Genomic DNA, 57,671 nt, shown 5'->3' on the forward strand with positions numbered 1-57,671 from the left:
ACTATTAATTTTGGGCAACCATACCTGCGGGAACCGAGGGGATAGCGCGATCCTGCGCGGTTTGCTGGATGCCATTAACGCGTTGCGTCCTGAGACTGAGGTGGATGTTATGAGCCGCTACCCGGTGAGCTCTTCGTGGTTGCTGAACCGCCCGGTTATGGGCGATCCGCTGTATTCGCAGATGAAGCAACACAACAACGCAGCGGGTGTTATGGGGCGCGTGAAGAAGGTGCTGCGTCGTCGCTATCAGCACCAGGTACTGCTCTCGCGTGTTACCGACTCCGGTAATCTGCGCAATATCGCTATCGCCCAGGGCTTTACCGATTTTGTTCGTTTGTTGTCGCGCTATGACGCCATCATCCAGGTCGGCGGATCGTTCTTTGTCGATCTGTATGGTGTGCCGCAGTTTGAGCATGCGTTGTGTTCGTTTATGGCGAAAAAACCGTTGTACATGATTGGTCACAGCGTGGGGCCATTCCAGGATGAGCAGTTTAATCAACTGGCTAACTACGTGTTTGGTCACTGTAATGCGTTGATTTTACGTGAATCCGTCAGTCTTGATCTGATGAAGCGCAGCGCAATTACCACGGATAAAGTTGAAACAGGCGTGGATACGGCCTGGCTGGTCGACAATCATCATGAGGATTTTGAGCCAGGTTATGCGGTACAGCACTGGTTAGACATGGCGGCTAAACAGAAGACCGTTGCCATTACATTGCGCGAGCTGGCTCCTTTTGATAAGCGTCTGGGGACAACGCAGCAGGCCTATGAGCAAGCTTTTGCCGGGGTAGTGAACCGCATACTCGATGTAGGTTACCAGGTGATTGCACTGTCAACATGCACCGGTATTGATAGTTACAACAAAGATGACCGCATGGTGGCGTTAAATCTTCGCCAGTATGTTAACGACCCGGCCCGATATCACGTGGTGATGGATGAACTTAACGATCTGGAGATGGGGAAGATTCTGGGGGCATGCGATCTGACGGTGGGTACTCGCTTGCACTCGGCCATCATCTCGATGAATTTTATGACGCCAGCCATCGCCATTAACTACGAGCATAAATCGGCAGGGATCATGCAACAGTTGGGGTTGCCGGAGATGGCTGTCGATATTCGCCATCTGCTCGATGGCAGCCTGGAAGGAAAGGTCGCCGATACCCTCGGACAGTTACCTGATCTGAACATACGACTTGGGGACGCTGTGACACGCGAACGCGAACGCGGGGTACGCATGGTGCAGTCGGTTTTAACGCGTATTGAGGGGGAAAAATGAAGATTGGTTTTTTCCTGCTTAAATTTCCGCTCTCATCTGAGACCTTTGTACTCAATCAGATAACCGCATTTATCGATATGGGCTACGACGTGGAGATTGTCGCTTTGCAGAAGGGCGATCTTGAAAATACGCATGCCTCATTTAATACCTATCGGCTGGGTGAAAAAACGCGCTGGTTGCTGAATGAACCGGAAAGCAAACTGGCGAAGCTGAAATATAGGGCGGCGGCGGCTCTGCACGGTCTCACCCGCGCAGCGACCTGGAAAGCGCTTAATGTTGCACGCTATGGCGAGGAAGCGCGCAATCTGATTTTGGCGGCCATTTGCGGTGGGAATCCGCGGGCGTTTGAAGCGGATGTCTTTATTGCTCATTTTGGGCCAGCAGGCGTAACGGCCGCTAAGCTGCGTGAGCTTGGGATGATCCGCGGAAAAATCGCTACGGTATTTCACGGCGTCGATGTTTCGCATCGGGATGTGCTTACCCGCTATACCCCTGAGTATCAGCAGCTATTTCAACGTGGAGATTTGATGTTACCCATCAGCAATCTCTGGGCCGGACGTTTAAAAAACATGGGATGCCCGCCGCAAAAAATCGCGGTTTCGCGTATGGGTATCGACATGACGCGTTTTACCCCTCGCCAACTGAAAGCACCAGCTGCACCGCTGGAAATTATCTCTGTCGCCCGGTTAACCGAGAAAAAAGGACTGCACGTCGCCATCGAAGCCTGCCGACAGTTAAAAGAGCAGGGCGTCTCATTTCGTTATCGCATCCTGGGTATCGGTCCTTGGGAGCGTCGTTTACGCACACTGATCGAGCAATATCAACTCGATGATGTGATTGAGATGCCCGGCTTTAAGCCCAGCCATCAGGTAAAGGAGATGCTTGAACAGGCGGATGTATTTTTGCTGCCGTCGATTACCGGAAGAGACGGCGATATGGAGGGGATCCCGGTGGCGCTGATGGAGGCGATGGCAGTGGGGATCCCGGTCATTTCTACCGTCCACAGTGGGATCCCTGAGCTGGTCGAGTCGGGAAAATCTGGCTGGCTGGCACCGGAAAACGATGCGCAGGCACTGGCAGAGCGTTTAGCGGCATTTAGCCTGCTCGACAGTGAGCAGGTTCAGCCGATTGTGCGGTGTGCGCGCGAAAAAATTGAAACTGAATTTAATCAGTTAGCGATCAATAAACAGTTAGCCAGTCTGCTGCAAACGATGTAAATCGAGGCCGTATGTCAGAGAACAAACTCTCACGCCGTACTTTTCTGACGGCAGGCTCTGCGCTTGTCGTACTGCATTCTCCCGTTGTCCGGGCGCTTGAATCATCGGACAGTGTTAACATTCAGGATTACAACCCAAAGGATTGGGTCGCTTCTTTCAGGCAGGCGTTCAAAGAAGGACAAACGGTAGTCGTACCATATGGACTGGAATGTAAGGATCTCAATACCGCTATCGTTATTCCTCCTGGCAAAACGCTACACCTGCAAGGCAGAATCATCGGCAATGGCCGTGGTCGCTTTGTTCTGCAGGATGGATGTAAGGTAGTGGGTGAGCGGGGCGGGAGCCTGAGGAATGTTACCCTCGATGTGCGCGGTTCAGACTGCGTGATAAAAGGGATTTCCATGAGTGGTTTTGGCCCAGTGACACAAGTCTATATCGGCGGCAAAACACCGAGGCTGATGCGCAATCTGATTATCGATGATATTACCGTCACGCGTGCTAACTATGGGATCCTGCGTCAGGGCTTTCATAACCGGATGGATGGCGTAAAGATTACAAACTGCCGTTTTAGCGATCTACAGGGAGATGCCATTGAGTGGAATGTGGCTATTAACGACAGCAACATCCTCATTTCTGACCATGTCATTGAACGTATCAACTGTACCAATGGCAACGTGAACTGGGGCATCGGCATCGGACTGGCGGGCAGTACCTATGACAATACCTATCCCGATGAGCTGGCGGTAAAAAACTTTGTCGTGGCGAATATCACCGGCACCGACTGTCGACAGTTAGTCCATGTAGAGAACGGTAAACATTTTATCATTCGTAATATCACCGCACGAAATATTACCCCAGATTTTAGTAAGAAAGCAGGTATTGATAATGCGACGGTCGCTATTTATGGCTGTGATAATTTCGTGATTGATAATATCAATATGGAAAATAGCGCAGGTATGCTCATTGGCTACGGTGTTATTAAAGGACGATATTTATCCATCCCGCAGAACTTTAAGTTAAATAATATCCATCTGGATAACACGAAACTTGAATATAAATTACGCGGCATTCAGATCTCATCAGGTAATGCAACGTCGTTCGTGGCCATTACCAACGTTGAGATGAAACGAGCCACGCTTGAGTTGCACAACCAACCGCAGCATCTTTTTTTACGTAACATCAGAGTGATGCAGCAATCCGCAACAGGACCCGCGCTCAAGATGCAATTCGATCTACGCCAGGATGTGCGCGGCAAGTTTATGGCTAAGCAGGACACCTTGCTATCACTGGCGAATATCCATGCGGTAAACGAAAGCGGGCAAAGTTCAGTTGACATTGACCGGGTAAGCCATCAGGTGGTGAATGTCGAAGCGGTGAATTTTCGACTGCCGGGGCAGGGGAGGTAACTTTGCGACCATTCCTGGCAAAAGTTGTACCCGCCTGGGATTAAGATTACTGCATTCCGCAGTTAAGCGGCGTAACATACGCGGCATCGGAGTAATGTAATTCATACTGGCTAAAACAAGCTAAAAAGCTATAATTCAGCAACAATTGAATAGGTGAATGACTTAATGATTAATTTGAAAGCAGTTATTCCGGTAGCGGGTCTGGGGATGCACATGTTGCCTGCCACGAAGGCAATCCCTAAAGAGATGCTGCCGATCGTAGACAAGCCGATGATTCAATACATTGTCGACGAAATTGTAGCTGCAGGTATCAAAGAAATTGTTCTGGTGACTCATGCGTCTAAGAACGCCGTTGAGAACCACTTCGACACCTCTTACGAACTCGAATCACTCCTTGAGCAGCGTGTTAAGCGCCAGTTATTAGCCGAGGTGCAGTCTATCTGTCCTCCGGGCGTGACTATCATGAACGTCCGTCAGGCTCAGTTGCTGGGTCTGGGTCATTCCATCCTTTGCGCTCGTCCTATCATTGGTGATAACCCGTTTGTCGTGGTATTACCTGACGTTGTTCTGGATACCGCAAGTGCGGATCCGCTGCGCTACAACCTCGCTGCTATGGTTGCTCGTTTTAATGAAACTGGGCGCAGTCAGGTGCTGGCTAAGCGTATGGAGGGCGATCTGTCTGAATACTCTGTTATTCAAACCAAAGAGGCTTTGGACAACGAAGGTAAATTCAGCCGTATCGTTGAGTTCATCGAAAAACCGGATCAGCCGCAAACGCTGGATTCTGATCTGATGGCTGTAGGGCGCTATGTGCTTTCGGCTGATATCTGGACAGAGCTGGAAAAAACTGCTCCAGGTGCCTGGGGACGTATCCAGTTGACGGATGCCATTGCAGAACTGGCTAAAAAACAGTCTGTTGATGCTATGCTGATGACAGGCGACAGCTACGACTGTGGTAAAAAAATGGGCTACATGCAGGCATTCGTTAAGTATGGGCTGCGTAACCTGAAGGAAGGGGTTAAGTTCAGGAAGGGCATTGAGAAGTTGTTGAGCGAGTAGAAGATGTTCACGTCTTTGTGATGTATGCCAGAAAAAAGAGCGGCAGTTAACATTCCGGTGTCTATGCTTTATGCAGCGGAGTGTTACTGTCGTTTTTTATATGAAAAGCAACTAATTATAATAAGTTAACCTACTAAGTTTAATCTGTTTTTTGTTGGGTTTTTCCTTGTTTCTGTCAGCATTTGGTAAGACAATTAGTGCTTGATTTTGACGTCTTTGCCTGAGTTGGCAGTGACCATCATCTTTGGAATCTAGCTAGTGGTCTGGTAGCTGTAAAGCCAGGGGCGGTAGCGTGTTTGATCGTGAAGGTATATCGATGCCTGATCTTTCTAAACGTAATTCTGAACTTTGTTGATTAATAAACGATCAGAAAAAGCAAAACTGCATACACTTCCAGTAGATTTCATTTTTATAAGATTAATATTTAATTTACTACAGTCAAAGACGTTGTAGGAAAAGACGTTAAGCGTCTAAAAAGCTAATGAGAGAAATTTTATATGTTTAAAAATAAGGTTTTGTTAATTACAGGTGGTACAGGTTCTTTTGGGAATGCGGTTTTAAGAAGATTTTTAGATACGGATATTGCAGAGATTCGTATTTTCAGTCGTGATGAAAAAAAGCAAGACGACATGCGAAAAAAATATAATAACTCAAAATTGAAGTTTTATATTGGCGATGTCCGTGACTATCAATCAATCTTAAATGCAACTCGTGGTGTAGATTTCCTTTACCATGCAGCGGCCTTGAAGCAAGTACCATCTTGTGAATTCCATCCCATGGAAGCAGTAAAAACGAACGTGTTAGGTACTGAAAATGTACTCGAGGCTGCAATTGCAAATGGTGTGAAACGTGTTGTCTGCCTGAGTACAGATAAGGCAGTCTATCCTATCAATGCGATGGGTATTTCCAAGGCTATGATGGAGAAAGTTATTGTAGCTAAATCCCGAAATGTTGATAAGTCTAAAACCGTAATTTGTGGTACTCGATACGGAAACGTTATGGCTTCGCGCGGCTCGGTTATTCCATTATTTGTGGACTTGATTAGAGAGGGTAAACCTCTGACGATTACTGACCCAAATATGACACGTTTCATGATGACTTTAGATGATGCGGTTGATCTCGTGTTATACGCCTTTGAACATGGCAATAATGGTGATATTTTTGTTCAAAAAGCACCAGCTGCAACAATTGAAACATTGGCTATTGCCCTCAAAGAACTGATGGAGATTCCAGAACACCCTGTACATATTATTGGTACCCGCCACGGTGAAAAATTGTATGAAGCATTACTGAGCCGTGAAGAAATGGTCGCTGCTGAAGATATGGGTGAATATTACCGTGTTCCACCTGATCTTCGAGACCTCAATTATGGGAAATACGTAGAACAGGGCGATCAGCGAATTTCGCAAATTGAAGATTATAATTCACACAATACAGATCGTCTTGATGTAGAAGGTATGAAAAAATTATTGCTAAAACTGGCTTTTATTAGAGCTATTTGCGATAAAAAAGAATATCAACTGGATGAATAATATGAAGATTGTCATTACTGGTTCTAATGGGTTCATCGGAAAAAATCTGCGTGTCCATTTACGTGAAAACGGGTATGACGATGTAATTTGTATCGATCGAGACAACTCACTTGAGCAGCTTGATGAAGCATTGCAATCTGCGGAATTTGTTTTCCATCTTGCTGGGATTAACCGCCCAACAAGTGATTCAGAGTTTTATGAGGGCAATGCTAACTTAACTGATTACATTGTAAATAAATTAGTTGATTTTGGTAATAAAACTCCTTTACTCATAACTTCATCAATTCAAGCTGAACTCGACAATCATTACGGAAAAAGTAAGGCGGCAGCAGAATATTCAGTAAGCAAATATGCGAAAGAGACTGGCGCAAAAACGTATATTTATCGCTTACCTAATGTGTTTGGCAAATGGTGTAGACCTAACTATAATTCAGCAGTTGCAACTTTTTGCTATAATATTCTTAACGGGTTAGACGTGACTATAAATAATCCGGATGCCCCGCTAAAACTGGTTTATATTGATGATGTCTGCAAATCATTCGTTGATTGCTTAAAAGGCAAAGTTGATGAGAAAAGCGCAGAAGTCACACCTGTTTATAGTACGAGTGTCGGTAACGTTGTTGACACCATCAGGTCATTTAAGAATAAGCAGCATGGCCTGCTAATCGACCACGTTGGTACCGGTTTAACCAGAGCGCTATATGCAACTTATCTGAGTTATTATTCTCCCTCAGAATTTGCTTATTCAGTCAAACGTCATAGCGATCCTCGCGGGACGTTTGTTGAAATGCTAAAAACCAAAGAGTCTGGTCAGTTTTCATTTTTTACTGCACATCCTGGCATTACAAGAGGTGGGCATTATCATCATACTAAAAATGAGAAATTCTTGGTTATTAAGGGCAAAGCAAAATTTGCATTCAGACATATTGATTCGAATGACTATTACGAAATATTTATTGATGGAGATGAATCGAAAATAGTCGAGACTGTTCCTGGTTGGTCGCATGACATCACGAATATTGGTGATGATGAAATGATAGTCATGCTCTGGGCAAATGAAATTTTTGATCCTGAGAATCCTGATACAGTTAACTACAAAATCTCTGATGAGTAAAAGATGAAAAAAATGCATGTTATGACTGTCGTTGGTACACGACCTGAAATTATCAGATTGTCGCGTGTTATGGCTAAACTAGATGATTATTTTGAACATACGATTGTTCATACTGGTCAAAACTACGATTACGAGCTTAATCAAATTTTTTTCGACGATCTTGGTGTTCGTAAACCTGATCATTTCTTGAATGCAGCTGGTAAAAATGCAGCTGAAACTATTGGTCAGATTATCATCAAAGTTGACGAGGTTCTCGAATCAACTCAACCTGATGCATTGCTGGTTCTTGGTGATACTAATAGCTGTCTTGCGGCCATTCCAGCAAAACGACGTAAGATTCCTATTTTCCATATGGAAGCCGGGAACCGCTGCTTCGACATGCGAGTTCCAGAAGAAATAAATCGTCGTATAGTTGATCATACGGCTGATATTAATCTTACCTATAGTGATATAGCACGAGAATATCTTCTTGCGGAGGGATTACCAGCTGATCGTATCATTAAGACTGGCAGCCCAATGTTTGAAGTTCTTACTCATTATTCCGATGGTATTGAAGCATCAAATATTCTTGAACGTCTTAATGTCAAATCCGGCGAATATTTTGTAGTAAGTGCTCACCGCGAAGAAAACATTGATTCAGATAAGAATTTAATGAATCTTGTCGAGTCGTTAAACAAAGTAGCAGAAACTTATCAGTTACCCGTAATTATTTCTACACACCCGAGAACTCAGAAAAGAATTGATGCAAAAGGAATTGTATTTAACTCGCACATACAATTGTTAAAGCCGCTTGGCTTTAAAGATTATGTAAAATTACAGAAGGAAGCACGAGCGGTCCTTTCTGATAGCGGTACAATTACTGAAGAATCATCGATTCTCAATTTTCCTGCTATCAATATCCGTGAGGCGCACGAGCGTCCAGAAGGAATGGAAGAAGGTACGGTAATAATGACCGGTGTTGATCCTGAGCGTATTCTTCAGGCTCTTGATATGATAAAAAATCAGCCACGTGATAATGAACGATTCCTACGCCAAGTGAGTGACTATTCAATGCCAAATGTCTCTGATAAAGTGGCAAGAATTATCCTCTCCTATACTGATTATGTTAAACGTGTTGTTTGGCGTAAATACTAATAAGGCCATCACTCTGGCGAGTCCAGAGTGACTTTTTGATGGTGTATAGATTAAAGTGAAAGTCTTATTGTTGACACAATGGTTTGATCCTGAACCTACTTTCAAAGGTCTTGCTTTTGCTAAAGAATTAAGAAAGCAAAATGTTGAAGTCGAAGTGATTACTGGTTTCCCTAATTACCCGGGAGGAAAAGTATATGATGGCTACAAAATAAAGTTTTTCCAACGGGAGAAATGCGAGGATATAATAATCAACCGTGTTCCACTTTATCCACACCATGGGCGTTCTGCTTTAAAAAGGGTTTTTAACTATATATCATTCTTTTTATCTAGCATGATTTATGGAGTATTCCGTAAGCAAAAGGCTGATGTTATTTATGCGTACCATCCTCCATTAACAACAGCTCTTTCGGCCTCAATTATTTCATTGTTTCGCAGGACGCCATTTGTTGTTGACATACAAGACCTATGGCCTGACACATTGGCATCGACAGGGATGCTTACAAATAAAAAAATTCTTAATATTGTTAACGGCGTTTGCAATTTTGTTTATCGTCGGGCAACAAAAATAGTTGTACTCTCGCCGGGATTTAAGCAAAGGCTAATCTCGCGAGGGGTTCCTCCTGAGAAAATTGAAGTTATATATAATTGGAGTGATGAAGAAAATCTAAGAAATCACCACAAAAGCAGTGTTGTTTTACCGGATGGTAAGTTTAATGTTGTATTCGCTGGAAATCTTGGACTTGCTCAAGGATTACCATCTATTATTTCTGCTGCAAAGCTATTACAGGAAGATGGGGTAAATGCTAACATCGTTTTAGTAGGATCTGGTTTAGCTAAGTCAGATGCTGAGAAAATAGTTATCGAGCAAAAAATAGGCAATGTAATTTTCATCCCGCGCGTCCCACCTTCTGAAATTGGTGACATTTTTCAACAGTCTGATGCCCTGCTTGTTCATTTAATTAATGATGAGTTATTCTCAATTACGATACCTTCGCGGACACAAGCATACCTTGCATGTGGAAAACCTATTGTCATGGCTGTTGATGGGGATGCTGCCGCGTTAGTTAGTAGGGCTAATGCAGGAGTAATATGTGAACCGGGTAACCCTGCATCGATTGCTTTAGGTATTAAACACCTTACCTCACTATCAGGTGATGAGCTTGCTGTTTTAGGTCGCAATGGGTCTGCTTATTATACTGAAAACTTATGCCTCAGTGAGGGTGTGAAAAAATTCATTGATATATTTAATCAGGTCGCAAAGTAATATGTTAAAACGATTATTTGATATCATTGCATCAGTAATACTTTTGATATGCCTATCTCCTGTTATTGCTGTTACTTTTATTCTTGTAAGGCAAAAGTTAGGAAAACCTGCTTTTTTCAGGCAACTTCGTCCGGGGAAAAATGGCGTTCCCTTCGAAATGATTAAATTCCGTAGCATGAAGGATGCTGTCGATGTACAAGGTAATCAATTATCTGATGAAGAGCGTTTGACCGCTTTTGGTAGGAAAATTAGAGCATTAAGCTTGGATGAAATTCCGGAGTTATGGAATGTACTCAAAGGGGATATGAGTCTGGTCGGACCCAGACCTTTATTGATGAGTTACCTCGAACTATATGATGAAGAACAAAAACGCCGACATGATGTTCGACCTGGTGTCACGGGTTGGGCACAAGTGAATGGGCGTAATGCATTGAGTTGGGAGGAAAAGTTCAAACTGGATGTCTGGTATGTTGATAACCATTCATTGTGGCTTGATATTAAAATATTATTTCTAACCATAAAAAAAGTATTTATAAAGGAAGGGATATCTTCTGAAGGACATGCAACGATGCCAGTTTTTAAAGGAAAGAAATGATGAATAACGTTCTTATATTATCGGCTGGAAGACGTGTTGAATTGGTAATAGCATTCCGTGAAGCGATGGCTAGTCTCAACATTCGTGGCAAGGTCATGTGTACCGATATGGTTCCGGAATTGTCTTCTGCATGTCTGGTCGCTGATGGTTTTTTTAAAGTTCCTCGAGCTACAGATAAAGCATATATTGATAATCTGATGGCTATTTGTCAGAGTAACTCTATCAAATTGGTTATTCCTACTATTGATACAGATTTAGAAAAATTAAGTAGAGCTAAAGATAGTTTCAGTAAATTTGGTTGTCATATTTCAGTACCGGAACCAACATTTGTTACTGCATGCCGCGATAAGAGAAAGACCGCGGATTTGTTTCAAAGGTTAGATATAACATCACCTGAAATTTATGATAGTGATTCCATGATGTTTCCATGTTTCTGTAAACCTTATAATGGAAGTAGCAGTATTGGTGCTTTTGTACTAAATAATGAAAATGATCTTACTGATGATATCCTAAATAATAAGAATAATATGTACATGGAACTCATCGGGAAGGAGTACGTGGAAGTTACAGTTGATTGTTATTATTCTAAGCTGGGTGAACTTAAATGTCTTGTTCCTCGAGAAAGAATAGAAACGCGAAGTGGTGAGGTGAGTAAAGGGGTAACAAGGAAAGGAGTGGTTTATAAATATCTTCTTGAACGCTTGATAAAAATACCAGGTGTTGTCGGTTGTGTTACTGTACAGGTGTTCTATAATAAAACAACAGGTGATGTTAAAGGGTTGGAGATTAACCCTCGTTTTGGTGGTGGATATCCTTTATCTTATGCAGCTGGAGCAAATTACCCGTTGTATTTATTAAAAGAATACATAAGTGATCAAGTTATCCATTTTATTGATGACTGGGAAGCTGATCTTTTAATGTTACGTTATGATGCCAAGGTATTATCTCATGAATATCCAGATATCTGATAATAGTTATTGGGTATTTGACCTTGATGATACCTTATATAAAGAAGTTGATTTCAGAAATTCTGGGTTTGAATATATTCGACAAGAGGTCATAAGGTTATATGACCGAGATATTATTGATTTATTGAGTAATTATTATGACGGCCATTCAAAAGATCTTTTTACAGATATAATAAATTGGCTCGGTCTTCCTCAAACATCGAAAGAACAATTTATTTGGATGTATCGAAATCATCAACCCATCATTGCTATTGATGATGAAGTCCTGACTATGCTTCGATACCTAAAGGATAGCACTAGTGGTGTTTCCATTCTCACTGATGGACGCACCATAACACAAAGAAATAAAATAAAGGCTCTTTGCCTACAAGAGTTCACCGCTTATATATCGGAAGAATTTGATAACTCTGAAAAACCAGATCCACTCAGATTTGAATATATCCAGAATCTTCACGGGAACTGTGAATATATTTATGTAGGGGATAATATAAATAAAGATTTTATTACCCCTAATAATCTAGGGTGGAAAACAATTGGGATTATGAATGATGGACGTAACATTCACTCTCAAAATAAAATTACCTCAGAGCAGTCTCGCCCACATATTTGGCTGCGATCGATTTTAGAGCTTAAAGGAATTATATTATGCTAAATACAAAATTTTCTCCATGGCCTTCGTTTACGCAAGAGGAAGCAGATGCAGTTTCCTCTACATTATTGTCAAATAAGGTCAATTATTGGACAGGTAATGAGTGTCGTCTATTTGAAGAGGAATTTGCTCAATGGGTTGGCACTAAATATGCGGTTGCATTGAGCAATGGTACATTGGCGCTGGATGTTGCTCTCAAGGCATTAAATATTGGATGTGGTGATGATGTTATCGTAACATCTCGCACTTTTTTAGCATCAGCATCATGCATTGTAACTGCCGGGGCTAATCCTGTTTTCGCTGATGTCGATCTCAATAGTCAATGCATCACAGCTGAAACAATTTCGGCTGTTTTAACATCGAAAACGAAAGCAATAATTGTTGTACATCTGGCTGGGATGCCAGCTGAAATGGATCCTATTATGGAACTAGCTGAAAAGCATGGTCTTTATGTTATAGAAGATTGTGCGCAGGCACATGGTGCGCGATACAAAGGCAAGCGAGTTGGTAGTATTGGTCATATTGCTGCCTGGTCATTTTGTCAGGATAAGATCATGACGACGGGAGGCGAAGGTGGAATGGTGACCACTAATGATAAGTCCCTCTGGTCTTCAATGTGGAGTTACAAGGATCACGGCAAAAGTTATGATGCTGTCTATAACCGTGAACACAAACCAGGTTTTAGATGGTTGCATGAGTCATTTGGTACCAACTGGCGCATGTTGGAAATGCAGGCTGTGATCGGACGCATTCAATTAAGAAAAATGAATGAATGGACTCAGCGTCGCCAGGAAAATGGTAAAGCAATTGATGCAGCATTAGTTGACCTTAGTGGTGTGAGGTTAGTAAATATCCCAGATTATATTGAACATGCTGAATACAAGCATTATATATTTATTAAGCCATCAGCTTTAAAAGAAGGATGGACCAGAGATCGTATAATTAATGAAATTAATAATGCCGGAGTACCTTGCTATCAGGGGAGTTGCTCTGAAATTTATCTTGAAAAAGCCTTCGATAATACACCATGGCGACCTGCAAACCCTCTACCTCATGCTGTGGAGTTGGGGAATACTAGTCTGATGTTCTTGGTTCATCCAACGTTAACGTCCTCAGAAATTGAGTTAACATGTGAAGTTGCACGTAAGGTCCTGATTAATGCCTTTATTTGACAAAATTTGTCAGTTATAAGTATCGACTAACCTTACTTGAGATAGCAGATCGTGCTATCTCCTCCTTATTTAAATGTGGTATAGAATGTTAACGCAACTACTCAGCTTGCCTCGTCATATAAAACGCATAATAATGGTAGCAATAGATTTTGTTTTATTGCTTATCGCTTTCTGGGGTGCTTTTTGGATCCGGATGGATGTTTCTGCACCTTATACTAGCTACGAGCACTGGAAGTTATTGGCTTGTCTTATTGTTGCTACTGTATGTATCTTTGCAAGGACGGGTTTATACCGTACAGTTTTAAGATATGTGACAGCTAAGATATTTATTACTGTCCTGTTAGGTCTTTGCGTATCAACCGTACTGCTTATAACATTATCTTATTTCTTTGGTATATTTCTTCCCAGGGCAATACCAATAATTTACTTTTCTTTTTCTTTATTATTCATTTGCGGATCAAGACTGTTATTTAGAATGTTGCTTACCTATGCGGTACGTGGACGTACACCAGTCATTATTTATGGCGCAGGTGCTTCAGGAAGACAACTATTAACAGCCCTAAGACAGGTAGATGAGTATTTTCCTGTTGCATTTATTGATGATAATCCTTTATTGAATAAAGTTGTTATTCATGGGGTGACCGTTTACTCTCGTAATAATATTGGTAAGTTAGTTCATCGTTATGGCATAAAAAAGATATTGTTAGCGATGCCTTCTATTTCAATTGAAAAGCGAAAGGAAGTTATTACATATTTAGAGGATTTCCCATGTGAGGTTTTATCTATACCCGGCATGGTAGATCTTGTTGAAGGAAAGGCTCAAATTATGGCACTTAAAAAGGTGTCTATTGATGATCTCCTCGGAAGGGAACCTGTTTCTCCTGACGCAGAATTATTAGCGAAAAATATTTGTAATAAAGTTGTCATGGTTACTGGGGCTGGTGGTTCAATTGGTTCTGAGATATGTCGGCAAATTATTTTACAACACCCCAAGATTCTGATTTTGTTTGAAGTATCTGAGTTCGCACTTTATTCTATCGAAAAAGAACTAACTATGCTCGCGCATAATGATAATAATGATGTTGTAATAATTCCGCTAATGGGATCAGTTCAAAAACTGCATCGTTTAGAAACTATTATGCGTGTTTTTAATGTTAATACTGTTTATCACGCCGCAGCTTATAAACATGTCCCGCTGGTTGAATATAATGTAGTAGAAGGTGTTAGGAATAATATTTTTGGGACGCTGTATTGTGCTCAAGCAGCGATATCATCTAATGTTGAGACTTTTATCTTGGTTTCAACTGATAAAGCTGTGAGACCGACTAATACGATGGGGGCGACGAAACGTGTTGCGGAGTTGGTTTTACAGGCTTTAGCGCAAGAGCAGTCAACAACCTGTTTCAGTATGGTCAGATTTGGTAACGTTTTAGGCTCATCAGGGTCGGTTGCCCCATTGTTTGAAAAGCAAATCGAGCAAGGTGGGCCTGTTACTCTGACGCATAAAGATATCATCCGCTATTTCATGACAATACCAGAGGCCTCTCAGTTAGTTATTCAGGCTGGCGCCATGGCCAAAGGTGGAGATGTTTTTGTGCTTGATATGGGCGATCCTGTGCGAATATATGACCTTGCTACTCGTATGATCAAACTTTGCGGCCTAAAGATTAAAGATGAATCAAATCCAGATGGCGATATAGAAATTAGAGTCACTGGGTTGCGCCCAGGAGAAAAGCTCTACGAAGAATTGCTGATTGGCGAGCAAGTTCTTGGCACATCTCATCCGAGAATTATGACTGCACATGAAGATATGCTCAGTTGGACAGAACTTGAAAGTTACCTTAAGCAAATGGATGAGGCATGTACTAAATTTGAGCATGATATCATTCGTACTCTTTTACTGAAAATTCCAACAGGTTTTCAGCCTACTGATGGCATTTGTGATCTGGTATGGCATGCAAAGCATAATGTCTCTGGATGCGCTTTGAATGTGACATGTTGAGTTAGCGCATCAACTGCTATCTACTTTCAAGTATCCTGAGTTAACATCTAGAATACATTCAAGCCGCGCATAAGTAGCGTGGCGATCACACCAGACAGGAGTATGTAATGTCCAAGCAACAGATCGGCGTCGTCGGTATGGCAGTGATGGGGCGCAACCTGGCGCTCAACATCGAAAGCCGTGGTTATACCGTCTCTATCTTCAACCGTTCCCGCGAAAAAACTGAAGAAGTTGTTGCCGAGAACCCGGGGAAGAAACTGGTTCCTTACTACACGGTGAAAGAGTTCGTCGAGTCTCTTGAAACCCCTCGTCGTATCCTGTTAATGGTGAAAGCGGGTGCTGGCACCGATGCTGCCATTGATTCTCTGAAGCCGTATCTGGACAAAGGCGACATCATTATTGATGGTGGTAACACCTTCTTCCAGGATACTATCCGTCGTAACCGTGAACTGTCCGGGGAAGGATTTAACTTCATTGGTACCGGTGTTTCCGGCGGTGAAGAGGGCGCACTTAAAGGCCCGTCTATCATGCCTGGCGGTCAGAAAGAAGCGTATGAGCTGGTTGCTCCTATCCTGACCAAGATTGCTGCGGTAGCTGAAGATGGCGAACCGTGCGTAACGTATATTGGTGCGGATGGTGCAGGTCATTACGTAAAAATGGTGCACAATGGTATCGAATATGGCGATATGCAGCTGATTGCTGAAGCCTATTCCTTGCTGAAAGGCGGCCTGAACCTGTCTAACGAAGAGCTGGCTACTACCTTCACCGAGTGGAATGAAGGCGAGCTGAGCAGCTACCTGATCGACATCACTAAAGACATCTTCACCAAAAAAGATGAAGAAGGTAAATACCTTGTTGATGTGATCCTGGACGAAGCGGCGAACAAAGGCACCGGTAAATGGACCAGCCAGAGTTCTCTGGATCTGGGCGAACCGCTGTCGCTGATCACTGAATCCGTATTCGCTCGCTACATCTCTTCTCTGAAAGACCAGCGCGTTGCGGCATCTAAAGTGCTGTCTGGCCCGCAGGCTAAACTGGCTGGTGATAAAGCAGAGTTTGTTGAGAAAGTGCGTCGCGCGCTGTACCTGGGTAAAATTGTCTCCTACGCGCAGGGTTTCTCTCAACTGCGCGCTGCGTCTGACGAATACAACTGGGATCTGAACTACGGCGAAATCGCGAAGATCTTCCGCGCGGGCTGCATCATTCGCGCGCAGTTCCTGCAGAAAATCACTGACGCTTATGCTGAAAACAAAGGTATCGCGAACCTGCTGCTGGCTCCGTACTTCAAAAATATCGCTGACGAATATCAGCAAGCGCTGCGTGATGTAGTGGCTTATGCTGTGCAGAACGGTATTCCGGTACCGACCTTCTCTGCAGCGGTAGCCTACTACGACAGCTACCGCTCTGCGGTACTGCCGGCTAACCTGATCCAGGCGCAGCGTGACTACTTTGGCGCGCACACGTATAAACGCACCGATAAAGAAGGTGTGTTCCACACTGAGTGGTTCCAAGAGTAACCGTTTTTATTAATAGCCAATAAGTAGAGTTGAATTCACTTATTGGCTTAATTAAGTGATGCTGTATTTCTCTTTTTATATATCTGAGTTAATTCTTGCAGTTACTCACTATAAGATCTTTCTAAGATTAATAGTTTATTTGCTATGCGACAAATACAAAAATGATTGGAATAAGACTAAGTTACACGTAATATGGTATTTCAATGCTTATATTCAATTCTGCTAGTAAAGTGATTTTATTGATATATAATCTTTATAGATGTATGTTTTTTTCGGGGCATAGCTAATAGTTGGAATATCATGTAAGTTTTCGTTGAGTTTACTATAGAAATATTAAGTCTCAGTGGGTGATGGTGTTTTCTGGTGTAAACTTCGTTAACTTCGTAGATATAGTAAATCTCTCTTCAGTTTTATATGCTGTAGGTGGAGGTAATTCCTATCATAAGCTAAACTCTCAAACCAAAAAATATTGAGGTTTCAATTGCTCTCACTAATTTATTTGTTACCGCTATATGTGTTATTTACTTTTTTGCTATTCCTGTCAGATATTATTCTATGGCCAATAGATACAAATGGGGTGTGGATACTAAGTTTATTTGTAGCTTGTATTATATGTGCATCATACCTAGGTATTTATTTAGGCCTAAATGCGAAAGCATTTATATCATCAAAAAATTATGTTTCTGGGCTAAAAATAGTAAGACATTTTTCGACAATATCAGCGATTCTTTTCACCATTACACTAATGGCGATCTTTATCTATACAGGAAACTCGCTTGGTAATATTTTTGAATTAGCGATTGATCCTCGATTAGCCTATCAGACAATGTTGACACATGAGGCAGAAAAAGGAAGCGGATTTTATCTTTATAAAATACTCTCCATAATAATGGCTCCTTTGTATTATGCGGTCATTCCCTTAATGGTTATGCGCTGGAAATACTTAACAAGAAAGCAAGTATTCTTTGGGTTTATATTTGTACTTGGAATGATCTTATTTTCAATCTTCCGAGGTACTGATAGAGAAATTGGTGAGTTAGTCATTCTTCTTGTTAGCGTAACTCTTGTACTAATCGCTCAAAAAATTAGAAGTGGTGAGTTTTCGACTTATCAAGTTTTAAGAGTATTCTTTATTCTCATAATTTTATTTTTGTTGTTCTTCATTATTTTTTCCTTTAGGAAATATGAGCGACTGAGTGGAGACCTTGATTTTTGTGTTTATAATATTGCTTGCGCCAATCAAAACTCCATATTTCATTCGTTTATGTCGGACGAAATATTTTTCTCGGTTAGCATGTTAACGTCTTATCTATCCCAAGGATATTATGGACTCTACTTGACATTGGGAATGGATCAGTGTTTCACCTTCTTTGTTGGTCATTCTCCATTCCTTGTTTCAGCCATTGATAACCTATTGAATATTGATTTATATAGTTGCTCGCTTATGGGACAACTAAATGGAGTCGGTTGGAGTGATGGTTATACATGGAGTACCATCTATCCATGGTTGGCTAATGATATTTCCTATTATCTTGTTGTTCCTTTTATATTATTAATGTCTCTATTTTTAGCAACTACATGGAAAATAGCTGTATTAGAGAATCTTTTTTCTGCTGTGATGGTCTTTATATTCCTTTTTTACGGCGTCATTTTTTCCACTGCGAACAACCAACTCGCTATTGCACCCGAAATCTATACTGCATTCATAGTTTGGGTTGTTATTTTTATTAAGGATGTTCAGTGGAAAAAAACAGTATGACTCTACATTTTATTAAGTTAGGTAGCAGTAACTTAATAAAAATGTTGGTGGGTTTTATATACCTTAAGATTATATCTAGCTATATTACTCCGGAAGAGTTTGGTAGTTTAGGTCAGTTTTTAACCTTTGTCGCGATTGTTTCCATGTTATCTCTTGGAGGAGGAAATAATGGAATGGTTAAATATTTGTCGGAAAATAAAGGAGATTATAAGAGTTGGCTTAAGGTTTTTAATCAGAATTTTACAATAGTAGCCATTATAAATATTATACTTTTTTTTATTTTGTTTTTTTTTGCAAATGAATTTTCATTCTTAATTTTTACAAGTGTTTTGCACGCAGACATAATACGATATTATGCGATAGTGCAACTTTTTGTTGCTTTTGGTTTATATTCGAATGTGTTTTTTATTAGTGGTGTTGATACGTGGAATAGCAGTCTGCAGACAGTTTTTAACTCAGCTTTATTTTTGATTACTGTATTGATTGGGGTTTTATTCTTTACTGAAAAAAGTTTGATCTATACAGCTATGTTTGTTAATTTATTTATGGGGATATATGGAGTAATATATTTCTTTAAAAAAAGAAAACAATATTGTGGGATTTTTTCATTAACAAGAATAGAGTCTGGGTATGTAAAAAAACTATCCGGTTACGCAATGGTTACTATTTCAGGTGCGGTGCTGTGGCCTGTTTCACAATTTATTCTGCGAAAGGAAATTGGCACTGAATTAGGGTGGGGGGTTGTAGGTTACTGGTTCGCAAGCATAAAAATTTCAGATGCTTATATTCAATTTTTTTCTATATTTTTATTAAGTTATCTATATCCTAAGCTTTCATCTGTAAATAAAAAAGACATTAAGGTCAAAAACTTCAAAGGATTCATGGTGTTCTATATACCAATGTTAATTGGTAGCCTTATTGTCGTTTATTTTGGTAGGGACATTATTGTCTGGTTGCTGTTAGGTAAGGAATTTAAGTTAGTAGCAAGCTATGTACAATTACAAATCATTGGTGATGTCATTAAGCTTCTGTATAGTTCTCTTCTGATGTACATACTGTCTTGTGGAAAGGTTAAATATTCTATTGCTGTAGAGTTTTTGAATTCTATAGTTTTTATAAGTGCTACTTTGTTTTTAATTTCATATGTTGGGTGGCGAGCTCCATTGATAGGATATGTAATAACTCAAAGTATTACTTTGTTGTATGTATATTTTTATTATGAAAAGGTTCGAAAAATTGAATATACTGATATTGTGCAGTAAAATGGATATTTCTGGGAAATCACCATGGTTAACTAATGAGTTAATAGAACAATTCAAAACCGAAGGTGATGTAGTGGATGTTATATTTAATGACTGGAGTTCTGTTAATGTAGAACAGTCTATAGAATTGCCTGATGGGAGTGTTTTTCTTATTCGTCCAAGAAGTAATAAATATGGTAAATTACATAAGTGGTTTACTTCTGGTATTGGGGTGTGGCGTGATGTGTCACAAAAAATAAATAGGGATAGATATGATTTAATTATTCATTTTTCACCTGCGATGACTTGTGGTTTTCTTAACTGGTTTTTTAAAAGAAAATATAAATGCACATCTGCTTTTATACTATGGGATTTTTTCCCTTATCATCACTATCAGATAGGTTTGCTGCCCAAACTGTTACTTAAGCCTTTCTCATTGATTGAAAAATTTTATATCTATAAAAGTGATTTTGTTGGGTTGATGAGTCAGCGTAATATGGAGTATTTCAATAATAAATACCCTGACTATTGCGGTAGAAAGAAAATAATTCCCATATGGGGACCGAATGAAATATTTCAGGAAAACACATGCCTAAGTTTGATTAAAGAAAAATATCATATTGCTGGTGATGATTTTGTCTGTGTGTTTGGTGGACAATTAGAAGCTGGACGTGGTATTGATAGTATATTAGATATTAAAAAGAATATAAAGTCTGATAGAGTTAAGTTTATTATATTGGGAAGTGGTTCATTAAAGTCTGACGTTGAGAAAAGAATCTTTGATGAAAATATTAAAAATGTTCTGTTATATGACTATGTTCCACGTGATGAATATTTGGCGTTGGTGTCAGCATGTCAATTAGGAATAGTTGCTACAGTCGATAATGTTGATGTCCCTACATTCCCATCAAAAACTATTGATTATTTTAGGTGTTCCATTCCCGTTATTTCTTTAGTTGAGGAATCTACTGACTATGGAACGTTTGTTGAGAAAGTAGCTTGTGCTGGATATAGTTTTACCCATAAACAAATTGATGAGGTCGTTAACTGTATACAAACAATGATGAATGATCCCTCCCATTGTAAAGAATTAGGTAAAAATGGTGCTGAATACTATCAGGCGAATTTGGCAGTTAAGTTTATTACCAAGAGATTAAAATCAGCGTTAAATCCCTAAATCATCAAACAATGCCGGAGGAGTCTATAGACTCCCCCTGGATTTATGGGAAATGTTGTCCGAGATGGATTTTATATCTGGTTCCATGTAGCTGTATCCGCCGGAGAAAAGGATAACCAGTGACTGCTCGACCTCATCCGTGGCACTTATACGCTGAGAAGTGGAGTTCACGGTTACCGCTGGATCTACGGTGTTTTTTCTGAAATCTGTGAGGTGTGCTGCAGCAACCGTGTTGCTTGAGTTACGAGGAAAATAGGATACAGGCATACATGGTTATAAAGTGCCTAGCGGACTCCGGCTCGACCATCACTTATAGTGTCTAATTGCTTACAGCATGAATTTACTGCTCTGAAGCTCCATCAAGTGAGGACAACCGATATTACTTATATCAACAGGACTGATTGAATCTGGCCATAGTCATAAATGGTGGGCTGAACGATGAAATCCAAACTGTTACGAGTGCTGTCGTTGGATGCACTTGTATTGCGGTCTGGTGGCAAAAACATCATGGTGTGCAGAGATCAGGGGAATGAGCATGGGCCGCTGCAGGGAAAATCCTGTACCTGAGTCGTTCTCTGAAAAGAACACATCAGGAAGAAGTTATATAAAATTTGTAGTATGGCCGATGGATATCTTCGATTACATTGAAGTGTTCTAGAACTGTAACCGACGCCATAGTCATTTTGGTGGTGTCAGTATGAAAGCCTTCGGATAGGTATCATCGTGAGTATAGAACTGTATACCAGAGCGACTGCATTCCACCATTTTCATGGTGATTAATGCTACTTTTTAACTTGATTATGGGGGGGAATGGGTGTTCTAACGTTCAAAACCACAGCGCCTAGTTATACAATCACTACCTGCAGATTAATCTGATTTAATCATCCATAATTTCCAGCCCCGAAGTTTATTATCGGCCTTCTTTGTGCCCAAAATGCCGAGGTTCTGTGGTATCGCTGAAATTGCAAACCGTTAATTGGGCCTTAACCTCCTCCCGGTAACAGGACTCAACCTTGACATTAACTAGTTGTCAGAGTTAAAAAACTAATTCTTGTGATGGTCGATGGACTTTCACCGTGGTTTAACTCACAAAAGTTACTATCGAATGAAAATAACAATTTCCGGTACCGGTTATGTCGGCTTATCCAATGGCATTCTGATTGCCCAGCACCATGAAGTGGTCGCTCTGGATATCGTTCCGACGAAGGTCGAGATGCTGAATCAGAAAAAATCGCCGATCGTTGATAGAGAGATCGAAGAGTATCTGGCGACAAAACAGCTGAATTTCCGTGCAACGACCGATAAGTATGATGCTTACCGCGACGCGGACTACGTTATCATCGCGACACCGACTGATTACGATCCAAAAACTAACTACTTTAACACCTCGAGCGTCGAGTCAGTGATCCGCGATGTAGTCGAAATTAACCCAAATGCGGTGATGGTAATTAAATCAACGATTCCGGTTGGCTTTACGAACTCCATTAAAGAACAGTTGGGTATCGACAATATTTTCTTTTCGCCAGAATTCCTGCGTGAAGGTCGTGCACTGTACGACAACCTGCATCCGTCCCGTATCGTTATTGGTGAACGTTCCGAACGTGCCGAGCGTTTTGCCGCGCTGCTGCAGGAAGGAGCGGTTAAAAAGGACATTCCGACGCTGTTTACCGACTCGACTGAAGCCGAAGCCATCAAGTTGTTCGCTAACACCTATCTGGCGTTACGTGTGGCTTACTTTAACGAGCTGGATAGCTATGCAGAAAGTCTTGGCTTGAATTCACGGCAGATTATTGAAGGTGTGTGCCTGGATCCGCGTATCGGTAATCACTACAACAACCCGTCATTCGGCTATGGTGGCTATTGTCTGCCGAAAGATACTAAGCAGTTGCTGGCGAACTACGCGTCTGTACCGAATAACATTATTGGCGCGATCGTTGATGCGAACCGTACGCGTAAGGACTTCATCGCAGATTCTATTCTTGCGCGTAAGCCTAAGGTAGTTGGCGTGTACCGTTTGATCATGAAAAGTGGCTCTGATAACTTCCGCGCGTCTTCTATTCAGGGGATTATGAAGCGCATTAAAGCCAAGGGCGTGCCTGTTATTATCTATGAACCGGTCATGGAAGAGGATGAATTTTTCCATTCCCGAGTTGTGCGTGATCTTAATGCGTTCAAAAATGAAGCGGATATTATTATTTCCAACCGTATGACGTCAGAATTAGCTGATGTTGCCGATAAAGTTTATACCCGCGATTTGTTTGGTAGTGATTAATCTCGTCTCCATAAAAAAGGCCTTATATAAGGCCTTTTTTATTTTAATCAGGCCAGTAATCAAACTTTGTAGAAATCACGGTACCAGTCAACGAAGTTCTTCACCCCATCATTTACCGTGGTTTCAGGTTTAAAACCAATTACCTCATACAGCGCTTGAGTGTCTGCGCTGGTTTCCAGCACATCACCTGGCTGTAGTGGTAGCATGTTTTTCTTCGCTTCAATACCCAGAGCATCTTCCAGAGCCTGGATATAGTCCATTAGCTCAACCGGTGAACTATTGCCGATATTGTAGACGTGATAGGGCGCAATGCTGGCTGCTGGCGTGCCTGTTTCAACGGTCCATTGGCTGTCTGCGTGTGGAATGACATCCTGCAGGCGAATGATTGCTTCTGCGATATCATCAATATAGGTAAAGTCACGCTTCATTTTGCCATAGTTATAGACGTCAATACTCTTTCCTTCTAGCATCGCTTTGGTGAACTTGAACAGCGCCATATCAGGACGACCCCAAGGACCGTACACGGTAAAGAAACGCAACCCGGTTGTGGGCAATCCGTACAAATGGGAATAAGTATGGGCCATCAGTTCGTTGGCTTTTTTGGTTGCTGCATACAGCGACACGGGATGATCTACGGAATCATCCGTAGAGAAAGGCATTTTGCGATTCAGGCCGTAAACTGAACTGGAGGATGCGTAGAGTAAATGCTGAATTTTATTATGGCGACACCCTTCCAGTATGTTCAGAAAGCCTGTGATATTTGAGTCTGCATAGGCATGCGGGTTTTCGAGTGAATAACGTACACCAGCTTGTGCGGCGAGATGAATCACACGTTCAAAATGCCCGGATGCGAAGAGATCGGTCATGCCTTCGCGGTCGGCTAAATCAATTTTATGAAACAGGAAACCAGGCTGTGCTAGTAATTCCAGACGAGCTTGTTTAAGGCTGACGTCGTAGTAATCGTTCAGGTTATCAATACCGACTACTTGATGGCCAGCCTCAAGGAGGCGTTTGCTAACGTGGAAGCCGATGAAACCAGCGGCACCCGTAACCAGGTATTTCATGTTTATTCCTCTTTTTGGCTAAATAATAGCCAGGCACCAACAGGTGCTACTAAAAAGTGGAATGATACCTTTAGATGGTAAAAAAGCTAATTGTTATATTATTTACGCCTACCATTTTTACTGGTCAGACGGTAAGTATTCACGATATGAATTCAATAAAATGAATTGTAAAGTATAACGATTAGCGGGCATGAAACCTGTGTGTTGATGGTTTTTTGCGCATGAAGATGTTCTTTGAGTATTGACACTTTTGTTTAATCGTATCGATTTTCAGTAGTGATTGAAATACCAATCAAAATCCCTGAAACAATTTGATTTTTTTATCATTAATCCTATGGCATTACCTCAATTTATAGCTAAACTGATTCCAGTTTAAGTCTTTCCTTATCTAGGGTTTCTATGTCTGTAAGTGATAACAACATGTCCGGGCGCAGTCACGATCCGGAACAGATTGATCTGATTGATTTACTGGTACAGTTGTGGCGTGGGAAAGTAACAATCGTTATCGCGATTGTTATTGCCATAGTGCTTGCTGTGGGCTATCTGGCAGTTGCTAAGGAGAAATGGACCTCAACAGCCATTATTACTCAACCGGATGTTGGTCAGATCGCCACATATAACAACGCCCTCAATGTGTTGTATGGTGCCAGTGCGCCTAAGACCACTGAACTTCAGGCAAATGTGATCGGGCGATTCAGCACCTCTTTATCTGCATTGGCTGAAATGCTTGATAATCAGGAAAAACCAGAAAAACTGACGATTGATCAGTCTGTTAAAGGTCAACCACTGCCGTTGGCGATTTCTTATGTGAGTGGCTCACCAGAAGACGCTCAGCGTCAACTGGCTGAATACATTCAACAAACAGATGAAAAGGTTGCTAAAGAGCTGGAGCTTGACCTGGTTGATAATATCAAGTTGCAAACAACCACGATTCAGGACTCTTTGAAAACTCAGGAAGTGGTCGCGCAGGAGCAAAAAGATCTGCGAATTAAGCAAATTCAGGAAGCGCTGCGTTATGCAGAGCAGGCCGGGGTGACTAAGCCGCAAATTCAGCAGACGCAGGATGTGACACAGGACAGTATGTTCCTGTTGGGTAGTGATGCCCTGAAGTCCATGATTGAGCACGAATCTACACGTCCTTTGATATTGTCTGATAACTACTTCCAGACCAAGCAAAAGCTTTTGGATATTGAAAATCTTAAGTTTGAAGGGGCTGAGTTACACGCCTACCGCTATGTGATGAAACCAACGTTACCAATTCGTCGTGACAGCCCGAAAAAAGCGATTACCCTCGTACTGGCAGTTCTGCTCGGTGGGATGATTGGTGCCGGTGTGGTGCTGGGGCGAAATGCTCTGCGTGGTTACAAAGCCAAAGCTGAGTAAGTCTAAAGCTGACAACAAAAAACCGGGCTCTGCCCGGTTTTTTTACGTCTGCAGATTACTGATGACGCTTACGTAAATTCTCAATCACCGTCGTCAGGTCGAGGTCCTGGTCTTGCAGCAGCACCAGCAGGTGATACATCAGATCAGAGGCTTCATTTGTCAGCTCAAAACGGTCGTTCACCGTCGCGGCCAGCGCGGTTTCTACGCCTTCTTCACCCACTTTCTGTGCGATGCGTTTGGTGCCGCTGGCATACAGTTTCGCGGTGTAGGAGCTGGCTGGGTCAGCGGTTTTACGTTCGGCCAGCAGTTGTTCAAGCTGATACAAAAACAGCCACTGGTGGCTGGCGTCGCCAAAGCAGCTTGAGGTGCCTTTATGGCAGGTTGGGCCAATCGGGTTAACCAGCACCAGCAGGGTGTCGTTGTCGCAGTCAGGCGCAATGCTCACCACATTCAGGAAGTGACCGGAGGTTTCTCCTTTGGTCCACAGGCGCTGCTTGGTCCGCGAGAAAAAGGTCACTTTGCCGCTTTCGAGCGTTTTATCCAGCGCCTCCGGGTTCATATACCCCAGCATCAATACTTCACCGGAAACCGCATGCTGCACGATGACTGGCATCAGTCCGTCGGTTTTTTCCCAGTCCAGCTCGCGGCATTGTTGCTTCGTTAACATATCCTGATCTCCACGCCCTGTGTTGCCAGGTACGCTTTTAATTCGCCAATATTGATAATTTGTTTGTGGAAGACGGAGGCGGCAAGCGCGCCGTCAACGTCGGCATCCCGGATGGCTTCGAGGAAGTGTTCCATGGTGCCCGCACCGCCGGAGGCAATCAGCGGGACGTGGCAGACGTCGCGCACTTTTTTCAACTGCTCCAGGTCATAACCGTTACGAACGCCGTCCTGGTTCATCATGTTCAGGACGATTTCGCCCGCGCCGCGTTTTTGGACCTCCTGCACCCAGTCCAGTGTTTCCCACTGCGTGACGCGGGTACGACTTTCATCTCCGGTATACTGATTTACATGATATTTGCCGGTTTCGGCGTCATACCAGGTATCAATGCCCACCACGATGCACTGCACGCCGAAGCGGTCCGCCAGACGGGTGATAAGTTCCGGTTCGGCCAGCGCCGGGGAGTTGATGGAGATTTTGTCCGCCCCGAAGGAGAGAATGCGCGCCGCATCGTCGATGGATTTAATGCCACCGGCAACACAGAACGGAATATCGATCACTTCCGCCACGCGTGATACCCAGCTTTTATCCACTACGCGTCCATCGCTGGAAGCGGTGATATCGTAGAACACCAGTTCATCTGCGCCTTCATCGGCATAGCGTTTTGCCAGCGGGACAATGTCGCCAATAATCTCGTGATTACGGAACTGGACGCCTTTTACCACCTGCCCATCACGGACGTCCAGACAAGGAATTATGCGTTTTGCCAGCATTGAATGGCCTCCTCAACGGTGAACTTTCCTTCCAGCAGGGCTCGTCCGACGATCACGCCGCGAACTCCGGTCCCGCGCAGGGCCGCTACGTCCTCGATTCCGCCAATGCCGCCAGATGACTGAAACGCCACCTGCGGGTATTTGGCGCATACTTCTTCATACAGCGCGACGTTTGAGCCTGCCAGCGTACCGTCGCGGGAGATATCGGTGCACAGCACGTGCTTCAGGCCGACGGGTAAATAGGTCTCAACCAGTTCTTCCAGTGAAACCCCTGAATCTTCCTGCCAGCCACTGACCGCAACCTGTTTATTCCCGTGCTCGTCAATACGAACGTCCAGCGCCAGCACCAGTGCGTCGGCACCAAAACGGGCAAACCAGCTTTTGACTATCTCGGGGGATTTTACCGCCGTCGAACCCACCACCACGCGCGCCACACCTGCGTCAAGAAGCGCCGCCACGTCTGCTTCCGTACGCACGCCGCCGCCAACCTGTACCGGAACATTGACGCCAGCGACCAGCGTTTTGATCAGCGGGATCTGGCGCTGTGCCGGGTCTTTCGCGCCGGTTAAATCTACCAGGTGCAGCACTTCAGCCCCCTGGGCTGCATAATCCTGCAAACGGGGGAGAGGATCGTTACCGTAATCACGTTGCTTAGCGTAATCGCCCTGATGAAGACGCACCACCGTGCCGTCGATTAAATCTAATGCCGGAATAATCATTACATCTCCAGAAAGTTTTTCAGCAACTGTGCCCCAGCCGCGCCCGAACGTTCCGGGTGAAACTGTACGCCAAAGAAATTGTCCTTTTGTACTGCCGCGGTAAACGGTTCGCCGTAATTGCACTGGGCGATGGTCCACGGGTTTACCGGCATAGCGTAGCTGTGTACAAAGTAGAAATACGCACCATCTTCAATGCCCTGGAACAGTCGATTTCCCGCCTGCGGATAGACGCGATTCCAGCCCATATGCGGCAGCGGCAGACCGAAATCGGTCATCTTCGGGACGTCCTGCTCAATAATGCCCAGTAGGGAGACACCGTTACTCTCTTCGCTGCGGCGGCCCAGCAGTTGCATACCTAAACAGATCCCCAGTACCGGTTGCGTACAGGCTTTAATCAGTTCAATCAGTTCGCGCTCGTGCAACTGGTCCATAGCCGCCTGCGCGGTGCCTACGCCCGGCAGAAATAGTTTATCGGCGCGCAGCACCACGTCCGGGTCACGACTGACAACAGGATCGTATCCGTGGCGTGCGACGGCGGATTTTACCGAATGCAGGTTGGCGCAACCGGTGTCCAGAATCACCACGTTCATTACAGCACTCCTTTTGAGGAGGGCAGCGTGTCGCCTTCTACACGAATCGCCTGACGCAGCGTACGGCCAAAGGCTTTAAACAGGCTCTCCACACGGTGGTGGTCATTTTTGCCTTTGGTTTTCAGGTGCAGGGTGACGCCCATAGTGTAAGAAAGTGAACGGAAGAAGTGTTCGATCATCTCCGTGCTCAGATCGCCAACGCGCTGGTAGGTAAACTCCGCGCGGTACTCCAGGTGTGGACGGCCGGAGATATCCAGCGCGCAACGTGCCAGACACTCATCCATCGGCAGCACAAAACCAAAACGGTTGATGCCGCGTTTATCGCCTAACGCCAGCTTTAAGGCTTCGCCCAGCGCCAGACCGGTATCTTCAACGGTGTGGTGATCGTCTATATACAGATCGCCCTTGACGGCAATCTCCATGCGAAAACCGCCGTGGGTGGCGATTTGATCCAGCATGTGGTCAAAGAAGCCAACGCCGGTATTGATTTTGCTGCGGCCTTCGCGGTCCAGCCAGACTTTGACGTCAATCTGCGTTTCTTTAGTATTACGCTCAACGTGTGCGTAGCGGTCACGTTTGGTCAACTGCTCGCCGATCATCGCCCAGTTCAGGGTATCGCGATGGTAACGCAATCCGCTAATGCCCATGTTTTCAGCGAGCTGAATATCGGTTACCCGATCGCCAATGACGTAGCTGTTCGCCATATCCATGGCCTGTTCAACCAGATACTGTTCAACCAGCTTCACTTTTGGCTTACGGCAATCACACTCGTCCGCTGGCAGGTGCGGGCAGATCAATACCTCATCAAACGTCACGCCCTGAGAAGTGAAAATTTGCATCATCAGGTTATGCGGACCGTCAAAATCAGCCTGCGGGAAACTCTGGGTTCCGAGTCCATCCTGGTTAGTGATCATAACCAGCTTAAAACCTGCTTTTTGCAGTTTCAGCAAAACGGGAACAACTTCCGGCTCGAAGGCGAGTTTGTCAAAGCGATCGACCTGAAAGTCACTTGGCGGTTCGGAAATCAGGGTTCCATCACGGTCAATAAAAAGATACTTCTGGCTCATACTTGCTCCGCACGTAAGGCGTCAATGACGCGCTGGCTCTCTTCACGGGTTCCGACAGTAATTCGCAGGCAGCCGCTTAACGAAGGTTGTTTATTCTGATCTCGTAAGATAATGCCCTGATCCCACAAAGATTTAAATACGCTACTTGAAGCGGTGAAGCTCGCCAGAACATAGTTAGTTTCAGAATCGAATACCTGCTCTACACAGCGAATTGTTTTCAGGTTATCTACCAGATACTGACGCTCTTCCAGGATCTGCTCTACGCGTTTACGCATGGCGGAAATCCCTTGCGGCGTCAGCGCCTGGGCGGCGATATCTGCCACTGGTGTAGAGAGCGGGTAAGGGGCTATCACCTTCAACAGCAGATTGATAACCTCTTCATTCGCCAGCGTAAACCCGCAGCGTAAACCGGCGAGCGCAAACGCTTTGGACAACGTGCGTAATATCACCAGATGCGGATACTCAGACAGCCAGCCTGCCAGCGTGGCCTGCGGGCAAAACTCGATATAGGCCTCATCAGCGACCACAATAGCTTTACCCTGCGTCATGTCGAGCAGTGAACGCAGATCCTGCGGGTTTATCAGTTGACCGGTTGGGTTATTAGGGCTGCATACGTAGACTACCTTCACGCCATCAAGCTTGTCCGCGATGCCTTGCAAATCCAGTTGCCAGCTATCAAGGGTTGGAACGGTGCGGAACTCGACGCCAATCGTTTCGGCGCTGACGCTGTACATGCCGTAAGTCGGCGGGCAGTACAGAATCGCATCTTTACCGGGTTCGCAAAAAGCGCGCACCAGCAGTTCGATCCCTTCATCTGCGCCGCGGCTGACCAGCACCTGCTCCGGTTTGACGCCAGCATACTGCGCGTAATTCTCAATCACCGCTTTCGGCTGGCATTCCGGGTAGCGGTTCAGCGTTTGCTGACTGAGCTGGAACTCAACGGCGGTGGGGTATTCATTCGCGTTGAGCCAGACATCGCCGTTACCGCCGAGACGACGGGCAGACTGATAGGGCGTTAATTCGCGAACATTCTTACGGGCTAAATCAGTGACGCTGAGGAAGTTGTCAGTGCTCATGCTTGCTCCTTCAGGGCGTTAACGCGCAGGGTGACGGCATTTTTGTGGGCAGTCAGTCGTTCAGCAGCGGCCAGTGTTTCAATGGTTGAGGCCAGGGCAGAGAAACCTTGTGGGGTTAATTCCTGTACGGTCATCCGTTTCTGGAAATCAGCCAGCCCAAGGCTTGAGCAGGTCGCGGTATAGCCGTAGGTCGGAAGAACGTGGTTGGTGCCAGAAGCATAGTCGCCTGCGGATTCTGGCGACCAGTCGCCGAGGAACACCGAACCGGCGCTGGTGATCTCATCAACCAGTTCACGCGCGTTGCGGGTCTGAATAATCAGGTGTTCCGGACCGTAGGCGTTAGATATTTCAACGCACTGCGCCAGATCTTTCGCCACGATTAAGCGGCTGGCGGAGAGTGCCTGACGTGCGGTCTCAGCGCGGGAAAGCTCAGCGAGCTGGCGTTCAACGGCTTTGGCAACGCCTTCGGCAAGCGTAGCGTCTGGTGTCAGGAGAATAACCTGCGAGTCGGGGCCGTGTTCTGCCTGAGAAAGCAGGTCAGAGGCAACAAAGTCCGGCGTCGCGCCGCTGTCGGCGATAACCAGCACTTCGGACGGGCCTGCAGGCATGTCGATGGCCGCGCCGTCAAGACGCTGGCTGACCTGGCGTTTGGCTTCGGTCACATATGCATTTCCCGGCCCGAAAATTTTATCGACTTTAGGAATAGATTCGGTGCCCAGCGCCAGCGCGGCAATAGCCTGCGCACCGCCCACATTAAACACCTCTTTTACGCCACACAGCTGTGCGGCGTAGAGGATTTCATCGGCAATCGGTGGCGGTGAGCACAGTACCACTTTTTTGCAACCGGCGATGCGCGCCGGGGTCGCCAGCATTAATACGGTGGAAAACAGCGGCGCCGAACCTCCAGGAATATACAGGCCCACGGAAGCGATAGGGCGGGTAACCTGCTGGCAACGCACACCCGGCTGGGTTTCGATATCCACCGGCGGCAGGATCTGCGCGGTGTGGAAAGTATCGATATTACGCACCGCCGCCTGCATGGCTTGTTTCAGTTCGTCGCTCAGGCGACTGCTGGCTTGCTGGATTTCTTCCTCGGTCACGCGCAGCGCGCCAACCTCGGTTTTATCGAACTTTGCGCTGTATTCACGCAGCGCCCGGTCGCCGTTATTTTTGACGTTCTCAAGGATCTCAGCCACCGTACGGCTGATGCTTTCAGAGGCGGAAATTGCCGGGCGCATCAACAGTTCGCGCTGCTGCTCAGGGCTACAGCTATTCCAGTCAATCAGGGTATTGAAGCTCATGGTCGTTACTCCATCATCGGGTGTTGCCGGATGGCGGCGCTGCCTTATCCGGCCTACAAGACCCGTAATATCAATGATTGTGACAATTCTTGTAGGCCTGATAAGCGAAGCGCCATCAGGCATCAGATCACTCCATCATCTTCTCAATCGGCAACACCAGAATTGAGCTGGCACCGAGCGCTTTCAGTTTTTCCATTGTTTCCCAGAACAGGGTTTCGCTGCTGACCATGTGCATGGCAACACGCTGCTGGTCGCCCGCCAGAGGCAGAATGGTAGGGCGCTCAGCGCCGGGCAGCAGGGCGATGACCTCGTCCAGACGCTCGCTCGGCGCGTGCATCATGATGTATTTGGATTCACGGGCCTGAATAACCCCCTGGATACGGGTTAGCAGTTTGTCGATCAGTTGTTGCTTGGCTTCGGCCATTTCGCCGTCGCGCTGAATCAGACAGGCTTTAGAGCGGTAGATCACTTCTACTTCGCGCAGACCGTTGGCTTCAAGCGTTGCGCCGGTGGACACCAGATCGCAAATCGCATCAGCCAGACCCGCACGGGGAGCGACTTCTACTGAGCCGTTTAACAGACAAGATTTAAACGACACCCCTTTCTGATCGAGATAGCGTTTGAGCAGGTGTGGGTAAGAGGTCGCGATACGTTTACCGTTCAGCGCTGCCGGGCCATCCCAGGCTTCATCAACCGGGGTAGCCAGCGAGAGACGGCAGCCGCCGAAGTCCAGACGGCGCAGAGTAAAATAGCGAGGATCTTCACCCTGTGCCCGGCGGTTGAGCAGTTCCTCTTCCAGAACGTTTTCCCCGATGATGCCGAGGTCAACGACACCGTCCATCACCAGACCCGGGATATCGTCATCACGCACACGCAGAATATCGATCGGCATGTTCTCCGCCATCGCAATCAGGCGCTGGGTGTGAAGATTAATTTTAATGCCACAACGGGCCAGTAATTCGCGTGAATCATCGCTTAAGCGGCCTGATTTCTGCATAGCTATGCGTAAACGGGTGTTGTCTAACATTCTTTATTCCTCGTTATCCTGTCTGAATCAGTTTGGGTCACGCACAAAAAAAAGCCCCCGGAAGAAATCTTCCGGGGGCTTTCTCATACGCTCATGCACCGCTGGAAGATTTAAACGTCTCCCAGCACACATCGCCTGAAAGACTAGTCAGGATGATGGTGATGATGGTGTTTGAATTGAGCGCGTGTCATAAATTTTCTCGATGAATGTTTATTCATTTGATGTCTTTTAACCTAAACCACTTTAGCTACGGAAAGCAAGGGCTTTTTTTGATCATTAATTCATTTCATATTGATACTATGAATTGTCAGCCACCGTGGGCTGGCGTAGCCTTGCGTTATAGGCCAAAAGTCAGGAGAGAAGGCATGAAAAAGGTCGCAATTGTCGGGTTAGGTTGGTTAGGCATGCCGTTAGCCATGTCGCTGGCGGCGAGAGGCTGGCAGGTTACCGGCAGCAAAACCACATTGGATGGGGTGGAAGCGGCCCGCATGAGCGGTATCGAGAGTTATTCGCTGCGCCTGGAACCTGAACTGGTCTGTGAGGCTGACGATCTCGATGCACTGATGGACGCCGATGCGCTGGTTATTACGCTGCCTGCGCGTCGTAGCGGTCCTGGGGAAGCATTTTACTTGCAGGCAATGCAGGAGCTGGTCGACAGCGCGCTGGCGTATCGGATCCCACGAATTATTTTTACCAGTTCGACGTCAGTCTATGGTGACGTTCAAGGCACAGTGAAAGAGGGGACGCCGCGTAATCCGGTCACGGCGAGCGGTCGTGTCCTGAAAGAACTTGAAGACTGGTTGCACAATTTGCCAGGCACGTCGGTGGATATTTTGCGTCTGGCCGGGTTGGTCGGTCCGGGAAGACATCCTGGTCGCTTCTTTGCCGGCAAGACGGCACCAGACGGACATCATGGCGTCAATCTGGTGCATCTGGACGATGTGGTTTCTGCCATCACGTTACTGCTGCAAGCGCCTAAAGGGGGACACATCTATAATATATGTGCGCCTATGCATCCAGCGCGTAACGTGTTCTATCCGCAGATGGCCCGCCAGTTGGGGATGGAGCCGCCGGAATTTCGCGGCGGTACGGATAACGGTAAAGGTAAAGTCATTGATGGCAACCGTATTTGTAATGAGCTTGGGTTTGAGTACCAGTATCCTGACCCGCTGGTGATGCCGATGGAGTGACAATCCAGCAGAGTGCCGCTGTATACCGCCAGGGGGCGAGTATGAAACCACTGCTGGACGTTCTTATCATCCTCGATGCATTAGAAAAAGAGGGCAGTTTCGCGGCGGCGTCGGCAAAATTGTTTAAGACGCCGTCTGCGCTTAGCTACACCGTCCATAAGCTGGAAAGCGATCTTAATATTCAGCTACTCGATCGCAGCGGACACCGGGCTAAGTTCACCCGCACCGGGCAGATGCTGCTGGAAAAGGGGCGGGAGGTGCTGCACACCGTCCGCGAACTTGAAAAGCAGGCGATTAAACTTCACGAAGGCTGGGAGAATGAACTGGTTATTGGCGTAGATGATACGTTTCCCTTTTCACTGCTGGCCCCACTCATCGAGTCTTTCTATCAACACCATAGCGTGACGCGCCTGAAATTTATCAATGGCGTGCTGGGCGGCTCCTGGGATGCCCTAACTCAGGGCCGGGCGGATATTATCGTTGGCGCCATGCATGAACCCCCTGCAGCGAGTGAATTTGGCTTTGCACGGCTCGGGGTTTTGGAACAGGTGTTTGTGGTTGCGCCGCATCACCCGCTGGCGCAGGAACAGGAACCGTTAAATCGTCGTACCATTCGCCGTTTTCGCGCCATTGTGGTGGGGGACAATGCGCAGCATGCCAACGTCTCAGGTTCCCAGGTGCTTGACGATCAGGAAGCCATTACCGTTTTTGACTTCAAAACCAAGCTGGAACTGCAAATCAGCGGTCTGGGATGTGGCTATATTCCGCGCTACCTGGCGCAGCGATTTCTGGAGAGCGGCGCACTGATTGAGAAAAAAGTGGTCGCGCAAATTGTCTTTGAACCCGTGTGGATAGGCTGGAATGAACAGACCGCCGGGTTGGCCAGTGCCTGGTGGCGGGATGAAATTTTAGCAAATAGTGCTATTGCCGGGGTGTATGTTAAAACGGCTGCTGACAAATCAATCAGTTAAGAAAAAATATTCTTTTGTGGCCGCTTCAATCTCTTGTTATTTCTCCCCAATTTAGGGCAAAATACGCCGCTTGCAAAAAATGACATTAACCGACGTTTTAATACGCGTCGGTTATTTTTTTGCATCAAACCAATCATTCATAAAAGAGGCCGGGCTTCGTACCGGATAGATACTTACTTAAAAATCGACAGTTGTTGTCGCTGAGGATTAACAAAAAATGGGGCAATTTTTTGCTTACGCGACGGTTTTCGCCGTAATGGGGGATAACCATGTCGCATAACGCTACTCCAAACACCTCTCGCGTGGAATTACGTAAAACGCTTACGCTGGTTCCGGTTGTCATGATGGGCCTTGCCTATATGCAGCCGATGACGCTGTTCGATACATTCGGTATCGTATCAGGAATGACCGATGGTCACGTCCCGACAGCTTACGCCTTTGCACTGATCGCCATCCTTTTTACCGCACTGAGCTACGGTAAACTGGTGCGTCGCTATCCGTCTGCAGGCTCTGCCTACACTTATGCCCAGAAATCCATTAGCCCGACCGTTGGCTTTATGGTGGGTTGGTCATCACTGCTGGACTACCTGTTCGCTCCGATGATCAACATTCTGTTGGCAAAAATTTATTTTGAAGCCCTGGTGCCGTCGATACCGTCATGGATATTCGTGGTGGCGCTGGTGGCCTTTATGACTGCCTTTAACCTGCGCAGCCTTAAATCCGTTGCGAATTTCAACACCGTAATCGTGTTGTTGCAGGTGGTGCTGATTGCAGTGATCCTCGGCATGGTCGTTTATGGCGTGTTCGAAGGGGAAGGTGCCGGTACGCTGGCGAGCAGCCGTCCGTTCTGGTCAGGTGATGCACACGTGATCCCGATGATCACGGGCGCGACCATCCTGTGCTTCTCGTTCACCGGTTTTGACGGTATCAGCAACCTGTCAGAAGAAACCAAAGACGCTGAGCGTGTGATCCCGCGTGCGATTTTCCTGACCGCGCTGATTGGTGGCCTGATCTTTATCGTCTCCACCTATCTGTTGCAGCTGTACTTCCCGGATATCTCGCGCTTCAAGGATCCAGACGCTTCGCAGCCGGAAATCATGCTGTACGTCGCCGGTAAGTTCTTCCAGGTTGGCGCGCTGATTTTCTCTACCATTACCGTACTGGCGTCCGGTATGGCGGCGCATGCTGGCGTAGCGCGTCTGATGTACGTGATGGGGCGTGACGGCGTGTTCCCGAAAAGTTTCTTCGGTTATGTACACCCGAAATGGCGTACTCCGTCTATGAACATCATTCTGGTTGGTGCGATTGCTCTGCTGGCAATCAACTTCGACCTGGTGATGGCGACGGCGCTGATTAACTTTGGTGCGCTGGTGGCGTTTACCTTCGTTAACCTGTCGGTGATCTCCCAGTTCTGGATCCGTGAGAAGCGTAACAAGACGCTGAAAGACCACTTCCAGTATCTGTTCCTGCCGATGTGCGGTGCGCTGACCGTTGGTGCGCTGTGGGTGAATCTGGAAGAGAGCTCAATGGTTCTGGGTCTGATCTGGGCCGGTATCGGTCTGATTTACCTGGCTTGTGTGACCAAAAGCTTCCGCAACCCGGTACCGCAGTACGACGAAGATGTCGCGTAATAACAGCATTTAACTAAAAAAAACGGAGACATGTTCTCCGTTTTTTTATACGTGGGATTTATACAATCTCTTCGGCATACTGCCAGAGTGATTTCAGCAGCATCAACTTTTCTTTGTTATCCGCATATTGCTGGCTCAATAACTGCAGTTCATTGGCGTAATTTTGCAAAAACTCCGGTGTGAATACCTGGCGGCGATGGTCCAGCCAGCGTTGCTGTTCTGCTTCGTCCAGCGTTCCCGGGAAGTTACGTGCACGGTAATTAAACAACAGTTTTTCAATGCGCTTATCGACAAAGGAGATATCCAGCGCCGGTAAATTGCGTGGTTCGGTTTCCAGAACGATTTTCATCGCCGCACGGTCAGCATCGCTGAAAAAGCCGTTATAAAGTTGGGCATCTACGTTATCTGATGGTGTAAAGGGTTCCGCATCTGCAAAGATCGCGACCACTTTGTCGCGTATCTGCGGATTTTCGCGCAGAACTTTGAGATTATCCAGACAGTGCTGGCGGTTAATGCCAAGACGGTCGGCATCTTCCGGACGCAGAGTATTCGCCTGTGCCAGTACCGGGCATTTGTTGATGTGCACCAGTTTAACCGGTACGGCCGGGTTATCACCCAGATCCACTTTAGACGTGTAGAGCCGCTCGCGCAGGGCATCACTGTCGAGTTCGAGCAGCGGCGAAATATCACCGGCTAAGTCGACCATAATAACAGCGTTACGATTCTCCGGATGCCACGCCAACGGCGCTACCCAACTGGTGTTTCCGCGCCATGCGCCGAACATACCAGAGACATGGACCAGCGGCTTCATTTGCGGGACATCAATCAGCGCGGCCAGCTTGTGCTTATTACGATGGCTGTAGAGATAATCAAACAGACGCGGCTGGCGCGACTTCACTAATTGCGCCATTGCGATTGTGGCGTATACGTCCGCCATAGCATCGTGAGCATTGGTATGCTCAATACCGTTGGCTTTGGTCAAATGCTCCAGGCGGAAGCTGGGTAAGCCGTCGTCGTTTTCCGGCCAGTTAATGCCTTCAGGGCGCAGGGCATAGCAGGCGCGCATCACATCCAGCAGATCCCAGCGCGAATTATCGTTCTGCCAGCTCCAGGCATAGGGATCGTAGAAATTGCGATACAGGATGTTGCGCGTCACCTCATCATCGAAGCGCACGTTGTTATAGCCCAGGATACAGGTTTTCGGCACGGTGAACAGGGCGTGGATGCGTGCAGCAAAAGCGGCTTCATTTTCTCCCTTTTCACGTGCTTCCTGCGGTGTGATACCTGTAATCAACACCGCCTCAGGCTGCGGCAGATAATCGTCCGCGGGTTTGCAATAAAAGACTTCTGGTTCACCGATGATGTTGAAATCATTATCTGTGCGTATAGCCGCAAATTGCGCGGGTCTGTCCAGCGCCGGATGGGTACCAAAGGTCTCGTAATCGTGGAAGAGAAAACCAGGTTGCTGCTTGCCGTCATTCATTGTTCAGTTATGTCCGGGATCAATTTAGCGCTGGTTCAAGAATACCAAAAAATAGCGAGATAATCAGCTATGGCATTATCGAAGCTGGATTGTGTACGCAATAAAATTGAGATAAACAGGACGTTAATGGAATTAATTAATAAATTCCGCACTGTTAAAATAAATTACGGAAATAAAATATCTTGAGGTTGCGGGTTTGTAAATAATCTAACTGATAACCATTATTGTTATTTCCCTTTTATTTGCTGTGTTCTGGAAACTTTAAAAATCTTTTATAAACAATGGTTTTTATTTATGTCAATTCGCTGTCATGCATTGTAATGAAATGTGATTGATGTAAAAAATAAATAATCTAAACGCCATATAATTATTGGATATATCTAATAACAGGAGGTTATATGAGCATTAGTCGGCGTAATTTTTTGCGAGGAGTGGGTATAGGCTGTTCAGCCTGTGCGATAGGCAGTTTCCCGCCTGGGGCACTGGCGCGAAATTCTCCAGAGAGTATCAAAGGGAAAACAACCCTGACGCCAAGTTTGTGCGAGATGTGTTCTTTTCGCTGCCCAATTCAGGCTCAGGTGATTAATAATAAAACGGTTTTTATTCAGGGAAACCCTAATGCGCCACAACAGGGGACACGTGTCTGCGCTCGCGGCGGCAGCGGCGTTAGCCTGGTCAACGACCCTCATCGCATTGTTAAACCCATGAAACGCACAGGACCTCGCGGGAGCGGTGACTGGCAGGTGATTAGCTGGGAACAGGCATATAAAGAAATTGCTGAAAAAATGACGGCAATAAAAACGCAATATGGTCCCCAGGGAGTCGTCTTCTCGTCTAAATCTGGCTCGCTGTCTGGCCATTTATTTCACCTCGCGACAGCTTTCGGATCACCAAATACCTTTACTCACGCATCAACGTGTCCTGCCGGTAAAGCCATTGCAGCTAAAGTGATGATGGGTGGCGATTTAGCCATGGATATCGCCAATACCCGTTATATGGTCTCTTTTGGCCATAACCTCTATGAAGGGATCGAGGTTGCTGATACGCATGAGCTGATGACCGCGCAGGAGAAGGGGGCGAAGATGGTCAGCTTCGATCCCCGTCTGTCCGTATTCTCCAGCAAGGCGGATGAATGGCATGCGCTCAAGCCGGGCGGCGATTTACCGGTGCTGATGGCCATGTGTCACGTCATGATCAATGAAAATCTGTATGACGCGGACTTTGTTGCGCGCTACACCACGGGGTTTGAGCAACTGGCAGAAGCGGTACAAGAGACCACGCCGGAATGGGCGCAGCAGCTCGCGGATGTGCCTGCTGATGTCATTGTTCGGGTCACCCGCGAAATGGCCGCCTGCGCGCCTCATGCTATCGTCAGTCCGGGCCATCGCGCGACGTTTTCGCAAGAAGAAATTGATATGCGGCGCATGATTTTTACCCTCAATGTGCTGCTTGGCAATATTGAGCGTGAAGGCGGTTTGTATCAGAAAAAAGCGGCGGCAACTTACAATAAGCTGGCTGGAGAGAAGGTCGCTCCGGTGCTGGCAAAACCCGATGTCAAATTACCCAAGCCAACGGCGCAGCGTATCGATCTGGTAGCCCCGCAGTTTAAGTACATCGCGGCGGGCGGTGGTGTGGTGCAAAGCATCATTGATGCTGTGTTAAACCAGACGCCTTATCCGGTGAAGGGATGGATTATGTCCCGACACAACCCTTTCCAAACCGTAACCTGTCGACCAGATCTGGTCAAAACCGTTGAACAGCTCGACCTTGTGGTCAGTTGTGATGTCTATTTAAGCGAAAGCGCGGCGTATGCCGACTACCTTTTGCCTGAATGTACTTACCTTGAGCGCGATGAAGAAGTTTCAGACATGTCGGGTCTGAATCCAGCCTATGCCCTGCGTCAGCAGGTAGTAGAACCTATTGGTGATGCGCGTCCGAGCTGGCAAATCTGGAAAGAGCTGGCCGTGCAGTTAGGCCTTGGCCAATTTTACCCATGGCAGGATATGCAAACGCGTCAGTTATACCAGCTTAATGGCGATCATGCGCTATCTGCTGAAATGCGTCAGAAAGGGTATCGGGAGTGGGGTGTTCCGTTGCTGCTGCGTGAACCTGAAGCGGTGCGTCAGTTTGTGGAACGCTATCCGGGCGCGGTGGCGGTTGACAGCGACGGTACCTATGGCGAGCAACTGCGCTTTAAATCTCCGTCAGGAAAAATCGAACTCTATTCCGAAGAGCTGGAAACGCTCCTGCCTGGATACGGTATTCCGCGCGCGCGCAATTTTGCGCTTAAAGGCGACAGTGAACTCTATTTTATCCAGGGAAAAGTGGCGGTTCATACCAACGGTGCGACGCAATACGTGCCACTGCTTAGCGAGTTGATGTGGGATAACGCGGTGTGGATCCACCCGCAAACGGCCCGTGAAAAAGGCATCAAAAGCGGTGATGACATCTGGCTGGAAAATGCGACCGGCAAGGAAAAAGGCAAAGCGCTGGTCACCGCCGGAATTCGGCCCGATACGCTGTTTGTTTATATGGGATTTGGCGCCAAGGCGGGAGCCAAAACCGCAGCGACAACGCACGGTATCCATTGCGGTAATTTGCTTCCGCATGTTACCAGTCCGGTTTCCGGTACGGTGGTCCACACCGCTGGCGTTACGCTTCGTCGGGCATGAGAAAGGAGAACATCATGAATCAATCTACGAACCCTTATGTCATGCTGCATGACGAGAAACGCTGTATCGGCTGTCAGGCATGTACGGTTGCCTGCAAAGTTCTGAATGATGTGCCAGAGGGATTTAGCCGTCTACAGGTGCAGATCCGTTCACCCGAACATGAACCCGAGGTGCTGTCCCACTTCCAGTTTGTTCGCGTCTCCTGTCAGCATTGTGAAGATGCGCCGTGTGTCAGCGTTTGTCCGACCGGTGCATCATTTCGCGACGAAAATGGCATTGTGCAAGTGGATAAGTCTCGCTGTATTGGCTGTGACTACTGCGTTGCCGCTTGTCCGTTCCATGTCCGTTATCTCAATCCGCAAACGGGAATTGCCGACAAATGTAACTTCTGCGCAGATACCCGACTCGAGAGCGGTCAATCGCCCGCCTGCGTTTCCGTTTGTCCGACGGATGCGCTGAAATTTGGTCGTCGTGACGATCCGGAAATTCAGCACTGGATAAATCAAAAAGAGGTTTATCGCCAGCAGGATACGCGTAGCGGTCCGGTGAGTGTTTATCGGCGTAAAGAGATCCATCAGGAGGGTAAAGCATGAATTCTATCTGGGGAGCAGAGCTTAACTATGCGCCGGACTACTGGCCGCTGTGGCTCATTTATGCAGGCGTTGTTGTTGTGCTGATGATTGCGGGCCTGGTTATGCACGCGCTGTTACGTCGGATGCTGGCACCCAAGACGGCAACCGGAGAAGAGCACCGGGATTACCTTTATTCTCTGGCAGTCCGCCGCTGGCACTGGGGTAATGCGCTGCTTTTTATCCTGCTTTTGCTGAGTGGCCTGTTTGGTCACTTCTCTGTCGGACCGGTGGCATTGATGGTGCAGGTACATACCTGGTGCGGTTTCGCCTTGTTGGCCTTCTGGGTTGGTTTTGTGCTAATCAACGCAACCAGCGGCAACGGTTGTCATTACCGGGTGAAGTTTAACGGGTTGATATCACGCTGCTTGTTGCAAACGCGCTTTTATCTGTATGGCATCATGAAGGGTGAACCACACCCGTTTGCCGCAACGGCAGAGAGTAAATTTAACCCGCTACAACAGCTGGCTTATCTGGCCATCATGTATGCGCTGATTCCGCTGCTAATCATCACCGGGTTGTTATGCCTCTACCCGCAGGTGGTAGGGGCTGGGCCTTTGATGCTGGTGCTGCATATGGTGTTGGCGATTGTCGGCTTACTGTTCATCTGTGCGCATATTTACCTGTGCACGCTGGGTGACACGCCGGGGCAAATTTTCCGCAGTATGATAGATGGCTATCATCGTCATCGTAGCCATCACGCAGAAACGGCACCGCGCAAAGGGTAACGCCAGACGCGGTCGATATCTGAAATCCTTTCCTTACAGCAAGAAAATGTGCCTTATGTCACATTTTCTTGCAATTTATCCATGTTTGTTCGCCAGAACTTCCGTAAAAAGAACGGCTATTTCTCCATTTCCTGAGGACATGCTGTTGAAACGCCGTTTGTTTATTGCCGCTTCACTATTTGCGATGAGTTTTTCGCCCGCGTACGCGACCGACGTCGCCAGTTTCGCTCCACAGCCTCCGGCAATTAATGCCGGTGCGTGGGTATTAATGGATTACACCACGGGCCAAATCCTGACAGCCGGAAATGAACACCAGCAGCGCAACCCTGCCAGCCTGACCAAGCTGATGACCGGCTATGTTGTCGATCGCGCAATCGACAGCAAGCGTATTAGTCCGACAGATATTGTCACCGTAGGACGAGATGCCTGGGCGAAAGATAATCCGGTATTCGTCGGTTCATCCTTAATGTTCCTGAAAGAAGGGGATCGCGTTTCTGTGCGCGATCTGAGTCGCGGGTTAATTGTTGATTCCGGTAATGATGCCTGTGTGGCGCTGGCGGATTACATCGCCGGAGGGCAGCCGCAGTTTGTCGCGATGATGAACAACTATGTGCAAAAGCTGAACCTGCGGGACACGCATTTTGAAACGGTACATGGTCTGGATGCGCCAGGTCAGCACAGCTCAGCATACGATCTGGCCGTGCTGTCGAGAGCTATCATCCATGGAGAGCCGGATTTCTACCATATGTACAGTGAAAAAAGCCTTACCTGGAACGGAATTACGCAGCAAAACCGTAACGGTTTGTTGTGGGATAAAACCATGAACGTCGACGGTCTGAAGACTGGGCATACCTCCGGCGCTGGATTCAATCTGATTGCTTCAGCTGTTGATGGTCAGCGCCGCCTGATTGCGGTTGTGATGGGGGCGGAGAGTGCGAAAGGGCGTGAAGACCAGGCGCGAAAACTGCTGCAATGGGGACAACAGAACTTCGATACCGTGCAGGTATTACGTAGCGGTAAGCAGGTTGGTATTGAACGGATCTGGTACGGCGATAAAGAAAAAATTAGCCTTGGCACAGAGCAGGATTTCTGGATGGCCCTGCCTAAAGCCGAAGTCGCTAATATCAAGGCAAAATATGTTCTTGATAAGAAAGAACTGGTTGCCCCCATTGCTGCCCATCAACGTGTGGGGGAAATTGAACTCTACGATCGGGATAAACTGGTGGCGCACTGGCCTCTGGTTACGCTGGAGTCTGTCAACGAAGGCGATGTCTTCTCGCGTTTGAGCGATTACTTCCACCACAAGGCGTAGTTTTTCCTGATGTGCCTGACTGGCAAGAGTGCGAATCTGCTCACATAATAATCACTGATTCCTTGTGGCCGTCATACCTAAAAATTACACTGTATATAAATACAGTGTAATAACGGAGGTTATATGGAGTACGAGATAAAGCAGGTTGAGAAACGCATAATTGCCGGTTTCCATATGGTTGGACCGTGGGAACAAACGGTAAAGCAGGGTTTCGAGCAGTTAATGATGTGGGTCGACGGTAAGCAGATCGTACCGCTGGAATGGATAGCCGTTTATTACGACAATCCTGACGTTGTTCCGGCGGAAAAACTGCGTTGTGATACCGTGGTGTCTGTGCCTGAAGGTTTTGAGATCCCAGAAAACAGCGAAGGGGTGATCCAGACCGAACTGGCGGGGGGCGACTATGCTATCGCCGTTGCGCGCGTTGAAAATCATGACTTCGCGACGCCGTGGTATCAGTTCTTTGAGCGCCTGCTGCAGGATTCGACGTATGCGATAGCCGCTAAACCTTGCTTTGAAGTTTATATGAACAATGGCATGGAGGACGGCTACTGGGACATTGAAATGTACGTGCCGGTACAGTCGAAGTAACTGTTTTTGGTGTAAATCAGGATGAATGTCCTGGTCATCAGGGTGATGTTTTCACTCAAAAAACAGGTACAATTCTGTTCTTTGCAATTCCCTGACGGAGTGCATGAGTGCGTGCAGATAAGTCACTGAGTCCTTTTGAAATTCGTTTGTATCGTCATTATCGTGTGGTGCATGGTGTTCGCATTGCGCTGGCGTTTCTTTTTACTTTTCTGTTGGTTCGCCTGTTGAACATTCCTGAAGGTACATGGCCTCTGATTACGTTGGTGGTAATTATGGGGCCTATTTCCTTTTGGGGGAACGTTGTCCCCAGAGCGTTTGAGCGTATTGGCGGGACAATTCTGGGTTCGGTACTTGGGCTGGTGGCTCTTCGTCTGGAGCTCTTTTCACTTCCGCTAATGCTGATATGGTGCGCGGTAGCGATGTTTCTCTGCGGCTGGCTGGCACTGGGTAAAAAGCCGTATCAGGCGTTGCTGATTGGTATAACGCTTGCGGTCGTTGTGGGCGCCCCCGCTGGTGATATGAACACAGCGTTATGGCGCGGCGGCGATGTTATTCTGGGTTCATTACTGGCAATGCTGTTTACCGGTATCTGGCCGCAGCGGGCATTTATACACTGGCGAATTCAGTTGGCGCATTGCGTAACGGGGTACAATCGGGTGTATCAGGCTGCGCTATCTCCCAACCTGCTGGAGCAACCGCGACTGGAAAAGCATTTACAACAGCTTTTAAGCGATGTTGTCAAAATGCGTGGGCTCATCGTTCCTGCCAGCAAAGAAACCCGCATTCAAAAATCAATCTTTGAAGCTATTCAGACGGTTAATCGCAACCTGGTCTGCATGCTTGAGCTGCAAATCAATGCGCTCTGGGCCAGCCGTACCAGCCACTTTGTTATGTTGAATGCGCATACTTTGCGTGAAACACAGCTCAGGACACAACAGGCGCTACTGACGATAACCCACGCATTGTATGAAGGTAATCCACAACCGGTGCTTGCCAATACGGAAAAACTCAATGACACCGTGGTGGAGTTACGTCAGCTTATTGCTGAGCATAAGGGCGATAATGTCGCTGAAACGCCCATTCACGGCTACGTTTGGCTAAATATGGAAATGGCGCGACAGCTGGAGTTGCTCTCTCATTTGATCTGTCGCGCGCTGCGCAAATAAAGAGCAGATGAGGGGATTGGTTCTACTGCTGCTTCGATTCAGCAACGATTAGAGGTATGATACTGAAAAAGGCTAAAACCATTGGTAACTGCAATGGCTTTACCCTCGATAATTCAGGTTTCAACCATGCATGGTCGATGCAGATGCAACTTGAAGTATGGCGGGCATGAAAGTAATGTTGACCCACTTTAGCCGTTGTTTTAACGAATCCGAATCTCACATTATCAGGGGTGTAAAAATGGAAACTACCAAGCCTTCTTTCCAGGACGTGCTGGAATTTGTTCGTCTGTTCCGTCGTAAAAACAAACTGCAACGTGAAATCCAGGACGTTGAGAAAAAGATCCGTGACAACCAGAAACGTGTTCTGCTGCTGGACAACCTGAGCGACTACATCAAGCCTGGAATGAGCGTGGAAGCGATTCAGGGCATTATCGCCAGCATGAAAAGCGATTATGAAGATCGTGTTGATGATTACATCATCAAAAACGCTGAGATCTCTAAAGAGCGCCGCGACATCTCTAAAAAGCTGAAAGCGATGGGCGAAGTGAAAAACGGCGAAGCGAAAGCCGAGTAACGATTTTATGCTTGTCCGGGTCGCTGCATAGCGGCGGCCCTTATTGCAGTTCGACCCCGCCAGTTACCATCCGCAACAAATGCTGTTCCGGCCAGTGTTCCGTTAATTTTTTCTGCGTCAGCATCCATTTAATGTAGTCCACATCATGACGCTTTCTGTCGAGCATCAGACCGACTACGCTGCCACTGTGCGCAACGTTGACACCGTATAAATCACATTCTTCTACCAGCGCTAAAAGTGAATCAAAATTTGGTTTAGGTAACAGCAACTGGCTGGCGATCGCGCTCAGCGTGGCGGCTTCACCCATCCGATAAGGATTTTGACTGATACATGCTTCCTGTACCTTTTCCCATGCGCGTTTCAGCGCTGGAGCGCCTGCAAGTAACCCTGACTGGCGTGGAGTACGGTGATAATCAGCGGTAAGCAAGGTTTCCGGGCTTTCGAGAACCAGCAGATCGAGTTGAGGCTGGGCTTCACAGGCAATTTGCGTGGAGGCGTCGTTGTGATCGAACAGCGTAAGCTGGCGGAAAACGGTGCTGTCGGTAGGTTCCAGCGAAACGCAAAGCTGCGCCAGAGTGGATTCGTCTAGCTGATGACCCAGATACTGCGCCGTGGCGATTGCCGTGGCGGCGATATCCGCTGTGCTGCTGGCCATCCCTTTAGCGACAGGAATGGTTGACTGGACATCAATTCGAATATCCTGACTCATTTGTGCCGGGTATTGCCAGTGCAGCAATAACCTCTCAACCATCGCCCGCGAAAGTGGACGTTCATCTGTCAGCGGTGAACCTGAAGTGACCTCAACGGTGCTATACCATTCAACCGGGCAGGAGACCAATTTCTCACTGCCCAGAATCCAGCCCTGGATAAGTTCTCCGCACGATGCGGGACATTGCGCAACAGCCACGTCTTCACCTATGTGATCAGCAATCCTCGGCGCATAGTGTCATGGCGATCGCGCTATTACCATGATTTGCCGCAATTTGCGGTGCGGCAGTATTATGCAGGAATGCCCAATGTCACAGTTTCAGATATCGCTAAACGCATAACGTCTTGCGCAATCATCAGCTCTTCATTGGTATTAATCACCGCTACTTTGACCATCGCATTTTCCGTCTGAATGAAGGTGGCATTACGCTGATTTTTTTCCTCATCAACGGCCAGCCCCAGGAAATTCAGGTTACGACAAATCGCAGTGCGCGCCCGTGCGGAGTTTTCGCCAATACCACCGGTAAACACCAGGGCATCCAGACCGCCCATCTGCATAATATAGCTACCAATGGTGGCACGAATGCGCTCAGCAAAAAGCGTCAACGCCAGCGCAGCCTGATGATTGCCCGTATCTGCGGCATGTTCAACGTCGCGGTAGTCAGGTGAGATGCCAGAAACACCGAGCAATCCAGACTCATTGTTGAGCAATTGGTTGAGCTGCTGCGGTGTTTTGCCTTCTCGCAGGGCAATCCACGGTAAAATGGACGGATCGATATCGCCACTTCGCGTGCCCATCATCACGCCAGACTGCGGCGTAAAGCCCATTGACGTATTCACCGATTGTCCGCCTTTGATGGCGCAGATGCTGCTGCCGTTGCCCAGATGACAACAAACAACGCGCAGGGCGCTGAGTGGTACACCCAGTTTTTCAGCAAGCTGTGAGCTAACGTATTTGTGGCTGGTACCATGAAAACCATAGCGACGAATACCCAACTCTGAATAGTAACGCCAGGGCAGGGGATAGATGAAAGAAGGCTCATCAAGCGTTTGATGAAAGGCGGTGTCGAACACCGCAACGGCTGGTGTTTTGGGTAATAGCTGGCGGAATACCGCGATCCCCAACGCATTTACCGGGTTATGCAGAGGGGCCAGTTCCGCGAGTCGCTCGATTTCTGCCAGCGTTTCATCAGTTACCAGCGCGGAGTCTTTAAAAGATTCTCCGCCGTGCGCGACGCGATGACCCACGCCGTCGATCTCTTCCAGACTGTTGATAATGTGGTGGTTGAGCAGTTTTTCCAGGAGCAACGTTACGGCTTCACGGTGATCGGCTACGGGCAAAGTCTCCTGCCATTTCTGCGCTGGCGTTTTTAGGGTGACCTGCGCATCAGACAAACCGATACGTTCAATCAACCCCTGACAGATCATTTCACCCTGCGGCATCGCCAGTAGTTGAAATTTAAGCGAGGAACTACCTGCATTAATGGCCATTATTTTGTGAGACATGAAGGTTCCTTTGCATTCAGAAAAATGAACATCTCATCGACCCCAGTATTCTCCAGCGCGCTGGTGACAAATACTTTTTGCGCACCAGCCTGAACTAACCAACTCTCCACAAGAGAAATACGCTGCGGATTGGCTAAATCGGCTTTGGTAACGAGGCCAATAACGGGTCGGTTCATTGGTCCGGTAAAACCGGGAGAAAATGGTGACCACGGCGCGTCAGCATTGAGTACCAGCGCAATAATGTCTGCTTCACAGGCGCTGGCCAGCAGCGCGCTGTACAGGCAGCGGTTCTCAAGATATTCACCCGGTGTGTCTATTGTCGTAGGAGACCAGACTATGGCCTGGGTCTTCTGATAGTGAAGCGCCTCTCCCCGCATGCACTGCGTGAGCGACGTTTTACCGCACTGGCTGGGGCCAATTAGCATGATACGTTTCATGAGATTACGTCCGGGTGATGGGACACGCGGTAAAACGCATCATTTCGCCGAGCGTTCGGGTTACCTGTTTCAGCGCGTACTCAACGGCGGAAACATCACCCGTCAGTACCACCGCGCCGGTAAACCGGTCGAGAAAACCAATCTCTACCGCCCCGGATTTCGTGGCGATATCACAGGCGATGATTGAGGCTTCGCTGGGGGTAATGGTCAGAATACCGATTGCGGAAACCGCATCTGGTAATCCCAGCTTCTTGAACAAATCTTTACCTGGATTAGCAATAAGATGCGCCAGCGTGACCTGTTTGCCTGGTACATATTCCTGAATCATTCGATCCGTGGTGGGTTGTCTTTCCATTATCCCTCCACCATATGTCGCCACATGCTTTCATGCGGGCGGGGTATGACCGAGCGGTAAACCAGCAGGCCTTTTTCACCCGCGCTTTCACTGGCAACCGTCACTGCGTTATTCACATCGGATACATCGCCAGCAACGACCATGTAGCACTTGCCGCCAATACCAAATGCCATATGGACGCGTACCAGCGTGACGTTGGAGGCTTTAACCGCCCGGTCGGCGGCGCAGATGCAGGCAGCAACGCTCCATGTTTCGACAATACCAACTGCCTGACGCTTATCCACGCTGTTTAGCCCGCTGATTGCGGGGAGTACGCTGGCATGAATGTTGGGGAGTACCAGACTGTCAACGAGCATATCGCCGGCAAGAGATGTTCCAGTGGCAATCGCCTGCTGTACGGCACCTACGTCACCACCGAGCATGAGTAGAAATTTTCCCGGGCAGATGGTCTTGCTGACCAGTAAATTCACATTCGCGCTTTTTAACATGGCATCACCCGCTTCCATTCCTTTGGCAATGCTGGTGAGTTCTAAAATCCCTATAGCCTGAGACATGATTAACCTCTAATTACCGTGATAGATTGCTCAGTGATTTCGCTGACAATACCGTCAATGCTGGCGTGAACAGGCGCGCCTAATGCACCGGACGGCACATCGGCAACGCATTGACCGCGAACAACGTGTTCGCCTTGTTCTACACATGGGATGGCGCTGGCACCAATATGCTGGCGTAACAACAGCGTCGTTTTATCTGTGGAATAATCAGTCTCAGCCAGTGGCGCATCGTGATACCAGTCGCTAAGACCCAGTTTGGTAATAAGGCGCTTAACCGGGATCAGCCGGTACTTCGCCATTTCATCCTCAGGATTTAGCGGCCCTTCATAACGATGGTTGAGCGCCCGCAGTTCGCGTTTCAGCATGCGGTTGATGCGCATCGGTGAAATCCCAACCGGGCAGGCTACGCTTTCACACACGTTGCATTCTGAACAGGTCAGGGCCGTGAGCAGCAGCTGCGGTGTGGCCGCCTGCTGATAATTAACCGCACGAACCAGCAGGTGCGGGGATAATTCATGGCCGATCAAATGCCTTGGGCACAAATCCGTACACAAACGGCACTGCTCGCAAACGGTTTTTGCTACAGAAAGCACGGTGCGTTCATCCTGCATACGCCGCTGAATCAACGCATGAGACTTAGGCAAAACCAGCAGGCCCCCGGTGGTCTTGCTTACGGGGGTATCCAGTGAAGTAATCAGGCCGCCCATCATCGGACCACCGTTAATAAAGCCGGGATCGTCAACGGTTGCGCCACCGGCCAGCGCCAGAACGTCACGTAAAGACATTCCGATAGGGACAGTGAGTGTGATGGGACTGGCGACTGCGCCGTTAACGGTCAGGGTGCGACGCGTAACGGGGTACTGCTGCTCAACTGCTCTGGCGATGTTGAGCACGGTCTGAACGTTATTGACCACCACACCGACGCTGACCGGCAGCGCGGCAGGCGGAACTCTCCGACCGGTTGCCATCCAGATGGTCAAAACCTCGTCACCAGCCGGGTAGACATCAGGCAAAATATGTAAGCGGATCCCGGCAGGTAGAAGGGGCGTTAATGCATTGATAGCCTTTTGGTATTTCTCTTTGAGCGCAATAATCCCGGCACTGGCTCCGGTCGCCGTCATGGCATATTGAACGCCGCGGATAAGTCGCTCAGCCTGGACGGCCATCAACTGCTGGTCAACTTTCAGCATTGGCTCACATTCAGCCGCATTGACCAGAAATGTATCGACCTGCGCCTGTAATTTTACGTGAGCAGGAAAGCCTGCGCCTCCGGCTCCGACAACACCTGCTGCGCGAACGCGTTCGCGAATGGTCTGCGCATCATAAAGCGTGGACTCTGCCGTCATGGCTGTCTTCATAATAATTCCTCAAGCAGTTCCTGCATGGCACTGGCATCGGCAACACGAGGATTGGTTTGCAGCGTGACGTCAGCCAGCGCGGCCTGAACCATCGACGGGATACGTTGTGACCAGGCTTGCTTTCCGTCTTTAAGCGCGTCAACAAAAGAAGGCAACGCACACTGTTTTTTCAGTAGCTCGATATGATGAATGAGCGCATTCAATGCCGCTGTATCGTTCGCGTTATCCGGGCATAAATGGCAGGCTTTAGCAAAACGGGCATAGCGCTTCGCAGCTCGCGGATCTCGGGCATTAAAATGAATGACATGGGTCAGCAGCAGCGCATTGGCAAGTCCATGCGGCAGATGAAACTGACCACCCAACTGATGGGCAATCGCATGATTTATCCCCAGTCCAGCCTGACTAAATGCCATTCCCGCGAGCGTTGATGCATTGTGCATTTTCCCCCTGGTTGCCAGACAGTCGCCTTTGCTGACGGCGACAGGCAGGTACTGGAAGACGATTTGAGCCGCTTTTTCAGCCAGTGCGTCTGTGAAGTCGCTGGCCTTCGTGGACACGTAAGCCTCCAGTGCATGCGTTAACACGTCCATGCCGGTATTCGCGGTGATGGCAGGTGGTACGCTGACGACCAACGTTGGATCAAGGATGGCCATGTCCGGGTAAAGCGCATTATTGAATAATGGATATTTAATGCCTTTATCCGGATCGCTAATCACGCAGGCACTGGTTACCTCGGAGCCTGTGCCGCTGGTGGTGGGAATTGCGACACAGGTTTCAATTTCAATACCGAACTGTCGGCTGAACCAGACGATGGCTTTTGCAGCGTCCAGTGCTGAGCCGCCACCAAAACCCATCACGACGTCTGGTTGCAGGGACTGCATTTGTGCAATCCCTTGAACTACCGTGCCGATGGTGGGATCGGGGGTGATATCGCTGAAAATGCTGATGCGGTTATCCGCTGGCAGAGCGTTGCGCAGCTTTTCAATCAGGGGAGAACGCGCGAGAAAACCATCGCAGATAATCCAGATATGCTTATTCGTGAAGCGCTTGAGCACATCCAGACTTCCCTGGCCGCTGTACAATCGAGTTTGCAGTGAAAAGCTATTCATAACGGCCCCATTAGCGAATAGAAAAACCGTTTGTCAGCACGCAACGACGAGAGCGTGCGAAAGTGCGCGCAGATGTTGTTCCTTCACCGGTTGGCGTCGCAATAGTGAAGGTTGTAAAACCTTCGCCACCAACGCCGATCCCGGCGTAAGAGGGGCCATTTTTCACAAAGATGGAGGTCTGAAGCGTGCGCGCGGCAAGGTTCAAACGTGACACATTTTGCGAATGCATAATGGCGGTGTGATGCAATCCCTCTTCAACTTTCAGGGCCAACGTTAATGCACTGTCAAAATCGCTCACCGTTACGACGGGGAGCATTGGCATCAATTGCTCGCTGGTAACCCACGGGTCGTCAGCCTTGACGATGCCTGTCAGTAATCGAGGTACTTTTGCCGGAACAGGTATTCCTGCTGCTTCCAGTAAGGTTGCCGGGCTTTTACCCACCAGTTTTTTATTGGCTATGCCTTCTGGTAGACAGACAGCGCGCAGTTTGTCTACCTCTTCGCTATTGAGAAGCATCGCACCAAAAGACTGCATCTGTTGAACCAGTCGTTCGGCAACGGCATCAACAACAATCAGGCTCTTCTCAGCGATGCAGGGGAGGTTGTAATCAAAGGATGCGCCATTGATGATATCCTCTGCCGCCTTAACCAGGTCGGCCGTTTCATCAACAATGCAGGGTGGATTTCCTGCGCCTGCGCCGATGACTTTTTTCCCGCTTTTCATGCCCATAGCAACAATGCCTGGGCCACCGGTAATCGCCAGAACTGCGATTTTAGGGTGCGCCATCATCTGCTGGGTAGCCTCAAAGGTGGGTTCTGTGACCGTGACGACAAGATTACGAATTCCGCAGCAACGGAAAGCAATATCTTCAATCATGGCAATCAGCTTGAGTGAAACCTTTTTGGCACCCGGATGCGGACTGAAGTAAACGCTATTCCCTGCCGCCAGCATGCTGATGCTGTTGTTAATAATGGTCTCTGTCGGGTTAGTACTGGGGGCGACAGAACCAATCACGCCAAATGGGGAATACTCGAATAACACCATGCCGCCGTCACCGGTTAACGCCGTGGTAGTGAGATCTTCGATTCCTGGAGTGTTGTCCAGCGCGGCTTTATTTTTAAGGAACTTATCCTCTTTGTTGCCCATTCCTGTTTCAGCTGCGCTCTCAGCGGCCAGTGAAGCAAGATGAGGCGTCAGTTCTTCGCGTAGGGCGTTTATGATGGCGCTGCGGGTTTTCAATGGACATTGCTGGTAACGCAGAAAAGCCTGATGCGCTGCATCGATAGCTTCGCCAACGGACGGAAAAATACCGTTACCCTGAACTTCTGCTTTTGCCGGGGCGAGTTGCTCACTCAAAATGTTACGAATAAGGGTTTCAAGTTCTGAAGTATTCATTGATGTGTTCTCACGTTAATCGCCGCAATGGCCGTTTCTGCAATGTCCATATCCTGTTCAACGCTTCCTCCGCTGATGCCAAGACCCCCGAGGAGTAAACCCTCACGCCATAATGCGTATCCGCCACCGAAGGTGACGACTTTTCCCTGCATATGGCTTTCCAGACCGTAAAGCGCAGCGCCGGGTTGCACTGCCGATGTCAGCTCATGTGTGGCGGTTTTCATCGCCACGGCAGTCCAGGCTTTTTTGGGTGCCAGTTCGCTACTCACGAGTAAAGCGTCAGGCATGCGCCAGGCCACCATTTGGGTCCCGTTCGCATCAACAATGCTAATGACGACCGGAACCTGAAGTTCTTCTGCTCTCGTCACCGCAGCGCGAGTGAGTTGGTGGAGCTCCTGAAAAGACAGAGACATAGTCGGCTCCTTTATGGCAGGTGCTTGAACGGCAGCGAGATAGCGCTCAGCCACTTTCTGAATGATGTCGTTTTGATGGGCGTCATGATCTTCTGCTCGTGCAAGCGCATATAAGCAGTCGGACAGGCGATTGATATAACGCATCAGCACGTGTCTGACGGAGATCTCGGTGGAGAGCTCGACCAGTCGTCTCTCTGCGCGGCGTGCCAGCGTACGGGCAAAGTGCAGTCGGCTGGCGGCTTCGCTGCGGCCAGGTAGAATAAAGCTGCGCAGGGGCGGTACTCTTCCCATTGCGGTATCGATGGCCGCTTCCAGTGCTGCAATTTCTTCTGAGCTGATGTAGCGCTGCTCTGGCGTTGGTTCTTCGCTTTCGCTTGCCAGTTCGGCGCTGAACCAAAAAAGCTGCAGCTGGATATTCTCAAGTAACTGCCGGTGCTGCGGGTTTTTCGCTGCACAAATGCACAGACTTAGCGCCGCATTCAGTTCGTCCAGCGTACCGTAGGCTTCCACGCGTGGATGCATTTTGCTCACGCGCTGTCCGGTAAAGAGGGCTGTTGTTCCTGCATCACCAGTGCGGGTATAAATCGCCATAGTTCCTCCTAACGAGAAAGCGTGTCGACAATGCCGACGATAGCCAGATCGATGGCCTCGTTAGGGCCAGAAAAAACGTGTCTGGCGCTGGATCCGCTGCTGAGTAATACCAGTTCGCCGGTCCCTGCGCCGACAGAATCAACAGCGACTTCATCTCCACTCACAGGGGATGCAGGAAGCTCTCCGTCAGCACTTACCCGACGTACCAGCAACAGTTTTTTTCCCACCAGTGATGGGGATTTTTGCGTGGAAACCACAACGCCTGTAACCCGGGCCAGATGCATAGCTCACTCCTGCTTAATTAGTTGGACATTTCGCAGACTGACTGCTTCCTGAGCCAGAGCCGTCACGACACACCGACGGCGCAACACCAGTACGCCATCCCTTAATTGGGCGACGTCGGCATAGCTGAGAAGCTTCTCAGGATGCAAAAAGATGGTTCGTCCCCGTTCGTCATTGAACTCCAGCGGCAGACGTGCGAGTTTTTTCACGGGGATTGCGGGTAACAATCGGTGTTGTAGTGAAATTTTCACGCGGACTCCGCATGCCAGCGCGTCGTGAATCTTTCCCACCGACATGTTGGCTGGGCAGCCTTCGGCAATTTGCTCCAGTAATGGCAGATCCACTTGCTGGAGATGGAGCGACGAGTACTGGCAGCATACTGTCCGTGAATCGATTTCCCGTAACTGCGCGACGCTAAGAGTGAGCGTGCTTTCCGCGCGTTTTTTTAATCGGGAAACAACCTCCTCGATAATGCGTTGCAGCAGTTCGTTGTTCATCGTGAGGTCACCAGTGTGGCGAATGCCTGGGGATTATCAGCGCCTGCAGCATTGGCTTCGTCTGTATCGATATGCATTTCGAGGCGCATATCCGGCGAAACGCGTACGGCGACGTTATCGAAAATCAGTCGACGTTCATCGCCATTAATGGCGACCGAGACTTTATCACCATGGGAAACCCGCAGAATCAGAGCATCGAGCGGAGACATATGGATATGCCGTTGGGCGACGATCACCCCGGATGCTAAGTCCAGTTCAGCAAATGGGCTGACGAGACGAACACCGGGTGTGCCCTGAATATTGCCCGACATCCGTAGCGGAGCAGCAATTCCCAACGTGCGGGCGTCGGTACGAGAAATTTCGACCTGGCTGGTACTGCGCAGCGGGCCGAGTAAACGCACATTTTTTAACTGACCTTTTGGCCCCACCAGCGTGACAGTCTGCTCTGCTGCATATTGTCCTGGCTGCAGCAGCCCTTTTTTCTCACTAATGGGGTGATTGGGAAACAAGCGACCGTAATCTTCAGCGCACAGATGAATATGACGATTAGAGATCCCCAGCGGAATCGGGCGCTCGCGCATTTCATCCAGAACCTTAGCGACAGTGGTCTCCAGTTGCTGTTTATCCATTACGCTTCACCTCGTTTGCCAGAGTGAAGACAAAGCGTGCGCGGCTCGCCTTTTTGGCGAGGGCAGGCAGGATCAAGACACAAATTGCAGCTAATCAACTCTGCATCTTGCGGTGCTTCGGGTACATCATGGTCCACAAATATCTCTTCATGCGGTACGGCTGGTATGGGTTCGGGCGTTGGCTCAGGCTCCAGGACAACGCTATGCGACAGGATCCCGTCCCCGGGTCTGGAAATGACTTTGTGAGCCACCAGTCCATCTCGCTGGTCAGCGAAACTGACACCGGTGGAAATGGCCGCCTGGACGGAGGCCACATCCCCGATTATCTTGATCACCGTCCAGCCTGAGCCGTTGGTTTTTTCGAGGCCCACCAGCGTGATGGAGGCGGCTTTCGCCATGACGTCCGCGCAACTGATGGCTAATGCCAGACCACTAACTTCAAGTAATCCCAGTGATTGCTTCACGCTGTGCTCCTTGGTTGCAACGACTTATGCGGATTTAGGTAAAATGGCTTCAACGTCGCTGTGCGGACGCGGGATAACGTGGCAGGATTTCACCTCACCAACGGCGCTTGCGGCTGCGCTTCCAGCATCTACGGCTGCTTTCACCGCGCCGACATCACCGCGAACCATAACGGTGATAAGGCCAGAGCCGATTTTTTCGTAACCAACCAACTGCACGTTTGCGGATTTCACCATGGCATCAGCGGCTTCAATAGCGCCGACAAGCCCTTTTGTTTCAACCAGTCCCAGTGCGTTATTCATACTGCTTTTCTCCTGTGGGTTATGAGTGGCATTCCCGGAACGGAATGCCTTTAACCAGCCGCGCAGCGTTGTTACCAATGCTGCGGCGATCGTGGCTATTTTGTTGATACGTCAGCGTAAAAAGTGGTGCTGATGTGGGTAAGTTTTTGTAGTGCACGACCAGTTTTTCGCGGCTACAGCCAATACCGACCAGCAATGGAGACTGGCAGGCGGCCAACCATGCGTTGTGGATAACGTCAGTTGAGCTACTCTCCTGAATCACAAAGGGGATCCCTTCTTCTTCAATACCCAGCAGTACGTCATTCCAGACGTCAGCACAGTCAGCACTGGTGAAGATAACGATGGCTGGGGTGGTGAGATTACTTTCCATGAGCGAATGCCTTATGCCAGGAGAGAATCAGTCCTGTCGCAACCGCATTGCGCGGACCTTCGGTACCACGAATGTTGCCGCGCCCGGCAACCAGTCGATAATGCGCCAGAGCATCGGTGACCAGCTGTGGAACTTCAAAATCCAGAGATGAGCCGCCAACCAGCACCACAAAGGGAATATCCCGAATGTTCCCGGTCGGACTGACCTGACGTAGCGCTCTGAGTGCGTTAGTAACGAAAACGCGCTCCTTGGCGCTTCGACGAATGGCCCGTACTTTCTCCAGCGCCAGTTCACCAGGCAGTGGCACCAGTTCATCGGGTTTCACTACGCACACGCGCGCAAAAACCGTTGGTGGGAGAGGCGTAGGGAAGAACTGAACGCTGCCGTCTTCGTGGCGAAGGTGGAACAAGCTCTCAACTTTCGCCAACGGATACTTTTTAATCTCTTCAGCGAGATAACGGTCATCCAGGCCCAGTTCACGGGCAATGATCATCGTGACCATATCGCCTGCGCCTGCCAGGTGCGTGGCAATAATTTCGCCCTTAGGATTGATGATAGAAGCGTCGGTTGAACCCGCGCCGAGATCCAGAATAGCCAGTGGTCGTGTTGTGCCCGGAGTTGTTAAGGCTCCCAGAATGGCAGCTTCGGCTTCGGCCCCGCCAACCTGGACATCAATGTTGAGTTTTTGCGTGATTTCCTGGGCAATCATCGCCATTTGCAGGCGGTCTGATTTCACC

General features: G+C 47.7%; 56 protein-coding genes, 1 pseudogene and 1 other annotated feature (2 of these 58 running past the window's edge). Of the genes and pseudogenes, 30 read left to right on the top strand and 27 right to left on the bottom strand.

Annotated features, from left to right (window positions below; translation table 11 throughout):
* The 18 genes from wcaK to ugd all read left to right on the top strand — a co-directional run.
* On the top strand, positions 1-1,276 hold the 3' portion of the coding sequence (wcaK, locus tag OGX90_RS09485; RefSeq protein ID WP_286623618.1) for a colanic acid biosynthesis pyruvyl transferase WcaK. It extends 5 nt beyond the left edge of the window; 1,276 of the gene's 1,281 nt are visible here — the last part of the coding sequence; the start codon falls outside the window, past its left edge; its stop codon occupies positions 1,274-1,276.
* Positions 1,273-2,493: a colanic acid biosynthesis glycosyltransferase WcaL gene (gene wcaL, locus OGX90_RS09490; protein WP_286623620.1), complete on the top strand. Its 1,221-nt coding sequence runs from the start codon at positions 1,273-1,275 to the stop codon at positions 2,491-2,493. The genes wcaK and wcaL overlap by 4 nt, the downstream gene beginning before the upstream one ends.
* A gap of 11 nt (positions 2,494-2,504) precedes the next feature.
* A complete protein-coding gene (gene wcaM, locus OGX90_RS09495; RefSeq protein ID WP_174771365.1) occupies positions 2,505-3,899 on the top strand; it encodes a colanic acid biosynthesis protein WcaM in 1,395 nt (464 codons plus the stop codon).
* Positions 3,900-4,064: 165 nt separating this feature from the next.
* Positions 4,065-4,958 (top strand): GalU regulator GalF, encoded by an 894-nt coding sequence (gene galF, locus OGX90_RS09500; RefSeq protein WP_234692114.1) that lies wholly within the window; start codon positions 4,065-4,067, stop codon positions 4,956-4,958.
* A 497-nt stretch (positions 4,959-5,455) separates the two neighbouring features.
* Positions 5,456-6,490, top strand: a complete 1,035-nt coding sequence (gene fnlA / locus OGX90_RS09505; RefSeq protein WP_234692113.1) for a UDP-N-acetylglucosamine 4,6-dehydratase/5-epimerase — start codon at positions 5,456-5,458, stop codon at positions 6,488-6,490.
* 1 nt (position 6,491) lies between these two features.
* Positions 6,492-7,604 (top strand): UDP-2-acetamido-2,6-beta-L-arabino-hexul-4-ose reductase, encoded by a 1,113-nt coding sequence (gene wbjC / locus OGX90_RS09510; RefSeq protein WP_234692112.1) that lies wholly within the window; start codon positions 6,492-6,494, stop codon positions 7,602-7,604.
* Between the two features lie 3 nt (positions 7,605-7,607).
* Positions 7,608-8,738: a non-hydrolyzing UDP-N-acetylglucosamine 2-epimerase gene (gene wecB, locus OGX90_RS09515; RefSeq protein WP_234692111.1), complete on the top strand. Its 1,131-nt coding sequence runs from the start codon at positions 7,608-7,610 to the stop codon at positions 8,736-8,738.
* 55 nt (positions 8,739-8,793) lie between these two features.
* The gene (locus tag OGX90_RS09520; RefSeq protein ID WP_234692110.1) at positions 8,794-10,002 is read left to right on the top strand and encodes a glycosyltransferase family 4 protein; all 1,209 of its coding nucleotides are present in this window, start codon (positions 8,794-8,796) and stop codon (positions 10,000-10,002) included.
* Between the two features lies 1 nt (position 10,003).
* The gene (locus tag OGX90_RS09525; protein WP_286623624.1) at positions 10,004-10,597 is read left to right on the top strand and encodes a sugar transferase; all 594 of its coding nucleotides are present in this window, start codon (positions 10,004-10,006) and stop codon (positions 10,595-10,597) included.
* On the top strand, positions 10,597-11,565 hold the full coding sequence (locus tag OGX90_RS09530) for an ATP-grasp domain-containing protein (protein ID WP_286623627.1): 969 nt from the start codon (positions 10,597-10,599) through the stop codon (positions 11,563-11,565). Before OGX90_RS09525 ends, OGX90_RS09530 begins: the two co-directional genes overlap by 1 nt.
* Positions 11,546-12,217, top strand: coding sequence for an HAD family hydrolase (locus OGX90_RS09535; protein ID WP_234692107.1), 672 nt, complete (start codon positions 11,546-11,548; stop codon positions 12,215-12,217). Before OGX90_RS09530 ends, OGX90_RS09535 begins: the two co-directional genes overlap by 20 nt.
* Positions 12,211-13,386: a DegT/DnrJ/EryC1/StrS family aminotransferase gene (locus OGX90_RS09540; RefSeq protein WP_234692106.1), complete on the top strand. Its 1,176-nt coding sequence runs from the start codon at positions 12,211-12,213 to the stop codon at positions 13,384-13,386. The genes OGX90_RS09535 and OGX90_RS09540 overlap by 7 nt, the downstream gene beginning before the upstream one ends.
* A gap of 85 nt (positions 13,387-13,471) precedes the next feature.
* The gene (locus tag OGX90_RS09545; protein ID WP_286623629.1) at positions 13,472-15,388 is read left to right on the top strand and encodes a polysaccharide biosynthesis protein; all 1,917 of its coding nucleotides are present in this window, start codon (positions 13,472-13,474) and stop codon (positions 15,386-15,388) included.
* A 107-nt stretch (positions 15,389-15,495) separates the two neighbouring features.
* Positions 15,496-16,905 (top strand): NADP-dependent phosphogluconate dehydrogenase, encoded by a 1,410-nt coding sequence (gnd, locus tag OGX90_RS09550; protein ID WP_234692104.1) that lies wholly within the window; start codon positions 15,496-15,498, stop codon positions 16,903-16,905.
* A 481-nt stretch (positions 16,906-17,386) separates the two neighbouring features.
* Positions 17,387-18,664: a hypothetical protein gene (locus OGX90_RS09555; protein WP_234692103.1), complete on the top strand. Its 1,278-nt coding sequence runs from the start codon at positions 17,387-17,389 to the stop codon at positions 18,662-18,664.
* The gene (locus OGX90_RS09560) at positions 18,646-19,926 is read left to right on the top strand and encodes an oligosaccharide flippase family protein (RefSeq protein WP_234692102.1); all 1,281 of its coding nucleotides are present in this window, start codon (positions 18,646-18,648) and stop codon (positions 19,924-19,926) included. The genes OGX90_RS09555 and OGX90_RS09560 overlap by 19 nt, the downstream gene beginning before the upstream one ends.
* A gap of 1 nt (position 19,927) precedes the next feature.
* The gene (locus tag OGX90_RS09565; protein ID WP_234692101.1) at positions 19,928-21,082 is read left to right on the top strand and encodes a glycosyltransferase family 4 protein; all 1,155 of its coding nucleotides are present in this window, start codon (positions 19,928-19,930) and stop codon (positions 21,080-21,082) included.
* A 1,105-nt stretch (positions 21,083-22,187) separates the two neighbouring features.
* Complete coding sequence (gene ugd / locus OGX90_RS09570; RefSeq protein WP_048215977.1) at positions 22,188-23,354, top strand: UDP-glucose 6-dehydrogenase; 1,167 nt, start codon at positions 22,188-22,190, stop codon at positions 23,352-23,354.
* A 59-nt stretch (positions 23,355-23,413) separates the two neighbouring features.
* Here ugd and OGX90_RS09575 read toward each other — a convergent pair whose 3' ends face one another.
* On the bottom strand, positions 23,414-24,418 hold the full coding sequence (locus tag OGX90_RS09575; RefSeq protein ID WP_234692100.1) for an NAD-dependent epimerase: 1,005 nt from the start codon (positions 24,416-24,418) through the stop codon (positions 23,414-23,416).
* A gap of 399 nt (positions 24,419-24,817) precedes the next feature.
* On the opposite strand from OGX90_RS09575, the gene wzzB reads away from it, so the two are divergent.
* Positions 24,818-25,801, top strand: coding sequence for an LPS O-antigen chain length determinant protein WzzB (gene wzzB, locus OGX90_RS09580; RefSeq protein WP_234692099.1), 984 nt, complete (start codon positions 24,818-24,820; stop codon positions 25,799-25,801).
* 55 nt (positions 25,802-25,856) lie between these two features.
* Here the strand turns inward: wzzB and hisIE are convergent, their stop codons facing one another.
* The 9 genes from hisIE to hisL all read right to left on the bottom strand — a co-directional run bounded on the left by hisIE (position 25,857) and on the right by hisL (position 33,209).
* Positions 25,857-26,468, bottom strand: a complete 612-nt coding sequence (gene hisIE, locus OGX90_RS09585; RefSeq protein ID WP_000956425.1) for a bifunctional phosphoribosyl-AMP cyclohydrolase/phosphoribosyl-ATP diphosphatase HisIE — start codon at positions 26,466-26,468, stop codon at positions 25,857-25,859.
* The gene (gene hisF, locus OGX90_RS09590; protein WP_234692098.1) at positions 26,462-27,238 is read right to left on the bottom strand and encodes an imidazole glycerol phosphate synthase subunit HisF; all 777 of its coding nucleotides are present in this window, start codon (positions 27,236-27,238) and stop codon (positions 26,462-26,464) included. The genes hisIE and hisF overlap by 7 nt, the downstream gene beginning before the upstream one ends.
* Complete coding sequence (gene hisA / locus OGX90_RS09595) at positions 27,220-27,957, bottom strand: 1-(5-phosphoribosyl)-5-[(5-phosphoribosylamino)methylideneamino]imidazole-4-carboxamide isomerase (RefSeq protein ID WP_008785166.1); 738 nt, start codon at positions 27,955-27,957, stop codon at positions 27,220-27,222. The genes hisF and hisA overlap by 19 nt, the downstream gene beginning before the upstream one ends.
* A complete protein-coding gene (hisH, locus tag OGX90_RS09600; RefSeq protein WP_001103544.1) occupies positions 27,957-28,547 on the bottom strand; it encodes an imidazole glycerol phosphate synthase subunit HisH in 591 nt (196 codons plus the stop codon). Before hisH ends, hisA begins: the two co-directional genes overlap by 1 nt.
* Positions 28,547-29,614, bottom strand: coding sequence for a bifunctional histidinol-phosphatase/imidazoleglycerol-phosphate dehydratase HisB (gene hisB / locus OGX90_RS09605; RefSeq protein WP_032943910.1), 1,068 nt, complete (start codon positions 29,612-29,614; stop codon positions 28,547-28,549). Before hisB ends, hisH begins: the two co-directional genes overlap by 1 nt.
* Positions 29,611-30,690, bottom strand: coding sequence for a histidinol-phosphate transaminase (hisC, locus tag OGX90_RS09610; protein WP_286623632.1), 1,080 nt, complete (start codon positions 30,688-30,690; stop codon positions 29,611-29,613). The genes hisB and hisC overlap by 4 nt, the downstream gene beginning before the upstream one ends.
* Entirely contained in the window at positions 30,687-31,991 is a 1,305-nt protein-coding gene (gene hisD, locus OGX90_RS09615) for a histidinol dehydrogenase (protein ID WP_137377217.1), read from the bottom strand. Before hisD ends, hisC begins: the two co-directional genes overlap by 4 nt.
* A 127-nt stretch (positions 31,992-32,118) precedes the next feature.
* The gene (gene hisG, locus OGX90_RS09620) at positions 32,119-33,018 is read right to left on the bottom strand and encodes an ATP phosphoribosyltransferase (protein ID WP_003834191.1); all 900 of its coding nucleotides are present in this window, start codon (positions 33,016-33,018) and stop codon (positions 32,119-32,121) included.
* Between the two features lie 45 nt (positions 33,019-33,063).
* Positions 33,064-33,186: a sequence feature (His leader region), on the bottom strand.
* Entirely contained in the window at positions 33,162-33,209 is a 48-nt protein-coding gene (gene hisL / locus OGX90_RS09625) for a his operon leader peptide (RefSeq protein WP_100250077.1), read from the bottom strand. Its footprint overlaps the feature before it by 25 nt.
* Positions 33,210-33,383: 174 nt before the next feature.
* Between hisL and OGX90_RS09630 the strand changes: the two genes are divergently transcribed.
* The 4 genes and pseudogenes from OGX90_RS09630 to plaP all read left to right on the top strand — a co-directional run bounded on the left by OGX90_RS09630 (position 33,384) and on the right by plaP (position 36,810).
* Positions 33,384-34,208 carry an SDR family oxidoreductase gene (locus OGX90_RS09630; RefSeq protein WP_008785162.1) on the top strand — a complete coding sequence of 275 codons (825 nt, stop codon included), beginning with the start codon at positions 33,384-33,386 and terminating at the stop codon, positions 34,206-34,208.
* A 41-nt stretch (positions 34,209-34,249) separates the two neighbouring features.
* Positions 34,250-35,234, top strand: a pseudogene (locus OGX90_RS09635) (LysR family transcriptional regulator).
* Positions 35,235-35,396: 162 nt separating this feature from the next.
* Positions 35,397-35,459, top strand: coding sequence for a membrane protein YoeI (gene yoeI / locus OGX90_RS23825; RefSeq protein ID WP_099045591.1), 63 nt, complete (start codon positions 35,397-35,399; stop codon positions 35,457-35,459).
* Positions 35,449-36,810: a putrescine/proton symporter PlaP gene (gene plaP / locus OGX90_RS09640; protein WP_003834188.1), complete on the top strand. Its 1,362-nt coding sequence runs from the start codon at positions 35,449-35,451 to the stop codon at positions 36,808-36,810. The genes yoeI and plaP overlap by 11 nt, the downstream gene beginning before the upstream one ends.
* Before the next feature lie 58 nt (positions 36,811-36,868).
* On the opposite strand, the gene sbcB is transcribed toward plaP, so the two are convergent.
* The gene (gene sbcB, locus OGX90_RS09645; RefSeq protein WP_071445381.1) at positions 36,869-38,293 is read right to left on the bottom strand and encodes an exodeoxyribonuclease I; all 1,425 of its coding nucleotides are present in this window, start codon (positions 38,291-38,293) and stop codon (positions 36,869-36,871) included.
* Between the two features lie 398 nt (positions 38,294-38,691).
* Here sbcB and phsA point away from each other — a divergent pair, with 398 nt between their 5' ends.
* The 7 genes from phsA to OGX90_RS09680 all read left to right on the top strand — a co-directional run bounded on the left by phsA (position 38,692) and on the right by OGX90_RS09680 (position 45,965).
* Positions 38,692-40,965, top strand: a complete 2,274-nt coding sequence (phsA, locus tag OGX90_RS09650) for a thiosulfate reductase PhsA (protein ID WP_286623634.1) — start codon at positions 38,692-38,694, stop codon at positions 40,963-40,965.
* A 14-nt stretch (positions 40,966-40,979) separates the two neighbouring features.
* Positions 40,980-41,558, top strand: coding sequence for a thiosulfate reductase electron transport protein PhsB (gene phsB, locus OGX90_RS09655; protein WP_003834185.1), 579 nt, complete (start codon positions 40,980-40,982; stop codon positions 41,556-41,558).
* Positions 41,555-42,322 carry a thiosulfate reductase cytochrome B subunit gene (gene phsC, locus OGX90_RS09660; RefSeq protein ID WP_032943904.1) on the top strand — a complete coding sequence of 256 codons (768 nt, stop codon included), beginning with the start codon at positions 41,555-41,557 and terminating at the stop codon, positions 42,320-42,322. Before phsB ends, phsC begins: the two co-directional genes overlap by 4 nt.
* A gap of 139 nt (positions 42,323-42,461) precedes the next feature.
* Positions 42,462-43,634 carry a serine-type D-Ala-D-Ala carboxypeptidase DacD gene (gene dacD / locus OGX90_RS09665; protein ID WP_286623637.1) on the top strand — a complete coding sequence of 391 codons (1,173 nt, stop codon included), beginning with the start codon at positions 42,462-42,464 and terminating at the stop codon, positions 43,632-43,634.
* Between the two features lie 123 nt (positions 43,635-43,757).
* Positions 43,758-44,225 carry a DNA gyrase inhibitor SbmC gene (gene sbmC, locus OGX90_RS09670; protein ID WP_008785156.1) on the top strand — a complete coding sequence of 156 codons (468 nt, stop codon included), beginning with the start codon at positions 43,758-43,760 and terminating at the stop codon, positions 44,223-44,225.
* A 107-nt stretch (positions 44,226-44,332) separates the two neighbouring features.
* Positions 44,333-45,391 (top strand): FUSC family protein, encoded by a 1,059-nt coding sequence (locus tag OGX90_RS09675; protein ID WP_008785155.1) that lies wholly within the window; start codon positions 44,333-44,335, stop codon positions 45,389-45,391.
* Positions 45,392-45,629: 238 nt separating this feature from the next.
* On the top strand, positions 45,630-45,965 hold the full coding sequence (locus tag OGX90_RS09680; protein WP_003834176.1) for a DUF496 family protein: 336 nt from the start codon (positions 45,630-45,632) through the stop codon (positions 45,963-45,965).
* Positions 45,966-46,005: 40 nt separating this feature from the next.
* Here the strand turns inward: OGX90_RS09680 and OGX90_RS09685 are convergent, their stop codons facing one another.
* From OGX90_RS09685 to OGX90_RS09760, 16 genes are all read right to left on the bottom strand, one after another.
* On the bottom strand, positions 46,006-46,872 hold the full coding sequence (locus OGX90_RS09685; protein WP_003834174.1) for a GHMP family kinase ATP-binding protein: 867 nt from the start codon (positions 46,870-46,872) through the stop codon (positions 46,006-46,008).
* Between the two features lie 92 nt (positions 46,873-46,964).
* Positions 46,965-48,179, bottom strand: coding sequence for an acetate/propionate family kinase (locus tag OGX90_RS09690; protein ID WP_234692093.1), 1,215 nt, complete (start codon positions 48,177-48,179; stop codon positions 46,965-46,967).
* Positions 48,164-48,616, bottom strand: a complete 453-nt coding sequence (gene pduV / locus OGX90_RS09695; protein WP_008785152.1) for a propanediol utilization protein PduV — start codon at positions 48,614-48,616, stop codon at positions 48,164-48,166. Before pduV ends, OGX90_RS09690 begins: the two co-directional genes overlap by 16 nt.
* A 4-nt stretch (positions 48,617-48,620) precedes the next feature.
* The gene (pduU, locus tag OGX90_RS09700; protein ID WP_008785151.1) at positions 48,621-48,971 is read right to left on the bottom strand and encodes a propanediol utilization microcompartment protein PduU; all 351 of its coding nucleotides are present in this window, start codon (positions 48,969-48,971) and stop codon (positions 48,621-48,623) included.
* The gene (gene pduT, locus OGX90_RS09705; protein ID WP_234692092.1) at positions 48,971-49,525 is read right to left on the bottom strand and encodes a propanediol utilization microcompartment protein PduT; all 555 of its coding nucleotides are present in this window, start codon (positions 49,523-49,525) and stop codon (positions 48,971-48,973) included. The genes pduU and pduT overlap by 1 nt, the downstream gene beginning before the upstream one ends.
* A 2-nt stretch (positions 49,526-49,527) precedes the next feature.
* The gene (pduS, locus tag OGX90_RS09710) at positions 49,528-50,883 is read right to left on the bottom strand and encodes a cobalamin reductase PduS (protein ID WP_234692091.1); all 1,356 of its coding nucleotides are present in this window, start codon (positions 50,881-50,883) and stop codon (positions 49,528-49,530) included.
* Positions 50,880-51,992, bottom strand: coding sequence for a 1-propanol dehydrogenase PduQ (locus tag OGX90_RS09715; RefSeq protein ID WP_234096311.1), 1,113 nt, complete (start codon positions 51,990-51,992; stop codon positions 50,880-50,882). The genes pduS and OGX90_RS09715 overlap by 4 nt, the downstream gene beginning before the upstream one ends.
* Before the next feature lie 10 nt (positions 51,993-52,002).
* Positions 52,003-53,388, bottom strand: a complete 1,386-nt coding sequence (gene pduP, locus OGX90_RS09720) for a CoA-acylating propionaldehyde dehydrogenase PduP (protein ID WP_008785148.1) — start codon at positions 53,386-53,388, stop codon at positions 52,003-52,005.
* Positions 53,385-54,392 (bottom strand): two-domain cob(I)yrinic acid a,c-diamide adenosyltransferase PduO, encoded by a 1,008-nt coding sequence (gene pduO / locus OGX90_RS09725; RefSeq protein ID WP_286623641.1) that lies wholly within the window; start codon positions 54,390-54,392, stop codon positions 53,385-53,387. Before pduO ends, pduP begins: the two co-directional genes overlap by 4 nt.
* Positions 54,393-54,400: 8 nt before the next feature.
* Positions 54,401-54,676 carry a EutN/CcmL family microcompartment protein gene (locus OGX90_RS09730; protein ID WP_003030211.1) on the bottom strand — a complete coding sequence of 92 codons (276 nt, stop codon included), beginning with the start codon at positions 54,674-54,676 and terminating at the stop codon, positions 54,401-54,403.
* 3 nt (positions 54,677-54,679) lie between these two features.
* A complete protein-coding gene (pduM, locus tag OGX90_RS09735; RefSeq protein ID WP_234692089.1) occupies positions 54,680-55,171 on the bottom strand; it encodes a microcompartment protein PduM in 492 nt (163 codons plus the stop codon).
* Positions 55,168-55,800 (bottom strand): phosphate propanoyltransferase, encoded by a 633-nt coding sequence (locus OGX90_RS09740; RefSeq protein ID WP_008785145.1) that lies wholly within the window; start codon positions 55,798-55,800, stop codon positions 55,168-55,170. Before OGX90_RS09740 ends, pduM begins: the two co-directional genes overlap by 4 nt.
* Positions 55,800-56,264: a BMC domain-containing protein gene (locus OGX90_RS09745; protein ID WP_032943897.1), complete on the bottom strand. Its 465-nt coding sequence runs from the start codon at positions 56,262-56,264 to the stop codon at positions 55,800-55,802. Before OGX90_RS09745 ends, OGX90_RS09740 begins: the two co-directional genes overlap by 1 nt.
* Positions 56,265-56,288: 24 nt before the next feature.
* Positions 56,289-56,564, bottom strand: a complete 276-nt coding sequence (gene pduJ, locus OGX90_RS09750) for a propanediol utilization microcompartment protein PduJ (RefSeq protein WP_001057752.1) — start codon at positions 56,562-56,564, stop codon at positions 56,289-56,291.
* Between the two features lie 19 nt (positions 56,565-56,583).
* Positions 56,584-56,934: a glycerol dehydratase reactivase beta/small subunit family protein gene (locus OGX90_RS09755; RefSeq protein ID WP_003834139.1), complete on the bottom strand. Its 351-nt coding sequence runs from the start codon at positions 56,932-56,934 to the stop codon at positions 56,584-56,586.
* Positions 56,924-57,671 carry the 3' end of a diol dehydratase reactivase subunit alpha gene (locus OGX90_RS09760; RefSeq protein WP_234692088.1) on the bottom strand. 1,085 nt of this gene lie beyond the right edge of the window, so the window shows 748 of its 1,833 coding nt (coding positions 1,086-1,833); its start codon lies beyond the right edge, outside the window; the stop codon is at positions 56,924-56,926. Before OGX90_RS09760 ends, OGX90_RS09755 begins: the two co-directional genes overlap by 11 nt.

The organism is Citrobacter sp. Cpo012 (genome assembly GCF_030333015.1).
GTDB lineage: Bacteria > Pseudomonadota > Gammaproteobacteria > Enterobacterales > Enterobacteriaceae > Citrobacter > Citrobacter portucalensis.

Excerpts from the sequence above, each read along its gene's own strand:
- pduM (WP_234692089.1), bottom strand. The coding sequence starts at position 55,171 with ATGAACAACGAACTGCTGCAACGCATTATCGAGGAGGTTGTTTCCCGA.
- OGX90_RS09740 (WP_008785145.1), bottom strand. The coding sequence starts at position 55,800 with ATGGATAAACAGCAACTGGAGACCACTGTCGCTAAGGTTCTGGATGAA.
- OGX90_RS09690 (WP_234692093.1), bottom strand. The coding sequence starts at position 48,179 with ATGTCTCACAAAATAATGGCCATTAATGCAGGTAGTTCCTCGCTTAAA.
- OGX90_RS09535 (WP_234692107.1), top strand. The coding sequence starts at position 11,546 with ATGAATATCCAGATATCTGATAATAGTTATTGGGTATTTGACCTTGAT.
- hisF (WP_234692098.1), bottom strand. The coding sequence starts at position 27,238 with ATGCTGGCAAAACGCATAATTCCTTGTCTGGACGTCCGTGATGGGCAG.
- wcaM (WP_174771365.1), top strand. The coding sequence starts at position 2,505 with ATGTCAGAGAACAAACTCTCACGCCGTACTTTTCTGACGGCAGGCTCT.
- hisA (WP_008785166.1), bottom strand. The coding sequence starts at position 27,957 with ATGATTATTCCGGCATTAGATTTAATCGACGGCACGGTGGTGCGTCTT.
- hisD (WP_137377217.1), bottom strand. The coding sequence starts at position 31,991 with ATGAGCTTCAATACCCTGATTGACTGGAATAGCTGTAGCCCTGAGCAG.
- pduP (WP_008785148.1), bottom strand. The coding sequence starts at position 53,388 with ATGAATACTTCAGAACTTGAAACCCTTATTCGTAACATTTTGAGTGAG.
- wzzB (WP_234692099.1), top strand. The coding sequence starts at position 24,818 with ATGTCTGTAAGTGATAACAACATGTCCGGGCGCAGTCACGATCCGGAA.
- pduO (WP_286623641.1), bottom strand. The coding sequence starts at position 54,392 with ATGGCGATTTATACCCGCACTGGTGATGCAGGAACAACAGCCCTCTTT.
- wbjC (WP_234692112.1), top strand. The coding sequence starts at position 6,492 with ATGAAGATTGTCATTACTGGTTCTAATGGGTTCATCGGAAAAAATCTG.
- OGX90_RS09530 (WP_286623627.1), top strand. The coding sequence starts at position 10,597 with ATGAATAACGTTCTTATATTATCGGCTGGAAGACGTGTTGAATTGGTA.
- sbmC (WP_008785156.1), top strand. The coding sequence starts at position 43,758 with ATGGAGTACGAGATAAAGCAGGTTGAGAAACGCATAATTGCCGGTTTC.
- plaP (WP_003834188.1), top strand. The coding sequence starts at position 35,449 with ATGTCGCATAACGCTACTCCAAACACCTCTCGCGTGGAATTACGTAAA.
- pduV (WP_008785152.1), bottom strand. The coding sequence starts at position 48,616 with ATGAAACGTATCATGCTAATTGGCCCCAGCCAGTGCGGTAAAACGTCG.
- wcaL (WP_286623620.1), top strand. The coding sequence starts at position 1,273 with ATGAAGATTGGTTTTTTCCTGCTTAAATTTCCGCTCTCATCTGAGACC.
- OGX90_RS09730 (WP_003030211.1), bottom strand. The coding sequence starts at position 54,676 with ATGCATCTGGCCCGGGTTACAGGCGTTGTGGTTTCCACGCAAAAATCC.
- phsA (WP_286623634.1), top strand. The coding sequence starts at position 38,692 with ATGAGCATTAGTCGGCGTAATTTTTTGCGAGGAGTGGGTATAGGCTGT.
- wecB (WP_234692111.1), top strand. The coding sequence starts at position 7,608 with ATGAAAAAAATGCATGTTATGACTGTCGTTGGTACACGACCTGAAATT.
- OGX90_RS09630 (WP_008785162.1), top strand. The coding sequence starts at position 33,384 with ATGAAAAAGGTCGCAATTGTCGGGTTAGGTTGGTTAGGCATGCCGTTA.
- OGX90_RS09755 (WP_003834139.1), bottom strand. The coding sequence starts at position 56,934 with ATGGAAAGTAATCTCACCACCCCAGCCATCGTTATCTTCACCAGTGCT.
- sbcB (WP_071445381.1), bottom strand. The coding sequence starts at position 38,293 with ATGAATGACGGCAAGCAGCAACCTGGTTTTCTCTTCCACGATTACGAG.
- fnlA (WP_234692113.1), top strand. The coding sequence starts at position 5,456 with ATGTTTAAAAATAAGGTTTTGTTAATTACAGGTGGTACAGGTTCTTTT.
- gnd (WP_234692104.1), top strand. The coding sequence starts at position 15,496 with ATGTCCAAGCAACAGATCGGCGTCGTCGGTATGGCAGTGATGGGGCGC.
- pduU (WP_008785151.1), bottom strand. The coding sequence starts at position 48,971 with ATGGAAAGACAACCCACCACGGATCGAATGATTCAGGAATATGTACCA.
- OGX90_RS09565 (WP_234692101.1), top strand. The coding sequence starts at position 19,928 with ATGGATATTTCTGGGAAATCACCATGGTTAACTAATGAGTTAATAGAA.
- hisIE (WP_000956425.1), bottom strand. The coding sequence starts at position 26,468 with ATGTTAACGAAGCAACAATGCCGCGAGCTGGACTGGGAAAAAACCGAC.
- phsB (WP_003834185.1), top strand. The coding sequence starts at position 40,980 with ATGAATCAATCTACGAACCCTTATGTCATGCTGCATGACGAGAAACGC.
- hisG (WP_003834191.1), bottom strand. The coding sequence starts at position 33,018 with ATGTTAGACAACACCCGTTTACGCATAGCTATGCAGAAATCAGGCCGC.
- OGX90_RS09525 (WP_286623624.1), top strand. The coding sequence starts at position 10,004 with ATGTTAAAACGATTATTTGATATCATTGCATCAGTAATACTTTTGATA.
- OGX90_RS09575 (WP_234692100.1), bottom strand. The coding sequence starts at position 24,418 with ATGAAATACCTGGTTACGGGTGCCGCTGGTTTCATCGGCTTCCACGTT.
- hisC (WP_286623632.1), bottom strand. The coding sequence starts at position 30,690 with ATGAGCACTGACAACTTCCTCAGCGTCACTGATTTAGCCCGTAAGAAT.
- pduT (WP_234692092.1), bottom strand. The coding sequence starts at position 49,525 with ATGTCTCAGGCTATAGGGATTTTAGAACTCACCAGCATTGCCAAAGGA.
- pduJ (WP_001057752.1), bottom strand. The coding sequence starts at position 56,564 with ATGAATAACGCACTGGGACTGGTTGAAACAAAAGGGCTTGTCGGCGCT.
- hisB (WP_032943910.1), bottom strand. The coding sequence starts at position 29,614 with ATGAGCCAGAAGTATCTTTTTATTGACCGTGATGGAACCCTGATTTCC.
- OGX90_RS09540 (WP_234692106.1), top strand. The coding sequence starts at position 12,211 with ATGCTAAATACAAAATTTTCTCCATGGCCTTCGTTTACGCAAGAGGAA.
- pduS (WP_234692091.1), bottom strand. The coding sequence starts at position 50,883 with ATGAAGACAGCCATGACGGCAGAGTCCACGCTTTATGATGCGCAGACC.
- dacD (WP_286623637.1), top strand. The coding sequence starts at position 42,462 with ATGCTGTTGAAACGCCGTTTGTTTATTGCCGCTTCACTATTTGCGATG.
- phsC (WP_032943904.1), top strand. The coding sequence starts at position 41,555 with ATGAATTCTATCTGGGGAGCAGAGCTTAACTATGCGCCGGACTACTGG.
- OGX90_RS09545 (WP_286623629.1), top strand. The coding sequence starts at position 13,472 with ATGTTAACGCAACTACTCAGCTTGCCTCGTCATATAAAACGCATAATA.
- OGX90_RS09680 (WP_003834176.1), top strand. The coding sequence starts at position 45,630 with ATGGAAACTACCAAGCCTTCTTTCCAGGACGTGCTGGAATTTGTTCGT.
- OGX90_RS09715 (WP_234096311.1), bottom strand. The coding sequence starts at position 51,992 with ATGAATAGCTTTTCACTGCAAACTCGATTGTACAGCGGCCAGGGAAGT.
- ugd (WP_048215977.1), top strand. The coding sequence starts at position 22,188 with ATGAAAATAACAATTTCCGGTACCGGTTATGTCGGCTTATCCAATGGC.
- galF (WP_234692114.1), top strand. The coding sequence starts at position 4,065 with ATGATTAATTTGAAAGCAGTTATTCCGGTAGCGGGTCTGGGGATGCAC.
- hisH (WP_001103544.1), bottom strand. The coding sequence starts at position 28,547 with ATGAACGTGGTGATTCTGGACACCGGTTGCGCCAACCTGCATTCGGTA.